Annotated in this window: 48 protein-coding genes (1 of these 48 running past the window's edge); 39 read left to right on the top strand and 9 right to left on the bottom strand. The window is 46.2% G+C overall.

Annotated features, from left to right (window positions below; all coding sequences use genetic code 11):
* The coding region (locus tag G493_RS28145; RefSeq protein WP_035273858.1) for an IS91 family transposase at positions 1-688 on the top strand (688 nt) is incomplete at its 5' end.
* Positions 689-859: 171 nt separating this feature from the next.
* Here the strand turns inward: G493_RS28145 and G493_RS28150 are convergent.
* The 3 genes from G493_RS28150 to G493_RS0106615 form a co-directional block, all read right to left on the bottom strand.
* Positions 860-1,624, bottom strand: a complete 765-nt coding sequence (locus G493_RS28150) for a hypothetical protein (RefSeq protein ID WP_051309078.1) — start codon at positions 1,622-1,624, stop codon at positions 860-862.
* A gap of 154 nt (positions 1,625-1,778) precedes the next feature.
* The gene (gspF, locus tag G493_RS0106610) at positions 1,779-2,999 is read right to left on the bottom strand and encodes a type II secretion system inner membrane protein GspF (protein ID WP_028579741.1); all 1,221 of its coding nucleotides are present in this window, start codon (positions 2,997-2,999) and stop codon (positions 1,779-1,781) included.
* Positions 3,000-3,212: 213 nt separating this feature from the next.
* On the bottom strand, positions 3,213-3,728 hold the full coding sequence (locus G493_RS0106615; protein WP_153306446.1) for a metal-dependent transcriptional regulator: 516 nt from the start codon (positions 3,726-3,728) through the stop codon (positions 3,213-3,215).
* A gap of 114 nt (positions 3,729-3,842) precedes the next feature.
* Here G493_RS0106615 and recN point away from each other — a divergent pair, with 114 nt between their 5' ends.
* The 32 genes from recN to G493_RS0106780 all read left to right on the top strand — a co-directional run bounded on the left by recN (position 3,843) and on the right by G493_RS0106780 (position 43,869).
* On the top strand, positions 3,843-5,531 hold the full coding sequence (gene recN, locus G493_RS0106620; protein WP_028579743.1) for a DNA repair protein RecN: 1,689 nt from the start codon (positions 3,843-3,845) through the stop codon (positions 5,529-5,531).
* 3 nt (positions 5,532-5,534) lie between these two features.
* The gene (locus G493_RS28155; protein WP_035273859.1) at positions 5,535-6,581 is read left to right on the top strand and encodes a DUF814 domain-containing protein; all 1,047 of its coding nucleotides are present in this window, start codon (positions 5,535-5,537) and stop codon (positions 6,579-6,581) included.
* Positions 6,566-8,074: an HDIG domain-containing metalloprotein gene (locus tag G493_RS0106630; protein WP_051309079.1), complete on the top strand. Its 1,509-nt coding sequence runs from the start codon at positions 6,566-6,568 to the stop codon at positions 8,072-8,074. Before G493_RS28155 ends, G493_RS0106630 begins: the two co-directional genes overlap by 16 nt.
* A 30-nt stretch (positions 8,075-8,104) precedes the next feature.
* Positions 8,105-8,716 (top strand): SAM-dependent methyltransferase, encoded by a 612-nt coding sequence (locus G493_RS0106635; protein ID WP_028579745.1) that lies wholly within the window; start codon positions 8,105-8,107, stop codon positions 8,714-8,716.
* A 236-nt stretch (positions 8,717-8,952) separates the two neighbouring features.
* Positions 8,953-9,702: a YebC/PmpR family DNA-binding transcriptional regulator gene (locus G493_RS0106640; RefSeq protein WP_028579746.1), complete on the top strand. Its 750-nt coding sequence runs from the start codon at positions 8,953-8,955 to the stop codon at positions 9,700-9,702.
* Positions 9,703-9,725: 23 nt separating this feature from the next.
* Complete coding sequence (ruvC, locus tag G493_RS0106645; RefSeq protein ID WP_028579747.1) at positions 9,726-10,214, top strand: crossover junction endodeoxyribonuclease RuvC; 489 nt, start codon at positions 9,726-9,728, stop codon at positions 10,212-10,214.
* Positions 10,215-10,235: 21 nt separating this feature from the next.
* Positions 10,236-10,862 (top strand): Holliday junction branch migration protein RuvA, encoded by a 627-nt coding sequence (gene ruvA, locus G493_RS0106650; RefSeq protein ID WP_028579748.1) that lies wholly within the window; start codon positions 10,236-10,238, stop codon positions 10,860-10,862.
* A 36-nt stretch (positions 10,863-10,898) separates the two neighbouring features.
* A complete protein-coding gene (ruvB, locus tag G493_RS0106655) occupies positions 10,899-11,945 on the top strand; it encodes a Holliday junction branch migration DNA helicase RuvB (protein ID WP_028579749.1) in 1,047 nt (348 codons plus the stop codon).
* A 464-nt stretch (positions 11,946-12,409) separates the two neighbouring features.
* Positions 12,410-12,889 carry a division/cell wall cluster transcriptional repressor MraZ gene (mraZ, locus tag G493_RS28160; RefSeq protein WP_232363722.1) on the top strand — a complete coding sequence of 160 codons (480 nt, stop codon included), beginning with the start codon at positions 12,410-12,412 and terminating at the stop codon, positions 12,887-12,889.
* Complete coding sequence (rsmH, locus tag G493_RS0106665; RefSeq protein ID WP_028579750.1) at positions 12,889-13,773, top strand: 16S rRNA (cytosine(1402)-N(4))-methyltransferase RsmH; 885 nt, start codon at positions 12,889-12,891, stop codon at positions 13,771-13,773. Before mraZ ends, rsmH begins: the two co-directional genes overlap by 1 nt.
* Before the next feature lie 47 nt (positions 13,774-13,820).
* On the top strand, positions 13,821-14,183 hold the full coding sequence (locus G493_RS0106670; RefSeq protein WP_028579751.1) for a cell division protein FtsL: 363 nt from the start codon (positions 13,821-13,823) through the stop codon (positions 14,181-14,183).
* A gap of 3 nt (positions 14,184-14,186) precedes the next feature.
* A complete protein-coding gene (locus G493_RS0106675) occupies positions 14,187-16,070 on the top strand; it encodes a PASTA domain-containing protein (protein ID WP_084813458.1) in 1,884 nt (627 codons plus the stop codon).
* Positions 16,071-16,078: 8 nt separating this feature from the next.
* Complete coding sequence (locus G493_RS0106680; RefSeq protein WP_028579753.1) at positions 16,079-19,123, top strand: UDP-N-acetylmuramoyl-L-alanyl-D-glutamate--2,6-diaminopimelate ligase; 3,045 nt, start codon at positions 16,079-16,081, stop codon at positions 19,121-19,123.
* Positions 19,113-20,192 carry a phospho-N-acetylmuramoyl-pentapeptide-transferase gene (mraY, locus tag G493_RS0106685; protein WP_028579754.1) on the top strand — a complete coding sequence of 360 codons (1,080 nt, stop codon included), beginning with the start codon at positions 19,113-19,115 and terminating at the stop codon, positions 20,190-20,192. Before G493_RS0106680 ends, mraY begins: the two co-directional genes overlap by 11 nt.
* 2 nt (positions 20,193-20,194) lie before the next feature.
* On the top strand, positions 20,195-21,568 hold the full coding sequence (murD, locus tag G493_RS28165) for a UDP-N-acetylmuramoyl-L-alanine--D-glutamate ligase (protein ID WP_051309080.1): 1,374 nt from the start codon (positions 20,195-20,197) through the stop codon (positions 21,566-21,568).
* A gap of 2 nt (positions 21,569-21,570) precedes the next feature.
* Entirely contained in the window at positions 21,571-21,774 is a 204-nt protein-coding gene (locus G493_RS0106695) for a hypothetical protein (RefSeq protein ID WP_028579755.1), read from the top strand.
* Between the two features lie 9 nt (positions 21,775-21,783).
* A complete protein-coding gene (murG, locus tag G493_RS0106700) occupies positions 21,784-22,869 on the top strand; it encodes an undecaprenyldiphospho-muramoylpentapeptide beta-N-acetylglucosaminyltransferase (protein WP_035273860.1) in 1,086 nt (361 codons plus the stop codon).
* A 31-nt stretch (positions 22,870-22,900) separates the two neighbouring features.
* Positions 22,901-24,286, top strand: a complete 1,386-nt coding sequence (gene murC, locus G493_RS0106705; protein ID WP_028579757.1) for a UDP-N-acetylmuramate--L-alanine ligase — start codon at positions 22,901-22,903, stop codon at positions 24,284-24,286.
* A 4-nt stretch (positions 24,287-24,290) separates the two neighbouring features.
* On the top strand, positions 24,291-25,223 hold the full coding sequence (murB, locus tag G493_RS0106710) for a UDP-N-acetylmuramate dehydrogenase (protein WP_028579758.1): 933 nt from the start codon (positions 24,291-24,293) through the stop codon (positions 25,221-25,223).
* Positions 25,224-25,430: 207 nt separating this feature from the next.
* Positions 25,431-26,183 carry a cell division protein FtsQ/DivIB gene (locus G493_RS0106715; protein ID WP_205623646.1) on the top strand — a complete coding sequence of 251 codons (753 nt, stop codon included), beginning with the start codon at positions 25,431-25,433 and terminating at the stop codon, positions 26,181-26,183.
* Between the two features lie 5 nt (positions 26,184-26,188).
* Positions 26,189-27,412, top strand: coding sequence for a cell division protein FtsA (gene ftsA / locus G493_RS28170; RefSeq protein ID WP_051309081.1), 1,224 nt, complete (start codon positions 26,189-26,191; stop codon positions 27,410-27,412).
* 87 nt (positions 27,413-27,499) lie between these two features.
* A complete protein-coding gene (gene ftsZ / locus G493_RS0106725; RefSeq protein WP_028579760.1) occupies positions 27,500-28,714 on the top strand; it encodes a cell division protein FtsZ in 1,215 nt (404 codons plus the stop codon).
* A 133-nt stretch (positions 28,715-28,847) separates the two neighbouring features.
* Positions 28,848-30,638: a radical SAM protein gene (locus G493_RS28175; RefSeq protein WP_051309082.1), complete on the top strand. Its 1,791-nt coding sequence runs from the start codon at positions 28,848-28,850 to the stop codon at positions 30,636-30,638.
* A 28-nt stretch (positions 30,639-30,666) separates the two neighbouring features.
* Positions 30,667-32,079 carry a two-component system sensor histidine kinase NtrB gene (locus G493_RS34310; RefSeq protein WP_232363728.1) on the top strand — a complete coding sequence of 471 codons (1,413 nt, stop codon included), beginning with the start codon at positions 30,667-30,669 and terminating at the stop codon, positions 32,077-32,079.
* Positions 32,066-33,145, top strand: coding sequence for a hypothetical protein (locus tag G493_RS0106740; RefSeq protein ID WP_028579761.1), 1,080 nt, complete (start codon positions 32,066-32,068; stop codon positions 33,143-33,145). The genes G493_RS34310 and G493_RS0106740 overlap by 14 nt, the downstream gene beginning before the upstream one ends.
* A gap of 250 nt (positions 33,146-33,395) precedes the next feature.
* Positions 33,396-34,019, top strand: coding sequence for a response regulator (locus G493_RS28185; protein WP_161629800.1), 624 nt, complete (start codon positions 33,396-33,398; stop codon positions 34,017-34,019).
* A 32-nt stretch (positions 34,020-34,051) separates the two neighbouring features.
* Positions 34,052-35,446: a hypothetical protein gene (locus G493_RS0106750; protein WP_028579762.1), complete on the top strand. Its 1,395-nt coding sequence runs from the start codon at positions 34,052-34,054 to the stop codon at positions 35,444-35,446.
* A gap of 552 nt (positions 35,447-35,998) precedes the next feature.
* The gene (locus tag G493_RS0106760; RefSeq protein WP_028579764.1) at positions 35,999-39,436 is read left to right on the top strand and encodes a translocation/assembly module TamB domain-containing protein; all 3,438 of its coding nucleotides are present in this window, start codon (positions 35,999-36,001) and stop codon (positions 39,434-39,436) included.
* Between the two features lie 4 nt (positions 39,437-39,440).
* Positions 39,441-39,833: a fluoride efflux transporter CrcB gene (gene crcB, locus G493_RS0106765; RefSeq protein ID WP_028579765.1), complete on the top strand. Its 393-nt coding sequence runs from the start codon at positions 39,441-39,443 to the stop codon at positions 39,831-39,833.
* Between the two features lies 1 nt (position 39,834).
* Positions 39,835-40,170: a DUF190 domain-containing protein gene (locus G493_RS0106770; protein WP_028579766.1), complete on the top strand. Its 336-nt coding sequence runs from the start codon at positions 39,835-39,837 to the stop codon at positions 40,168-40,170.
* Between the two features lie 297 nt (positions 40,171-40,467).
* A complete protein-coding gene (locus G493_RS0106775; protein WP_028579767.1) occupies positions 40,468-42,195 on the top strand; it encodes an FAD-dependent oxidoreductase in 1,728 nt (575 codons plus the stop codon).
* 45 nt (positions 42,196-42,240) lie between these two features.
* Entirely contained in the window at positions 42,241-43,869 is a 1,629-nt protein-coding gene (locus G493_RS0106780; protein ID WP_028579768.1) for a HEAT repeat domain-containing protein, read from the top strand.
* A gap of 88 nt (positions 43,870-43,957) precedes the next feature.
* On the opposite strand, the gene G493_RS0106785 is transcribed toward G493_RS0106780, so the two are convergent.
* From G493_RS0106785 to G493_RS0106795, 3 genes are read right to left on the bottom strand one after another with little or no spacing between them, the layout of a single operon-like run.
* Positions 43,958-44,233 carry an Lrp/AsnC family transcriptional regulator gene (locus G493_RS0106785; RefSeq protein ID WP_028579769.1) on the bottom strand — a complete coding sequence of 92 codons (276 nt, stop codon included), beginning with the start codon at positions 44,231-44,233 and terminating at the stop codon, positions 43,958-43,960.
* A 57-nt stretch (positions 44,234-44,290) separates the two neighbouring features.
* Positions 44,291-45,082, bottom strand: a complete 792-nt coding sequence (locus tag G493_RS0106790; protein ID WP_028579770.1) for a histidinol-phosphatase — start codon at positions 45,080-45,082, stop codon at positions 44,291-44,293.
* 38 nt (positions 45,083-45,120) lie between these two features.
* Positions 45,121-45,318 carry a hypothetical protein gene (locus tag G493_RS0106795; protein WP_028579771.1) on the bottom strand — a complete coding sequence of 66 codons (198 nt, stop codon included), beginning with the start codon at positions 45,316-45,318 and terminating at the stop codon, positions 45,121-45,123.
* 568 nt (positions 45,319-45,886) lie between these two features.
* Between G493_RS0106795 and G493_RS0106800 the strand changes: the two genes are divergently transcribed.
* Positions 45,887-46,828, top strand: a complete 942-nt coding sequence (locus G493_RS0106800; protein WP_028579772.1) for a YkgJ family cysteine cluster protein — start codon at positions 45,887-45,889, stop codon at positions 46,826-46,828.
* Positions 46,829-46,911: 83 nt separating this feature from the next.
* On the opposite strand, the gene G493_RS0106805 is transcribed toward G493_RS0106800, so the two are convergent.
* From G493_RS0106805 to G493_RS0106820, 3 genes are all read right to left on the bottom strand, one after another.
* A complete protein-coding gene (locus G493_RS0106805) occupies positions 46,912-47,376 on the bottom strand; it encodes a CBS domain-containing protein (RefSeq protein ID WP_028579773.1) in 465 nt (154 codons plus the stop codon).
* A 566-nt stretch (positions 47,377-47,942) separates the two neighbouring features.
* Entirely contained in the window at positions 47,943-51,518 is a 3,576-nt protein-coding gene (nifJ, locus tag G493_RS0106810; protein ID WP_028579774.1) for a pyruvate:ferredoxin (flavodoxin) oxidoreductase, read from the bottom strand.
* A gap of 648 nt (positions 51,519-52,166) precedes the next feature.
* Positions 52,167-52,358 (bottom strand): hypothetical protein, encoded by a 192-nt coding sequence (locus G493_RS0106820; RefSeq protein WP_028579776.1) that lies wholly within the window; start codon positions 52,356-52,358, stop codon positions 52,167-52,169.
* Between the two features lie 259 nt (positions 52,359-52,617).
* Between G493_RS0106820 and G493_RS0106825 the strand changes: the two genes are divergently transcribed.
* From G493_RS0106825 to G493_RS0106845, 5 genes are all read left to right on the top strand, one after another.
* The gene (locus tag G493_RS0106825) at positions 52,618-53,817 is read left to right on the top strand and encodes a deoxyguanosinetriphosphate triphosphohydrolase family protein (RefSeq protein WP_028579777.1); all 1,200 of its coding nucleotides are present in this window, start codon (positions 52,618-52,620) and stop codon (positions 53,815-53,817) included.
* Positions 53,802-55,583, top strand: coding sequence for a chloride channel protein (locus G493_RS28190; RefSeq protein ID WP_035273861.1), 1,782 nt, complete (start codon positions 53,802-53,804; stop codon positions 55,581-55,583). Before G493_RS0106825 ends, G493_RS28190 begins: the two co-directional genes overlap by 16 nt.
* Before the next feature lie 185 nt (positions 55,584-55,768).
* Positions 55,769-56,137, top strand: a complete 369-nt coding sequence (locus tag G493_RS28195) for a RapZ C-terminal domain-containing protein (protein ID WP_051309085.1) — start codon at positions 55,769-55,771, stop codon at positions 56,135-56,137.
* Positions 56,138-56,175: 38 nt separating this feature from the next.
* Complete coding sequence (locus G493_RS0106840) at positions 56,176-56,490, top strand: phasin family protein (protein ID WP_028579778.1); 315 nt, start codon at positions 56,176-56,178, stop codon at positions 56,488-56,490.
* Between the two features lie 9 nt (positions 56,491-56,499).
* On the top strand, positions 56,500-57,671 hold the 5' portion of the coding sequence (locus tag G493_RS0106845) for an ABC1 kinase family protein (RefSeq protein ID WP_028579779.1). 526 nt of this gene lie beyond the right edge of the window; 1,172 of the gene's 1,698 nt are visible here — the first part of the coding sequence; it begins with the start codon at positions 56,500-56,502; its stop codon lies off the right edge, out of view.

Consider the following 57,671-nt stretch of genomic DNA (forward strand, 5'->3'; position numbering starts at 1 on the left):
AGATGTTTTGCGCACCTTCGCACGCAACAAAAAACATCTTGGGGCCGAGATCGGCATGACCATGGTACTGCATACCCATTCCAGAAGATTGGAGTACCATCCACATATCCATGTACTTGTACCTGGCGGTGGCATCGATCAGCAAAGTCGCATCTGGAAAAAGGTGAAAAAGAAGTATTTGTTTAACGGCTTTGCCCTGGCCAAAGTCTTTCGGGGGAAATTCCTGGCTGGAGCCAAGGATGCTGGTTTGCGGATCACATGCAATGTTCCTCAAAAATGGGTTGTTCACTGTGAGCATATGGGCACAGGTGCACCGGCATTAAAATACCTGTCGAGATATCTGTATCGGAGTGTGATCAGCGAAAAGAATATCATTTCCAACTGCAACGGCGAAGTTACGTTCAGGTATCGTGACAGCGCCACTGGCGCAATGCAGGAAAAAACACTTAAAGGGGAAGAGTTTGTGTATCTTCTGTTGAAACATGTCTTGCCCAGCGGATTCAGGAGGGTGCGCGACTATGGCTTTCTCCATGGGAACGCAAAAAAGATTCGCCTGTTGGTTCAACTTATCCTGCATGTCATTATCAGGCCGCAACCGCCACGGCCACGACCGGTGTTTGCATGTCCGCATTGCAACAGACCGATGCGCATCCTGAGATTCAGAAATGATTACCGTCAACCTGGCTAAATGGTAATCGAGGCACCGCTTCACAGTCAACAATAGCAGAGAGGCTTCCATTGATTATGGACATCGTGTTTTTTTTTAACGCCTGGTCAGGCGAATGGATTTTTGCGCCCACCGTTCAGCGCTGCTGCCCTGGCAGCGCAATCTGAACATACCTGAAAAATATATATTTCCTTATAGAGACGGGCTTGTCCAACCACGGATAAGATTGTGGTTCGTTCGTTCCTCACTCACACAATCTATCCTTATTCGTTCAAGATACCTGGATGTTTCGAATCCTTGCACTATGATGAGTAGTCCGAGCAAAATTCTGACATCTTGGGTAGTAATGTCTGAGGAGATTGCTGGCATCTGCCATGATCCAGCTACCAGAAGCTTAACATTGTAGGTGGCTAAAGCGATAAGAAGTGCTCCTATCATAGCTAGATTCAGACTGATCGTATATTTTTCAAGTACCTCCAGTTCAGCCAAACCGCGCCAGATTCCAAAACCACATATCACCAATAGGATGGAGGTGGTTAAAATGTGTCCCCCTAACACGCTGTGGATGCCAAGTGCGTTTAAAACAAACGCAGATAAAAGTTGAATATAGTAAATTACAGAAATAAAATAGGCTCCTGACAGCACCAGGCGTGATGCGAAGGCTATGCCTTGTACTGCACCTAAGTCGTTATTTTCGATGGGCTCAAAATGCTTGATATTGAAGCGAATAGCGCTTCCTATTCCATAGGCAAAGGTGAGGAGAACCGCCATGCAGATTACGGCAAGGTCACCCACAACACCCGCCAGCAAGGGGGCACTGACAAGAAAACCACTACCCATGATGGAAGAAAGGGGCGTTATTGTAGCTTTCCAGGATTCAGAGTTAGCCAGGTACTTTGAAAATATCAGATATCCTCCAAGGAGGAGCACTATGAGAATGACTACTATATTGAGCAATATGAACACTCCCTATCGTTTGATATGTTGAAATCGTAAGTGGTTCTATATCTCTGCGGGAACCATAAGTGGTGATGCCCTATAGGGAAAACGTTTGTTTTCAATGGAGCGTAGAACTAACAGCTTATGTGTGCTTATTCTGGGGGCAGGCTTGCTATTTGATTAACTGGTTCATTTCAAAAATAGGTAAAAGGATGGAGACCACAACAAACAGAACCACTATTCCCATGAACAGGATCATGATAGGCTCTATGAGCGAGGTCAGTGCCAGAATTTTCGATTCCACTTCTTTTTCGTAAGCATCGGCCGCCTTGGCCAGCATCTTGTCCAGTGAACCACTTTGCTCCCCAACACCTATCATTTGAACCAGCATGGGGGGCAGATATCTGTTACCTTTAAAAAATTGTGACAAACTATGCCCTTTTTCCAACTCCTCACTGGCTTCATCGATGGTCTCCGCGAGCATGACATTGTTTACGATGCTGCGCACAATTTTTAGCGAGATGGTCAGCGGCACCCCTGCTGTCAAGAGGCTGGAGAGAGTCCTGCCGAGACGGGCAGAAGCAATTTTTTGATTGAGGTCATTGAACGGCGGAGAGGTAAGTTTCAGGCTGTCCCATTTTCTTTTACCCTTTGGATGGCGGATGTATGCCCGCAAGCCAATTCCGGAGCCGATGAACATGCCGGTCAATAGCCACCAGTATTGTTTGACAAAGTCGCTGATGGCAAGCAGTACTATTGTCGGCAAGGGAAGGGCGTGCTGGGATTCTTCAAAGACCGATGTAATACTGGGTACGATAAAAACGAGCAGCCCGGTGAGAACAAGCAGGCATATTATGGCCATGATAAACGGGTAGGTCAGCGCTGCCTTGATTCTTGAACGCAAAGCCTGCTGGTTTTCATTGAATTCAGCCAACTGTTCCAGCACAACATCCAGGGATCCCGACGCTTCGCCTGCTCGAACCATGTTAATGTAAATACTGGAGAACAGCCGGGGATGCTCTTCCAGAGCAGCCGTTAAGGAGTTACCCTCATTGACAGCATCCTTTATCTGGGCAATACTTTTTTTCAGGACAGCGTTATTGGTCTGTTGAATCAGACCGTCCAGGGAAGGTATCAAGGGGATGCCGGCTCCAAGCAGGGTGGCCAGTTGCCGGGTAGCGATGTTGATCTCTTCATGCTTGACCCCTCTGCCTATTTGCCGTGATAAAATAGAACCTTGTTGTTTTTTTCTGGTTGAGGCCTGCTTAATTGATACCGGGTAGCTTCCCTGGCTGCGAATTTTCTGGCGGGCAGCTGAGAGTGAATCCGCATCCAAAATGCCTTTACATTTTTTCCCAGAGCTATCTAGGGCTGTGTACTCAAAAACGGGCATGGGAGCAACCTGGTAAAATGAGACTGTGAGTTGGCAGGACTAAATGTTTTCAGTGCCGGTAAAAGATATGGTATCGTGACATGTCCATTGCACCTTCAATATGATATGCTATTATAGCCCGGTTTTATTCTGGAAAGCAATGGCAAGCGCCTGTTGCGTGAGAAATCGTTCATAGAGTGGCGGAACATATGGAAGGTAGCATGGAGGGTAGATTCAGTTGGAGTGGGGCTCTGAATCCTGGGCAGGCATGCACTGGGCAACGCATTTACGACAGCTGTGCTTGGTCTCCCCTTTTTCACAGAAATCGGCAAACCCCTGGATCAGGTCTTCGCCGCCTCGAGGACAGACCTCAAGAAATTTGATAAACTGGATCATTCTGTTTATAATCTCTCGTGGTGCTGTGTGTTCTATTTTGCATGCGCCTTCTTCGGCGATTTCGTTATCAATGGCCAGCACGTTGGTAAAAAATTGTTTAAGCGCATTATGCCGCCTTATTACATCTTCGGCCACCAGGCGTCCCTGGTCCGTCATTGTGATGACTTCATAGGGGGCATAGTTGATCAGTCCTTTCTTGGAAAGGGCTCGAAGAGCTTCGGTGACAGAAGGGCCACTCACCTGCAGTCGTGCGGAAATGTCTTTACCTCTGGCGACCTGTTTGTCTTCAATAATGTGATAGATGGCTTCTATGTAATCTTCTAAACTGGCGCTCAGTTGCGGTGTGGTAGACACAATACCTCCAAGTCATATATAATCAGTATGTAATCTTTGGAAGATACTGTGTGTTCCCAGGAGCGTCAAGAATTATATAGGTTTATAAAATAACTGCCTTTTTTCATTGAGATAATGTTAAACGAACTTCGCGTGAATAATCTGGCCCTCATTGACAGCCTGCATCTGGACCTTTCGGAACAGGAGGCTGGTCTTATTGTCCTGACAGGGGAAACCGGGGCTGGCAAATCAATAATATTGCAGGCTGTACATCTGCTTGGTGGTGGGCGCAGTTCTGCCAGCTGGGTCCGTAACGGGAGCGAGCAGGCGGAAATTGAGGCTGTGTTTGATATTCATCCTCAAAATAACGACGTTTTTGAGATTCTTGAAGAGCTCAGCCTCCGTGACGGAACCAGCTGCCTGGTTCGTAGGGTTATCAGCAGCCAGGGGAGAAGCCGATTATACGTTAATGACGGACAGGTCACTTCCCGCGCTGCTGGAAATTTGGCCGCTGGGCTGGTCAATATCGCCAGCCAGCATGATAATCAACAACTGCTCAGCAATCGTCATCAACTTGATTTTCTGGATAGCTACGGTGATCTCTGGCCCCTACGTATGCAGTTTAGCCAATTGTTTGCAAAATGGCAGAAATTTTCCAGCGAATTGCGCCAGTTGTTGGATAAAGAGCATGGAAAGGAGCAACATAAGGAATTTCTTGGTTTTCAACTGGAAGAAATAGAAAATGCTCATCTGATTCCAGGAGAAGATGAACAGTTGCATCAGGAAAAAGAACGTATGAAGGTGTCCAGTCTTTTGGCAGAACATGCACAAAATGCCTGGCATCTCTTTGCCGTCAATATTATAGATGCCCTTTCTGAAATCAGAAAAGATATGGAACAGGTGGGAGCGCTGGATAAGGAAGCCGCACCCCTTTCTGAACGTATTATTTCAGCCTGTTATGAAGTGAGCGATATTGAACAGGATCTTGCCAGGTACTTGGAATCAATACCAAAAGACCAGAATCGACTGGAGCAGATCGCTGAGCGTTTGGCACAGATCAAACAGTTGGAACGCAAACACGGTCCCACTCTTGAGGATGTATTGGCCAAAGCTGAGTCTCTTCGCAAGGAACTTGAAGAACTTGAGGGACTTGAGGCTGCAATAGCGCACCTGGAGCAGAGGCTGGAAGAGGTCAGCACAGAGGCATTGCTTAAAGCTACCGAGCTTTCTGCTGCGCGGCGGGAAGTTGCCATGCGGCTGAAAGCAGCCATGGAGAAGGAACTTGGTTCTCTCAGTTTTAATCAGGCTGTTTTTGAGGTTGATCTTTCTCAGCCGGAAGGGTTGGGGCTTGAAGGCTTTCAATCAACAGGAAGGGATACGCTGGCCTTTCTCTTTTCAGCAAATCCCGGTGAGCCACCAAAATCACTGGCTAAAATTGCCTCTGGAGGTGAATTATCCCGTCTCATGCTGGCCATGAAATGCATTCTTGCCAAAAGGGATAAAGTGGAGACCGTGATTTTTGATGAGATTGATGCAGGGATAAGTGGTGAAGCGGCAGAAGCTGTGGCCAGAAAAATAGGTGAACTGGCAAGCCATCATCAGGTAGTGTGTATCACCCATCTGCCGCAAATTGCGGCAGGGGCTGACATGCATTTTAAGATCGAAAAGATAGTTGAAGACGGGCGTACCAGAACAGTGGTTCACAGGCTTGCCCATGAGGAAAGGGTTGCTGAACTGGCACGAATGTTGGGAGGTCAGCAACCTACGCAACAGACACTGGCATATGCCCAAGAGCTGGTAAACAGAAAAGGAGGTACGGAGTAGTTTGTGAAAGATGTTATAGCACTGGGATTGTTTTCAGGCGGATTGGATTCAATCCTCGCCTGCCGAACAGTTGCGGAACAGGGGATCAGGGTTATCGGGTTGAAATTTGTTACCCCGTTTTTTGATAATTACCTTCTGGGGTGCAAAGAAAAGTATCAGAAGGAGATGCAGGAAAAGTATGAACTACAGGTTGAAGTGATTGATCTGAGTCAGGGCTACCTGCAATTGCTGCATAACCCTGAACACGGGTTTGGTAAAAATTTCAATCCGTGTATTGATTGTAAAATTATGATGCTGCGTACGGCTCGTGAACTTATGGCAACGTATAATGCATCTTTTTTGATAACAGGTGAAGTGGTTGGACAGCGCCCCATGTCCCAACGTCGAGACACCATGCGCGTTATTGAACGGGATTCTGGCTGTAGTGGCCTGTTGTTACGTCCCCTTTCCGCTTTGCTTTTGCCTCCGACACCAATGGAAGAAAAAGGACTGGTAGATCGTGCCGGACTGCACCGTTTCGCTGGAAGAGGTCGGAAGCCCCAGATAGAATTGGCTGCTCGCTATGGGATTACAGATTATCCCAATCCTGCCGGCGGATGTATCTTGACCGACCGGAATCTGGGAGCACGTATCAAAGCTCTGTATAATGGTGACATTATTCTCTCTGATGAGGATTTATCAGTGGAAGATGTTCGTCTGTTGCTTGTGGGCAGGCAGTTTCAGATTGGTGGAAAATACTGGTTGGTGGTTGGACGTAATGAACGCGAAAATGAGCTGATACGCTCCCTGCAAAAAAAAGGAGACTGGCTCCTGAGCATGGAAAATCATCCCGGTCCAACGGCGTTGCTTCGCAGTGCTGAAGAAACAGTGTTGCCGGACGAACGCGAAAATGTGTTGCAGTATGCAGCCGGGATTGTTGTCAGATATGCCAAGAAAGTTGCCGGTGTACATGTTGCAGCAGAGGTTTGCGTTGAAAAGGATGACTCAATGGTATGCCGCAGTTTCGAGCCGCTTGACGAGGAGGTCGTCAGCTCATGGCAAATCACATAAGGCATCCTATCGGTGACTGTCGTGTTCCGACTGCTGGCGATGTCGGTTCTGTGTTGCCTGAGTGGTTACGTTCAGAGTTGCGTGTTTTACAGAGACGCATGCAGGCAGAACTCTATCTTGCCGGAGGTACAGTTCGTGATTTAGTGCTGGGACGACATCCGCATGATGTTGATCTGGTTGTTCCTGAAAAAAGTCACGACTGGGCCAGAGGTCTTGCCGATGCAATCGGCGGAGCCTATGTGCCGCTTGGAGATGAAGATGCTGCCCGTGTTGTTTTTCAAGAACAGGTGATAGATTTTTCTTCTTTTCGTGAGGGAGCTGTCACTATTGAGCAGGATCTCAGGAAAAGAGACCTTACTATTAATGCAATGGCAGTGCAGATTACTCCGTTTTTACAACGCGAGGCTGTTGCGGATGATACCTCGTTAACTCTTCTTGATCCCTGTGCAGGAATGAACGATCTGCAGACACAGACAATCCGTTGCGCAGAGCAGCAGATTTTACACAGTGACCCTCTGCGGATGCTTCGGGCGTATCGATTCAGTGCTGTTTTGGGCTTTGACATTGACGAACTGACCAGCAGATGGATTGGAGAATTTTGCAGGGAAATTACCCGTTCTGCCCCTGAGAGAATATATTATGAGTTCCGGATGGTTTTGGAGTCTTCGAATAGCGCTGCCGTCATAGGAAGGATGGCAGATTCCGGTATGTTGTGGAGGCTTTTTCCGGAACTGAAGAAAGGTGTGGGGATGCAGCAGCCTGCAAGTCATCATCTGGACGTGTTTGAGCATAGTCTGGAGGCATTACGCTGCTTGGAAGAATTATTATCAGATCCTTGTTACGGTTTCAGCAAAAGTTATATAGAGGTGGATAACTGGCTGGCTGAAAAGAATCACAGGGTGTTGTTAAAGTGGGCAGCTTTGTTTCATGATGTTGGAAAACCGGTTACCCATGCCATTGATGAGAGCCGTGATGGCAAAATTACCTTTTATGACCATGATCAGCAGGGCATGCGTGTTTTTTCCGAAATTGCTGAAAGACTTCGCATGAGCACCGCAGATCGGACGCATGTGAAGCATCTCATAGGATTGCACATGCGGCCGTTTCACCTGGGCAATGTTGCCAGAGAGAAGGAATTGACCATTCGGGCATGTACACGATTGATACGTAAAGCGCAGGGATTATTGCCAGGTTTGTTTCTCCTTGCTCTGGCAGATACTACTGCTGGCAAGGGCGACAAGCGGCCTCTGACCCTCGAAAAGGAATTGGAAGCCGTGCTCGAGCGTATACTTCAGGTACAACGTGAAAATGTAGCTCCTGTGCTGCAGGCACCTCCCTTGGTAGATGGACACGATTTGATCGATGTGTTGAAGCTACAGCCGGGGCCTGTATTTAAGACTATTCTGGCTGCAATCCAGGATGCGCAGATTGAGGGGGCTATACAGACAAAAGAAGAGGCATTAATCCTGGCAAGCTCACTTGCCCAAGGGTGAATAACGCCTCTATATTCAATTTGGCAAAACATGCGTAAATATCAGGATTTCTATTTTAAAAAGGCCAAAAAGGATAACTATCCGGCCAGATCTGTCTATAAACTGGAAGAAGCGCAACAAAAATATAAGTTTCTAAAAAAAGGACAGCGTATTATAGACTTCGGCTGCCATCCTGGAAGTTGGAGTCTTTATGCAGCATCGATAGCAGGAGAAAAAGGGACGGTCGTGGGTGTTGACCTGCAGGCCACAGATATCCCCACTCAAAAACCCAATGCTGAAATTCATTGGCTCTGTTATGATGTCTATGCAGATGATCTACCCGCACTGTTGAAAAAACAGTGGCCAGGGTTTCACGTGGTGCTTAGTGATATGGCGCCACGAACCACTGGAAGTCAGTATGCTGATCATCAACACTCTCTCAGGCTTGTCCGCCGTGTACTGGAGCTTGCCCAGGAACTGTTGCATGAAAATGGAACAATGTATTGCAAAGTCTTTCAGGGGGAGGACTTTCCGGCTTTAGTGGAGGAGTGTAAGCCATATTTTAAGACTATCAAGGTGGTTAAGCCTAAAAGTTCACGACAGGAGAGTCGTGAAGTCTTTATTTTAGGACGCAATTTTATACCTGTAAGAAAGCATATATAGTGTCTGTCCATAAATGAGGATTTTTGCTTATGTTTAGGGCCAGTGATAAATTTTTCCGCAGATATATGATTGATATTTCGAGGATAAAATTTTGAGTATGACGAGAAAAATAGGTGAAAAGACCATTTATGGACAGGCACTAACTAACGCCGGGATGAACGCAACCAGATACATATATCAGGGAGTCTTTCCCTGGCAAAAGAATAACACGATATAACAAGTAGAGGGAATCGGCTGTGTCAGGACATTCGAAATGGAGCACAATCAAACGTAAAAAAGGGGCCAACGATGCCAAGCGAGGGAAGATTTTCACCAAGCTGATCAAGGAAATTACCATCGCTGCGAAAATGGGAGGCGGAGACCCGGATGGTAATCCACGGCTGCGAAGTGCCGTAACTGCGGCCAAAGCCGAAAACATGCCCAAGGATAATATTGATCGCGCTATCAAAAAGGGCACAGGAGATTTGGATGGCGCAGTATATGAAGAAATTTTGTACGAAGGTTACGGTCCGGGCGGCGTGGCGGTTCTTGTGGAAACCATGACCGATAATAAAAACAGGACAGTTGCTGATGTTCGCCATTATTTTTCCAAAAGTGGTGGTAACCTTGGTGAATCAGGTTGCGTAGCCTGGATGTTTGACAATAAGGGTACCATGCTTGTTGATAAAGAAGGGATTGATGAGGAAGAACTCATGGATCTGGCGCTGGAGGCTGGCGCAGAGGATGTGGTTGATGACGGGGAAGCTTTTCAGGTTATCACCGCACCGGAGGATTTTAGCGAGGTGGTCGACTCTTTAGAAAAGAGCAATATTACCTGCTCTGAGGCAACCATAACCATGATCCCTAAAAATGTTGTGGAAGTTACTGAAGAAAAGCCTGCCAAAGCATTACTGAAACTCCTGGAAAATTTGGAAGACCATGACGATGTACAGAAAGTGCACGCCAATTTCGATATACCTGATGAGCTGATGGAAGCTCTCTCCTGATCACTCAAGGTAACAGGGAGACCATGCGGATACTTGGCGTGGACCCCGGTTCTCGGGTTACCGGATATGGTATTGTGGATTGTTCCGGAACAGATTTGGGATTTGTTTCATGCGGAACCATACGCACAACCCATGAAGAGGACTTTTCCCGCCGACTTTGGATTATCTTTTCAAGTCTTGCCAAAGTGATAGAAACACATGCGCCTGAAGTTGCAGCCATAGAGGAAGTGTTTGTAGACCGCAATGTGCGCAGTGCCCTTAAACTGGGTCACGCACGGGGCGCAGCCATCGTAGCTGCCATGGAAAACGATATACAGGTGCATCATTATACTGCCCGTACAGTGAAACAGACCGTCACCGGGTACGGGCAGGCCGATAAAAAGCAGGTGCAGCATATGGTCACGACTCTGTTGGAACTTAATACTTTTCCGAGTCAGGATGCTGCAGATGCCTTAGCCATAGCAATATGTCATGCGCAGCATTGCTCATTTATGAAATTATGCTCCTTATAAACAGGGAGTTATATCCTGTCTATGATTGCAACACTAACCGGTATTGTCCGATATAAAACACCAGGGGCCGTGATTCTGGACGTGGCAGGTGTGGGCTATGAATTGGCCATTTCCAGCCGTACCTATGATAGCCTTCCTGCTATTGAGGAAGAAGCTTTTCTTCACGTGTATACCAATGTACGTGAAGACTCCATCACCCTTTTTGGATTTGAGTATATTGAAGAAAAGCAGCTGTTTCTGCTGCTTGTCGGGGTTTCCGGCATAGGGCCCAAGCTTGGACTGGCTATTCTCTCCGGGCTCAACGGCAAGGAACTGCGTGATGCCATAATGCTGAAAGACTACAGCCGCCTGACTGCCTTGCCAGGCGTAGGCAAGAAAACCGCCCAGCGGTTGTGTATGGAGTTAGGTGAAAAAATTGGCGGTTTGCAGGTGGAAGACTCCGGCAGTGTGCAGGCAACCCCTGTTAGTGGCACAAATGAAAGTGCAGTTATGCATGATGCGGTGTCAGCGCTTGTAAATCTTGGGTATCACCAGAACATTGCCTGGCAGGCATTACGGCGGGTATACAACCAAAATTGCCAGGAAGGGGATGCCGTGAGTGTTGAAGAACTTATTCGTTTAAGCCTTCAGGGCCTGGCACAGCAATGATGATCAGGTTGAGTGGCAATATGTTTGGAAGCAACCATGAATTTTGAGGAACAGCTTACCGGTAAACGACTGGTGACCAGTGAGCTTCAACAGGAAGACCGGGCATCCGGTGTTGATCTTCGTCCTAAACAGTTGGCCCAGTATATTGGCCAGGATAAGGTTAAAGAGAGTCTGGGGATTTTTATTCAGGCTGCACGCTTGCGTGGCGAACCCCTTGATCACGTACTTTTTCACGGCTTTCCCGGTTTGGGAAAGACAACTCTAGCCTATATAATCGCCCATGAAATGGGGGCTGGCATTAAAGTGACAAGCGGGCCGGTTATCGAGCGGCCTGGGGATCTTGCCGCTATTTTGACAAGTCTGCAGGCTGGAGATGTTTTATTTATCGATGAAATCCATCGTCTGAATCATGTGGTCGAGGAGATTCTTTATCCGGCCATGGAAGACTATCAACTCGATCTGATTGTAGGGCAGGGACCAGGCGCAAGATCTGTAAAGGTGGATTTGCCGAGGTTTACCTTGGTGGGTGCCACCACCAGAACCGGATTATTGACGCCTCCGCTGCGGGACAGATTTGGAGTGTTGCTGCGACTAGATTATTATTCAGCTGAAGAGTTGAAAACCATAGTGCGACGTTCAGCCAAGTTGTTTGATATCGGCATTGATGATGAAGGAGCTTATGAACTTGGCCGGAGATCTCGAGGCACGCCTCGTATTGCCAATAGGTTGTTGCGGAGGGTGAGGGATTTTTCCCAGGTCGGCGGGCATGATGTCATTACCGGCGATGTGGCAGACGCGGCTCTGAATATGCTGAACGTTGATCAGTACGGTCTTGACGAAATGGATCGACGCATTCTTGTTACTTTAACGCAGAAATTCAGCGGAGGGCCAATCGGGCTTGAGACACTGGCAACGGCAGTCTGTGAAGAGAAGAACACCCTTGAAGACGTATATGAGCCTTTTCTTATCCAGTCAGGCTTCCTTGTCAGGACACCAAGGGGAAGAATGGCAACGGAATTAGCCTACACCCATCTTAACCTGCCGGTACCCACCAATGAAGGACCTCAGGCGAGGTTGTTTTAGTCCCGGTTCTTTGGTTATCATGTTGCAGAGCAACAACATTTCTGAGATTAAAATCTGGTAAAGCAAATAGAACAAGAACAAGGTGTCTGTTTGTATAGACTGCTTTGCCTGCCAGATAAAATGTAACGTTTTTTTACTTTTCTCCCCACCTTACTCCCCACTTTCCCCCACCTACATTTTCTGTGAATAAAACATAGATATTCCGCTTTGTTGACTGATAATATATCTGTCGTCATCTTCAACTTTCATTCCCGTGCTCTCCTTTTCAAAACAACATTTCGCAAGCAATTGTGCTGTTTGTCTGTATGTATATACCATATGTAGTGCTTTTCTTTGCCTTGTCGGTCTTGGGCAACTTCTTGATGTTCTGGTAATTTTTCTTGACTCGTGCTGAGCCTTGGTATAGAAATGGTATTAAGTGGTGCAAAGTGGTGTGATGGGGGTGAATACTGGCGGGTGATGGTTTGAAGAAACGAATCACGAAACATAGATTTCGAAGTCGGTCTGAGCATACCCTGGATGACAAGGGCCGCTTGAATATTCCGGCACGCTTTCGTGAGATTCTAAAAGAAAAATACGAATCAGAGTTTCTTATAGTTACCAACTGGCATAATTGTCTTCGGGTGTATCCGGAAGATGAATGGGAAGAGTTTGAAGAGGATCTGCTTGCTCGGGAACAACCTACAGAGGAAGAGGAGCAGTTCATTCGGTATGTTGTATCTGGTGTTGCGGAATGCGCGCTTGATAAACAGGGAAGAATACTTCTTCCTGCAAATTTGCGTAATTCATTTGGGTTGAATAAAGAAGTCGTCCTCAACGGGATGCTGCATTTTTTTGAGATTTGGGACAAGGCAACCTGGGAAGTAGAGGAACAAATGTTGAAACGTGATTTTTCCCAAATTTACAGAGGTGTGACTCGTCGCACCCAGGCTTCTGGTAAATAATGGAGCCGTGGCGCGCGCATATACCGGTTCTTGCCGCAGAAGTTATTCAGTGGATCAGCTTAAAGCCTGGGCTGATATATGTTGATGCAACACTGGGGCTTGGCGGTCACAGTGAACTAATTCTGCAAAATCCTGTACATGTCGGTCGGGTTGTCGGATTTGAATGGGATCCCGATGCTGCTGCAATTGCACGCGAAAGGTTAGCTCCTTACGGTGATCGATTTACGTTGGTTCCCACTTCCTATACGCAACTTACCAGAGAGTTGACACGGTTAGGCATACACAATGTTGCAGGTATTGTAGCAGACTTCGGTGTTTCCTCTTTACAGCTGGATCGAGTGGAGAGAGGTTTTTCTTTTCAGAGTGATGCTCCTCTGGATATGAGAATGAGTTCAAGCATCAACGTTACAGCAGCGGACATGGTGGCAGATTTGTCCGAAGAACAGCTCGCTGATGTTTTTTATCATTACGGTGAGGAACGTCAGGCAAGAAGAATTGCTCGAAGACTAGTACAGTACAGGGATATTAATCCTGTGAAAACAACCTGCCAATTGGCTGATATTGTTGCTGCGGCAGTGCCACGAAAATTTCATCCCAAAAAAATCCATGTAGCCACAAAGGTATTCCAGGCTCTGAGGATTGCTGTTAACCGTGAATTTGAGAACATTACTTCCCTGATACAACAGGCGCCAGAAGTATTAGCTGAGAAGGGGAGAATATGTACTATCAGTTTTCATTCGCTGGAAGACCGAATGGTTAAACATTTATTCCAGAAAGAAAAATATACCGTACTCACCCGAAAACCCGTACAGGCTGAAGCTGCTGAAGTGGCCGTTAATCCCAGAGCACGAAGTGCACGACTCAGAGTTGCAGAGAAAAAATAGTAATACCCGCCCCCCTTATTTCTCAATGTTTTTTTTGGAGGATAGCCATGATAGCTCAGGTGAATGTTAAGGCATATAAGCCCCGCAGGGCACATACCCTTTCCCGCCAGCGGGTAGCCAGTCGTTCGTCCTTTGTTCTGCCTGTGAAAGAACTAAGGGCGCCTGTGACTATTATGGCGGCTGTGGTGTTATGTGCAACTGTTGCTATCGGTCATATTTTTTCCTGGCAGATCGGCAGGGTGCAGGCTGCGACTTCAGAACTGAAGATTCAATATAGTCAACAGGTCAATGAACATATTCGTTTGAAAGCCGAATATGTTCACCTCAGATCCAAGGCAAGGGTGGAAGTTGTGGCAGCAGAAAAGCTGGGGTTATATAGCCCGAACAGAAATCAAGTGCATCATATGTAAAAGATGCCTAGAGTCGTAAGAAACAGAATATCGACTGCAAGCAAGCGACGCAGTAAGAGTCGGGCGATTGTCTGGCTCGTTGCAGTAATATTGATTGCAGGGGGAGCGGTAACGGCCTACAGGTTTTCTCCTTCTCTCCGCAAAATGGCGGTAACTGCGGGGTCGATAGCCGATAGAATTACTCAGAATTCAGCGGGCATGGAACCCGCTGAGTCTGTTTTAAGGGGAACGATCTACGATCACAAGTATAAGGAACTTGCGGTTTCCTATGCTGTTTATTCTCTGTATGCCAAACCTGTTGGGATGCATGTGGATTCTAAGTTGATTTCTTCGCTTGCAACCATAACCGGGCAAACGGAAAAAGATCTGGCAACCCTGTTGAAAAGCCATGCGCCTGTGGTCAGGCTGGCGGAAAATTTAGATTACCATCAATCTGTAGAGGTGGAGAAACTCGGCGTACAGGGATTGTATTGTAGTGAGGAAGAGGTACGGTTTTATCCTGCCCAGAATGTTGGCGCCCACGTTATCGGTTTTGTGGGAGAGCAAATTGGATTGGCAGGAATAGAAGGGCGGTATGATGTTGTTCTTCATCCTGGTCAATTTATGGCATCTGATGTTTTCGAATTGGATGTCAATAAGGATGAAATACTCGGTGATACTATTGCTGACATCAAACTCTCTCTTGATTTATCCCTGCAAAAGGAACTGAATCAGCAGTTGCAGAGATATCTTGATGCCCAGGGGGTGTCTAAGGGTATTGGCATTTTGGTCAATCCGCATTCAGGGCGTATTCTGGCTCTGAGCAATTTACCCAGCTATAATCCTAATTTTTTTTGGCAGGCTGACGCGGCAGTTCAGGAAGATAAAGTCTACCGTCAGAAATTAAGCAAAGAATTGATAACACCTCTTCTTGCTCGAACGGCAGCTATCTTACGGGAAGGTCTCTCCTATGACGGCGTACTGCCGGTGGGGGTTCGGGCACCAAATTACGGTGTGTCCGATGAAGACATCGCATCCCTGCAGCAAGAGTTGCGTTTGTATGCTCCTGTTGAGAGCAGCTGGGAGTCCGGCTATAAAGACAGACTACAGGCTGTACGGGAATCTATCCATGGCATGGATAGCACATTGACAGGCGTACAGATAGAGGTTGCCCTGGCAAGTTTGATCAATGGAGGGTGGCGAATAGCGCCTTGGATGCTGGAAGGATTGTATGATCACACTACCAGGAAAATGTATCCTCTGAATAAAGGGAAAATCACCCGAAATATGGTGCTTGAACCGGTTTCCGGAGTGTTACTTCGACGCGAGCTTTTTGCCGGGCGGGTAACAACACAAGGCAGTGATGAAACAAAGAAAGGACGTGTTGTCTCTGAGGTTTTCACGCATTCCGATATACATTTTTCTAAACAGACATCGGAATATGTGCAGCAACAGCTTTATGTCGGTATGATTCCTCCCAAAAAGCCACAGTATTTTTTAGTTCTCGCTGTTGAGGCGGATCAGATTTATCCCAGACCACGTTCCGCGGACGATGATTCTGTGAGTATGGATACAATCGGCGAGCATATATTGACTCGCGCAATGGCCGCCGATCTTATGGTGGTTGACAAGCATCCATTGGAGAAAAATAAAGAAAACATGAACAAATTTTTTGTCAGTAAGCGGCTGAATTTTCAACTCCCGGACAATCCGGTTCGTCAGCCGGTTATTGATATGCCGCAGCTTGCAGGTATGAGTCTGCGTAAAGCACTGCAAAGGCTTGGACAGCAAGATATGAAGGTGCGGATTAAGGGCTCAGGGACTGTCGTGGCTCAAACACCGGCAGCCGGACAATCGTTGCAGGGTATTACTGAATGTACCCTACGATTGGAATCAGGAAAATATTAAAAGCGATCATGAAAAATCTCACAGTATTATTAGAGAGCATTGAGCACCTCTCTCCTATGTATATCGGCAATAGAGAGGAGACAACTGAGGTGCGGGGATTGATTGCTGATTCGCGCAAGGCTCAAAAAGGAGATGTGTTTGTCGCACTGAAGGGGAGTCACTGCGACGGACATGATTTTGTGAATGAAATGCTTGCCTTGGGCTGCAGTGCGGTTGTTGTTCAGCGGGGAGCCATAGATCCCCTTTCTCTTGATACTGGTGATACCCTGCTGGTTACAGTTCCGGATACTTATATGGCCCTGGCTGAGATGGCGGCAGCCTGGTACGACTATCCTGCCAGTCAAATGGTGAGGATAGGGATTACAGGGACGAATGGTAAGACAACCTGCACCTGGCTGATTGAAGAAATGCTTGTGGCGTGCGGCTATAAAACAGGTGTTATCGGGACAGTGAATTATCGTTACCGTGATCAGGACGCAACGACTCTTTTGCAGAGTGCACCCATGACCACGCCGGACCCCCTTGTTTTTCAGAGAACGCTGAAAGAGATGGCTGACAACAGGGTAACACACCTGATCATGGAAGTCTCTTCGCATGCGTTGCATCAGTCCAGGATTGGTGGAATGCAATTTGATGTAGCAGTGTTTACTAATCTGAGCTGGGATCATCTCGATTATCACCATGATATGGAAGAATATTTTCAGGTCAAGTCAACACTGTTTACACGTCATTTGAAAGAGGCCGGGTATGCGGTGGTCGTAACGGATGAAAATGCTGGGGAGAGGGACTGGGCTGCAGAAATAGCGAAATTGGTTCCTCAAAATCAGCTGATTCGCTGCGGGTTGCATCAGGGAAACGATATTTTTGTAAGTGAGTTGAAGCAAACCTATACAGGTTCCCGCTGCACATTACATGTTCATGATGAGCAGACGATGTTTGTAAGCCCCTTAACCGGTCGTTTCAATATGCGTAATATTGTTGCTTCGGTAGGGGTTGGAGTCGGGCTGGGTTTTTCTCTGGAATCTACCTGCACAGCTCTACAGAGCGTGCAAAGTGTGCCGGGACGTTTTGAACGGGTGAGTTTGGCCGAAACCGGTGATGCTGATCAACCAGCGGTATTCATTGATTATGCCCATACTCCCGATGCACTGCTCAATGTCTTAGAGACTGCCCGGGCATTACGTCCCAGACGGTTGATCTGTGTCTTTGGTTGTGGTGGAGACCGGGACAGAGGAAAACGGCCTGAGATGGGAAAAATTGTTGGAGAACATGCTGACCTGTCGATTGTAACTGCAGATAATCCGCGAACAGAAAAAAGCGATGCTATTCTGGGAGATATTGTTCCAGGGCTTGAACAGGCTGGAGCGGTTGAACTGAATGAAGAGCATGTATGGAAGACTTCAGAGTGGTCAGGCCGATTCCTGGTCATTGAGGACAGGGCCAGAGCCATTCGGACGGCATGTTCTTTGGCTGGTCATGGGGATTGTGTGATTATTGCCGGAAAAGGACATGAAGACTACCAGATTGTTGGAAGAGAGAAGCGATACTTTGATGATCGCCGGGAAGCTGTAACAGGTTTATTGACCTGGAATAGCGCCAGATTGCTTGCTGCAACGGGGGGGCGTATTTTTTCCGGGCAACAGGATTGTCTGTATGCACAGGTGAAAACAGATAGTCGGGCCGTGGAGCGGGATGACATATTCATCGCACTTCGTGGTGAAAAATTTGATGGACATCATTTCATCGACAGCGCACTGGAGCAGGGTGCTGCTGCAGTTATTGTAGAGGAACAAGTCAAAGATATTCCTGACAATGTTCTTTGTATCCAGGTAACTGATACGCTGTATGCACTGGGTGAACTTGCACGCTATCTGCGAAAAAAAATGCAGAAAAGGATAACTGTTGCGGCTATTACCGGGAGTTCTGGCAAAACCTCGGTCAAGGAGATGGTGGGTGCCATTTTCGCGGAACATTGGCAAACAAAACAGAATGAACCGGACAGAGTTTTAAAGACCCAGGGGAATTTTAACAATCTAATAGGATTACCCCTTTCTCTCCTGCCATTGAGCGGCCAGCATGAGGCTGTCATTTTGGAAATGGGGATGAATAGTCCCGGAGAGATCCAGCGTCTTTGTGAGATTGCTGACCCAGATATAGGCTGTATCAACAATATCCAGGCCGCACATCTTGAAGGACTGGGAACCCTTGAAGGTGTGGCCAGGGCCAAAGGAGAGTTGTTCGCAACAATGAGAACCGATGCTGTGTGCGTAGTTAACTATGACGATGAACATTGTCTGGAACAGGCGAGACAGCACGGGGGTGAGCATGTCGGTTTTGCCGTAACTCCTGATGGAAGGAAATATTCTCCTGCTGTACGGGCTACACGCATACATTGTGATGGAGAAAAGGGGAGTTCGTTTACGCTGCAGATAGAGGATATCAAACACCGTGTCAAGTTGACTGTCCCGGGCATGCACAATGTGAGCAACTGGGTAGCGGCAACTGGCATAGCCTGGGCAGCAGGTGTAGCTTTCGAAACGATTATCAAGTCCATGGAAAACTATCAAAGTGTGGACAAACGAATGTTGCTGGAGGAACTCCCTGGTGGCTTGCGGGTCGTGAACGATACCTACAATGCCAATCCGTCATCCATGACGGCAGCCTTAAGGACTGTGGCGACCTTTGGCAGAAAATGTAAACGCATTGCAATCCTGGGAGATATGCTCGAACTTGGCAAAGATGCATGTATTCTGCATGAACAAGTTGGCGTTGAAGTCGGAAAGCAGGGATACGATTACCTCGCCGTAATCGGTGAGTATGCTGATGCGGTGGCTGGTGGGGCGCGCAAAGGCGGTATGACTTCAGATCAGGTTTTTGTGTTTGATACAAACCAGGCCGCGGCCACCTGGGTGTATCATCTTTTTTCAAATGGCGTATTGGCCCAGGATGATTGGCTCCTGATCAAAGGGTCAAGAGGAATGCGGATGGAAACCACAATAGAGGAACTGCGTGGGCAGTTGAATCATGAGGTAAACGAGATCAATGCTGTATAACTTTCTCTACCCACTTCATACAGATTACAGTTGGCTCAATGTATTCCGGTATATTACCTTCCGGACCATCATGGCTGCTGTGACTGCTTTTGCCATTATGGTAATCGCGGCTCCCTATTTTATTAACTGGTTAAAGAAAAAACAGATTGGACAGGTGGTTCGTCAGGACGGCCCTGAATCTCATTTTTCCAAACAGGGCGTGCCTACCATGGGCGGGGTATTGATTCTGTTCGCCATGACCCTTTCTTCTCTTTTGTGGACAGATTTAACCAATGGCCTGGTCTGGCTTCTTATGGGGATCAGTTTGTTCTTTGGACTGATTGGCTCTGTTGATGATCTCAAAAAAATTCGAAAAGGAAACTCCAGAGGCTTAACAGCCAGGGAAAAACTGTTGCTTCAAGTATTTGGAGCATCAATGGTTGGTTTATACCTGATTGTGCATCCAGAATATGATGGAGCCCTGAGCCTGCCTTTTTTTAAAGGTATCAGACCCGACCTGGGATGGTGGTATATACCTTTTGCGGTCATGATTATTGTAGGAGCCTCCAATGCGGTTAATTTGACAGACGGCTTGGATGGCTTGGCTGCCGGGCCGGTTATTATTACCGGAGCTGTGTATCTGATTTTTTCCTACGTAGCTGGTAATGCTGTGGTATCAGGTTATCTGCAAATTCCTTTTGTACAGGGGGCCGGTGAAGTGGCTGTGTTCTGTGGCACCTTGGTTGGAGCATGTTTGGGGTTTCTCTGGTTCAATGCCTATCCTGCACAGATATTCATGGGAGATGCCGGTTCTCTCTCTCTTGGAGGGACTGTCGGAGCCGTTGCTATCATAACCAAGCAGGAAATATTACTGGCCATTGTCGGGGGAATCTTTGTCATGGAAGCCTTGTCAGTCATTCTCCAGGTTGGCTATTTTAAAATTTCAGGCGGAAAGCGGATCTTTCTCATGGCTCCTTTTCACCATCATTTTGAGAAAAAAGGTTGGGTTGAGCCCAAGGTTGTTATCCGTTTCTGGATTATTTCCGTCATACTTGGGTTGATAGCCCTGGCTACATTGAAATTGAGGTAGTGATGAGGTTATCCCCTGCTGATACAGCGGTTGTACTGGGCTGCGGGAAATCCGGGCTTTCTGTAATTCGTTTTTTACGCAAATACGGAGTGCGTGTATTTGTCTCAGAGACACGGGAGGAGGCCGACCTGCCACAAGATGTGCTATCTCTGCTCCATGATCACGTGGAAGAATATGAATGTGGGGGGCACCGCTCTGATTTTGTCTGTCGGGCTGATTTTGTAGTACCCAGTCCGGGAATCCCTCTGGATTCGAAGATTATTGAGCAGGCCAAAGCGAGTGGATTGCAAATTGTTGGAGAATTGGGATTAGCTGCTGGGCGTTTTCATGTACCGGTTATCGGGGTAACCGGTTCCAACGGCAAGACTACAGTCACAAGCCTTATCGGTCATCTCCTGGAACAGGGTGGCAAGCGAGTTTTTGTAGGTGGCAATATCGGTACACCTCTTCTGGATTTTTTTGCTGAACCATCTGCTTATGACGGGGTTGTTTTGGAATTGTCTTCCTTTCAACTGGAACTCGTGGGATCTTTCAGGCCTGATATCGCTGTGGTGCTGAATATCAGCCCCGATCACCTGGACAGGCATCACAGCATGGCAGCATATGCCCTGGCGAAGAAAAACTTACTTTCTCATCAGATTGCCGGTGATATTGCTGTTCTTGGTGGTGATGATCCTGTTTTGAGTTCCTGGTCCGTAAATCCAGATGTGAAAAAAATATTTTTCGGACAAACTGAAGGGGCTGAGGCACAGGTGAGAGGAGATGAGGTATTGCTTTCCGTCGATACGGGAGGAGGAATGGAAAGCTACCCGCTGGCTCAGGGGGCGCTTTCTTCTCTTGTAAATAGATTGAATGCTGCCGCTGCAATACTTGTTGCCAGTTGTTCAGGGCTTGAAAATAAGTTGATTTGTCAAGGCCTGGAAGGATTCAACACACCACCACACAGAATGTCAGAGGTGGCTGTGATAGATGGCGTACAGTACATAAATGATTCCAAAGCCACAAATATCGGAGCCATGGAAGCTGCCTTGAAAAGCTGCTTGCAACCTGTGGTGCTGATAGCAGGTGGTCGGGATAAGCAAAGTGACTTTACTTTGCTTGCTTCTTTGATACAGCAGAAGGTAAAGCATCTTTTCCTCATAGGTGAAGCTGCTCCTGTTATGCAGCAGGCTTTTTCTTCTGTTGTTTCCATAAGCATGGTCTCCTCTCTTTGTGACGCCGTTAAAGGCGCAAAGGAGCTTGCTGTTGCTGGAGATGTGGTATTGCTTGCGCCAGGTTGCGCCAGCTTTGATATGTTTTCCGGTTATGCTGAACGGGGTAAGGTGTTTTCAGATTGTGTTATGCAGTTAAATAAACTTTGCCAGGAGAAACAATAACAATGGTTACACTGTGCTGTGTGTGCGGCAGAATCGAACAACGTGGCGAATGGCTTGATACATCTGATCTGGCTGACAACGAACTTGTTTCCCATGGATACTGCCCTGATTGTTTCAACGAAGCGATTCAAAATATTGACCGTTATGAGCACGCCTCCGCTTCAGAGTTGTATCAATCTGATAAGATTTTTGTCCCACTCTGCTAGGTTATGACAATGAGACTGGTGATCACTGGAGGAGGCACAGGAGGCCACTTGTTTCCAGGACTTGCTGTTGCAAGGGCCGTAACATCTGACCATGAAGCGCGTGTGCTCTTTGTGTCAACATCCAGAGTCATTGACCAGAAGGTACTTGCATCAGAAGTGTTTGAATGCGTCACAATCAGAGGCTGTGGAATTAAAGGGGTTGGTTTTACGGGTACATTGAAAAGCCTGTTTGTTCTCCCTATGGCTGTATGGGAAGCTATTCGCCTTTTAAAAAGGTTTCGCGCAGAGGTGGTTTTTGCAGTTGGTGGCTACGTTACTGGTCCTGTCATTGTAGCTGCCAGGATGCTGCGTATTCCTGTCTGTATACACGAACAGAACTCCGTTCCCGGGCTTACGAACAGGCTGGCGGGAAAGTTGGCAAATATTATTTGTACATCCATCCCCTGTGGATCGTCTTTTCCTGCAGCGAAGGTGGTTCAGACCGGCAATCCTGTTCGTCATGAAATTCTTGAGCTGATGCAGGAAACCAGAGAGATACATACCGGTAGCCCCTGTTTACTCGTCCTTGGAGGCAGTCAGGGGGCGCATCGGGTCAATGAACTGGTTGTGGAAGCAGTTGGTCTGCTCCAGGAGCAGGGCATAACCCTGAAAGTAATCCATCAAACGGGTGAAAAGGATGCCGCTGTGGTGCGACGGGAATATGAACAGATAAAGGCAGATGCAACGGTCGCACCGTTTATTTCTGATATGGCCTCCTGTTACAGGCAGGCTGATTTTGTAGTCTCCAGAGCAGGGGCTACTACATTATCTGAACTTGCTGTAGCAGGTTTGCCGGCAATTTTGATACCATACCCTTACGCGGCGGATAACCACCAAGTCGGCAATGCTCTCTATTATAAAAAGAAGGGAGGGTGTGAAGTGTATGAGCAGCACGAACTGGATGCTACTGTACTTGCAGGCCATCTCAAGCGCTTATTGACTGAACCGGAACATCTTGCGCAGATGAGTGAACATATGCGATCAGCCGCGATGCCACATGCTACTGAAGCTATTTTGAACCAATGTATGCAGCTAATAGACGAAAAATGTCGATAACAGGTTAACAATATTCAAATTTCTCTTGTTTATGTATAGAAAAACAAAACATATACACTTTGTAGGCATCGGCGGTATCGGTATGAGTGGTATTGCTGAACTCTTACTTAACCTGGGTTATAAGGTCAGCGGTTCTGATCTGGCAGATTCTGCCATTACCAGAAGGTTGTCTGAACTGGGCGCCATTGTCTACAAGGGCCATCAGAAAGAGTGGGTAAACGGAGCTGAGGTCGTGGTGACTTCAACGGCAATTGCTTCAGATAATCCAGAGGTTATGCAGGCAAGAGAAGAGCATATTCCCGTTATTGCACGGGCTGAGATGCTGGCTGAACTCATGCGTCTGAAAAAATATGGTATTGCCATTGCGGGGAGTCACGGAAAGACTTCAACCACATCGCTGGTCGCTACTGTACTTGGGGAAGCGGGAATGGATCCGACTATAGTCGTCGGAGGTAAGGTGGATAGCCTTGGCAGTAATGCCAAACTTGGTGATGGGGAGTTTCTCGTAGCTGAAGCAGACGAGAGTGACGGCTCGTTTTTAAAACTTTCACCAGTCATTAATGTTGTTACCAACATTGATCTGGAACATTTGGATTATTATCGGGATCTTGATCATATAAAAGATGTGTTTTTAGAGTTTATCGACAGATTGCCGTTTTATGGCGTAGCCATAGTCTGTCTCGATGATGAGAATGTGGCTCAAATTCTACCCCAGATACACAAGAGAACCATTACCTATGGGCTTACAGAACAGGCTGACATTTATGCTACAAAAATAGTTCCTCTTGGTATGGGCAGTGAATTTGTCGTTCGTTATCGAGGTGAAGAACTTGGAGCAGTACGCCTCCCCCGTCCTGGGCAACATACCATTTACAATAGTCTGGCAGCCATCGCCGTTGGCCTCGAATTGAACATTGACTTTGCTGTGCTTGCCAGAGCATTGGAAAATTTTCAGGGAGTTGAACGGAGATTACAGGTCAAGGGAGAAAAGAAAGGGATTTTGGTTGTGGATGATTACGGGCATCACCCAACTGAAATCAAAACCACCTTGAATGCCGTGCGCGACGGATGGCCGGAGAGAAGACTGGTGGTTGCGTTTCAGCCACACCGGTACAGCAGAACCAAGGGGCTGTTCCAGGAGTTTGTAACCTCTTTTCACAGGGCCGACCTTCTAGTTATGTGTGATATTTATCCTGCTGGAGAGCAGCCTATAGAAGGCGTATCTGCACAATGTTTACTTGAGGCAATTAAACAGCACGGGCAGAGACAGACACATTTTATCGGAGACCTTGTATCTGAGGCGGAATCCCTGCTGGAAATACTCCAACCCGGAGATCTTCTGTTAACGTTGGGTGCCGGTTCCATAGTTCGCGTGGGTGAACGGGTTCTTGAACTGCTGGACGGAGAATGCTCATAACAATATGGCCTTACCATCCTTTTCTGAGCTTTCTTCACTGCGTCTGGATGTTCGTTTGGATGTGGATATGGGGGCATTCACCACGCTGAGAGCAGGTGGCAAGGCTGCTGCGCTGGTGGATGTACATGATCAGCCAGCTTTATCTGCGCTGTTATCTTGGTGCACGAATAACAACGTTGTCTGGCACATGCTCGGTGCGGGATCCAATGTTCTGGTTGGTCCAGAGAAGTTCCAAGGTATCTTTATCCGCTTGCAAGGAGACTTCAGACAGGTCGTATGTTGTAGTGGACAAAGCAGGAATGTTGCACAGCAGACCATTCGAGTGGGAGCAGGGTATAGTTTATCGAGACTTGTCGCGCTGTGCATGAAAAAAAGTTGGACCGGAATGGAATGGGCATCCGGCATTCCCGGTTCTGTTGGAGGTGCACTTTACATGAATGCAGGAGCATATGGAAGCTGTATGGGCGAACATATTGAATCTATTACATGTTTAGGTGATGATGCTAGGGTTTATCAGTTATCTGCAGAAAAAATGGAATTTCTTTATAGAAAAACCAAGTTTCCTGAAAATATTGTCGGGCCATCTCCTGTAATTCTTGGTACAACTATTGTACTGCAGAAGGGTGAAAAACAACAGATCCGCAATCTGTGCATGCAACTTGTTGAAAAAAGAAAACAAAAAATGCCATGTGGGGCTGGTTCTGCAGGATCATTTTTTAAGAATCCCGATGGTGAATATGCCGGTCATCTTATCGAACATGCCGGTTTAAAAGGCAAAAGAATAGGTGGCGCCCAGGTATCCTTCCGACATGCAAATGTTATAGTCAACCGAGGGCAGGCTACAGCAGCAGATATCCTTGCTCTTATGAGAATTGTCCAGGATGAAGTGAAAAAGAAATCAGGGATAGACCTGGAACCTGAAGTGCAAATTTACTGATTTGTAGAAAATATTATGGCTGCCTACGTACCTCGAGGGAGTTTTTCATCAACTCCTCCCAAAAAAAACAAACCCGGTAAGCTGTCACAGCTATGGAGAAAGCTATGTTCGAGACGAGCACCTCGTGTTCGCTCATCTTCTCCACAGAATCTGATTGCAGGAATGCAGCGTAAAAAAACGCCTCCGGTCAAATATTGTGTCCGGTTTATGATTGTAATTGTTTGTGCAGGGGGCGGTATGCTGGCTACCCATTTTGCACTGCAATTATTAAAAAATTCAGATGTTTTTTTAATATCTGATATTCTAGTGAGTGGAAATAAAGTCATCAGCAGGCAGCATGTCCTGAATACATCAGGTGTCGATCTCGGTAATTCACTGATAAGTGTAGACTGTTCTGAATTGGAAGCCAGGCTCCAGGATCAGGATCACATAGAGTTTGCAGAGGTAAAAAAATACTGGCCTTCAACATTGAAAATTCATGTGCAAGAGTTTGTTCCTTTGGCAATGGTGTATGTGGAGAGTCAATCTGGGGGCGGGCTGTATTATATGGATAAAGTTGGCAAGCTCTTTGCTAAAAGAGAACCAGGTCAGGAACTGGACTTTCCTGTAGTAACCGGAGTGCAGATTCCAGATCTGAGCCAGTCTGTTTCATTGCCTGCCGAAGGGTTGACCAGTGCCGCTTTGACCCTGCTCCAGCTAGCAGCACAGGGCGATGTGATTTTGCCTATACAGTCGATATCAGAGATACATTTGGATATGCAGCAGGGAGTGGTGGTATACCTTGTCGATCAATCGTTTCCTATTTATTTTGGACATGAAAATATGAGAACGAGATATCATCGGCTGGTTGCCATCCTTGATAATCTTTACAGGGAAAACAGTATCGAGGGCATTAAGGCCATTCGAATGGATTATATGCAAAATAAGGTGTTGGTTGCCAGGGCGGAAATGGACAGGTGAAAAGCATGGACAATGTAGAGGTAAGAGAGACCGGAGAATTGGTTGCAGGTCTTGATATTGGAACAACCAAGGTCCTTGCTGTAGTCGGTGAGGTCTTTGATGATAGAATTGATATCATCGGCGTTGGTACCGCTGCGTCAACAGGTTTGAAAAAAGGCGTCGTCGTAAATATCGAAGGAACAGTCAAAGCGATTCGTGAGGCAGTACGCATTGCGTCGGATATGGCTGGTTGTGATATTGAGACAGTGTATGTCGGCATTGCCGGGAACCATATCAAAGGCTTTAATTCACCCGGAATAATAGCTGTAAACAATCAGGAAATTAAAGAGAAAGACATCGAAGCGGTTATTCGGGCCGCTCAAACTGTAAAAATTTCTGATAATCAGCAAATCGTCCATGTGTTGCCTCAGGAATACATGGTAGACGACCATACAGGTATCCAAAATCCTCTTGGAATGACAGGGGTCCGACTGGTTACCAACGTACATATTGTGACTGCCGACGTGACAGCACTGCATAATCTTGTTACCAGTTGCAATCGTGCAGGTCTGGCAGTTTCTGAGATAGTTTTAGAATCGGTTGCATCCTCCCATTCGGTCCTGGGCAAGGATGAAATGGAATTGGGAGTTGCTCTTGTTGATATAGGTGGGGGCAGCACAGATCTTGCAATATTTTGTAATGGGACCATCAAACACACATGGGAACTTGCACTTGGTGGTAATAATTTAACCAGTGATCTCAGTGTAGGGCTCAGGACTCCGTTGCTGGAAGCAGAAGAGCTGAAATATTTATACGGTGGAGCTCTTTCTTCTATGATTAAAGAAAATCATATTATCGAGGTTCCCACTGTGGGAGATCGCAAACCTCGCAAAGTCTCACAAAGGGTCATGGTCGAGATTCTCGAGGCCCGTATAGAAGAAATTTTGCAGATGGTTAATAAAAATATACATGCCAGTGGCTATCGAAATCGTATTAACTCCGGCGTGGTAATCACCGGTGGCACTGCTTTGCTGGCAAATATTGTCGAGATGGCTGAACAGATATTTGATATGCCGGTGCGTGTTGGATATCCGTCAGGAGTCGGTGGCAGAAGTGAGGATGTACACTCGCCCAGATGTACTACAGGTGTCGGGTTAGTGTTGTATGGCAGTAAAGCTACAACATATTCCCCCAGCGAACACGGAGGGTTTTTGAGCAAATTGAAAAACTGGCTGAAAAATATCATCTGAATACGATGAAAAGTGTTTTGGACTGGGTGAGATAGTTGGTATACTTGGATAAATTGAAACAGGAAAATCAGATCTCGGGAGAATCATATGCCGTTCAGAATGGCTGAAGAAGAGTCTGTGGCAGTAATCAAGGTAATCGGCGTTGGTGGTGGTGGCGGTAATGCCATTAATACCATGGTAGAGAACCGATTGGCAGGTGTGCAATTCATCGCAGCCAATACCGATATGCAGGCACTGGAGAAATCACGGGCTGATATTCGTTTACAGCTCGGGCCGGGCATAGCGAAAGGTATGGGTGCCGGTGCTGATCCGGAGACAGGCCAGGAAGCTGCAAAAGAAAGTTACGATGAGCTTCAAAACGCTTTGAGAGGGGCTGACATGGTCTTTATCACCGCCGGTCTCGGTGGTGGTACAGGAACCGGTGCGGCACCTGTTATCGCTAAGCTGAGCCGTGAAGCGGGAGCCCTGACCGTGGCCGTCGTGACTAAGCCGTTTTATTTTGAAGCCAAGAAGCGCATGGGTAACGCTGAGCGTGGATGGGAGCAACTTAAGGAATATGCAGATACTATTATTACTGTACCCAATGATCGTTTGCTCGGGCTGATGAATAAAAACTCCACCCTGGTCGATATGATGAAAATGGTTGATAATGTCCTTTTGCAGGCTGTTAAAGGCATTACTGATCTTATCAATCTACCTGGCCATATCAATGTGGACTTTGCCGACTTGAAAACTGTTATGAAAGAAGTTGGACCGGCCATCATGGGGTCAGGTGCAGCTGTGGGTGAAAACAGAGCGAGTGAGGCCGCTAAGAGGGCCATTGATAACCAGCTTCTTGAAGATGTGGGAATTGATGGTGCCCGTGGAATCCTGATTAATATTTCTGCTGCTCAGGAAACCCTTACCATGAATGAATTCATGGAAGCTTCTGCTCTGATTCAGGAAAAAGCTCATGATGATGCCAATATTATCATCGGAGCATTGTTTGATGAATCGCTGGGTGAAGAGTTGAGGGTAACGGTGATTGCTACAGGTATCCAAAGTATCGATGACTCTGAAACCATTTCTCAGCTCGACATGGTCAGGAATCGTCAGGTTCAGCCTGTAAAGAATCAGAGAGCTGCAGTGGTAAATGGTATCGAAGAAGATACCACCTCTCAGGAGCCGAGTACCTTTTCCATTGCTAAACCCAACAAAATGCCCAAAGGCCTGCCGCGAATGCCGCGACCGGTTTTTGACGATACTGAATACCATGACGATAGATACGATAAACCTGCATATTTGCGAAAAAAAGCTAATTGATTTATCCTTCGGACGCAGTGTTGCAGAGGAGTATGTTTACGAACTGACACCTGTCGATATCTGCCGGTATGCCATAGATCTTGGCCCGAAAACCCTTCCGGGCCAAGATTTCAATCACGATGTAGTTATATAATTGTTGCGAAAAGCTGTCTTACAAGAAACCGGAACTGTTCATAAAAAATGGACGAACCGGCTCCCCATTGCCCTTATCTATGCCAATGCATATCCTGTTGCAGCATCCAATCTTGGACTGCAGATAGTCTATACGCTGCTTAACAGACGCGACGATGTCGTGTGTGAACGCTTTGTGTATCCTTCAGCTCACGAACCCCTGGTTTCTCTTGAGTCTGGACGCCCTTTGCAGGATTTTCCCATTGTGTGCGGGTCTATTAGTTTTGAGGAGGACTATCCTCGCATGGCGGCTCTGCTTGCCGCCGGGCGAATACCTCCTTTTCATCATCAGCGTGGAAGTCGGATAGCACCGGGTGACCCTCTCGTTATATTGGGAGGTGTAGCGGTGTTTATGAACCCTGAACCCCTCGCTCCTTTTGCAGACCTTATGGTTATAGGTGAGGCTGAAGATATCATTAATCCCCTGGTTGATCATCTTCAGCGATACCGCATGGAATCAAGAGCAACCCTCACAAGCCGGGTTGCAGCAGGTATGGATGGGATCTATGCCCCGTCTCATTACAGCATTCATTATAACCATATGGGACAGGTGGAACGCGTTACTCCTGCCAACGATGTCCCTCAACGAGTGAAAAAAGTAGTTCAGAAACATCCAGCCATAGCCGGTCACTCCACGATTCTTTCCCGCGAAGCTGAACTCGGTATGTACATGGTTGAGTTAGGTAGAGGCTGCAGCCGTGGATGCAGGTTTTGCGCTGCTGGCTATATTTACAGAGCACCAAGATTATGGCAGGCTGATTCCATTCTTAAAGCACTTGAAGATCGCCCTGAAGGGGTGGATACCGTAGGCCTGCTTGGAATGGAAATGACTCCGGAAGGTACCCTTGATCAGATTGCAGATTTTCTCTCTCTACACCAGTGCAGATTGTCATTTTCATCCCTTCGAGCAGATCATATTTCTCCCCGAATTCTTGATGTACTTGCCCATTCAAAATTGAAAAGTGTTGCCATCGCTCCGGATGGAGCTTCGGAACGGTTGCGTACCGTTATCAATAAAGGGCTGCGTACGGAAGATCTACGGTCGGCCGCCAGCAGATTGTGCGAAGCTGGGATTTATAATCTCAAATTGTACATTATGATAGGATTACCAACTGAGACTGCAGATGACCTGGACGAATTAGTAGAGCTCATTCAAAATATCCACGGTGATCTTCTAGCCATCGGGAAGGCGCGTGGCCGTTTGACGGAAATTACTCTGTCTGTGAATTCCTTTGTTCCCAAACCCTGGACTGCCTTTCAATATGCTTCGTTCGGAGGGCTGGAGCCTGAGGTAGCTCAGGATTTACATGCTGTGGAAAAGGCAATTCTGGCACTTAAAGGCAAAATCAAGTATCTTCGTAGGGCACTTTCAAAACTTGCCAATGTACGCATCAAAACCGACCATCCTGAGCGTGTGTATCAACAGGCTGTTTTTGCACGGGCAGATCGACGCATTGCTCCCATCCTGTTAGACCTGGGCATGGGAAAATACTCTTTCAAACAGGCTGTTCGCAGGAATATAGTTGAGGACTGGCAATATGCAATACGACCACGAACAAAGGACGAGCTTCTCTGTTGGGAAATTATAGATCACGGAATTCACTCTGCATATTTGTGGAAAGAATATGAAAAATCAATGGCAGGAAAAAGTACTCCGCCATGCCGGCCATCTCATTGCCGCCGCTGCGGCGTCTGTCAAGAGGGTACCTCTCAATTCGCGAAATCGGATTCGTTCGGTACTGAAAAGAAATAATACCGGTGAAGGTCTGCTCCCCTTTGAGCTGGTAAAATATTTTGCTTTTACTGCTCTACTGGCAATGCTTCTTGCTTCGCTGGTACTTGCCTGGATGGTGTCCAACAATGCCCGTACGGTTTTGCTGAAACGTAGCGAAGCATATTCTCAACTTTTTGCCGATAATCTCAACCGACAGGTTTTTCTTCAGTTTGTACTTCCTACCGTAGTACGTTATGGGCGTATTGCCCTGGCGGATCAGAACCAGTATGCTCGCCTTGACCGTATAGTCCTGAATGTCACCCGTGGGATGCGCATAGATTCAGTGACTATTTTTGATTCCAAGGAAAATCGCATTAGTTATTCCACCCAATCTGAGCTTAAAGGCAAGAGAAATATGGGAGGGTTGGAGTATAAGAAGGCCCTTGAAGGGGAGACTTCCACTGTTATAGTGTATGGTGGTTCTTTGCTCAGTCTTATTCCTGGAATGCCGAAGGTCTATTGTACACTGAAAACCTATGTACCTTTTCGGCAGGAAGACCGCTTGGGTATGCGTACCGGTGAAATTATGGGTGTGGTGGAGGTAACTCAAGATCTTTCAGAGGATCTCGAGGCCATCATCCTTTTACAGGCACGTATTATAATTACCTCGCTTGTGATTATGGCTTTTCTGTTTTCCATTCTCAGCCTGATTGTTGTCAGGGCTAACCGGATTATGGCAAAACGGGCAGAAGAACGCATTATACTTGAAGAACAGCTCAATGAATCACAACGATTGGCCTCTTTGGGGAAGATGGTCGCCGCTGTTTCTCACGAGATAAAAAATCCTCTAGGTATCGTTCGTTCCACGGCAGAAGTGTTAAAAAAACGGATTTCCAAAATTGCACCGGGAAATGAGCATCTTGCAGGTATTATTGTTGAAGAAACTTCCAGGCTGGACCGTATTGTTCGAGAATTTCTAGACTTTGCACGTCCGCAAGAAGGAGCAATGAAGGCTGATTCGATAAATCCCGTTGTGGAGCGTGTTGCACGATTTATGGAATCTGAAATCGCTCAGAAGGATATCGAGCTTATCCTGCGCCTATCCCCAAACCTGCCAGATGTCTTTATGGATGGGGAGCAGATATATCAGGTTTTGTTCAACATTATGTACAATGCCGTTCAGGCCATGCCCGAAGGTGGCATTCTGCAACTGCATACCAGCCTTGAACAGAAGAAAAATGAAGTGCGGTTGAGTATTGAAGATACTGGAATAGGTATTAAACCAGAAAATCTGGAGCAGGTTTTTACTCCATTTTACACTGATAAAAGCAAGGGAACAGGCTTGGGGTTGGCCATAGCGAAGAATATCGTCGACAAACATAATGGTTCTATACTTGTGAACAGTATCGTTGATAAGGGCAGTCAGTTCATTGTCAGTTTGCCTGTTCATATTGAGAAGACAGAAAGTGAAGAAATTTAAGGTAGGGTGTTGCATAACCTCCCATGGATGGGGCCATGCCGCGCGAGTTTGCGCTGTCATGGAACAAATGTATCAATTAGTACCTGTTGACTCTGTGTTTGTCACCCAGGTTCCTGAGTTTTTTTTTGAGGAATCTCTTGGAAAGCCGGTAAACTATCATTTTCTGCAAACAGATGTTGGTTTTGTTCAGGCTTCCTGTTTGGACGAAGATCTCGGTCGGACTCGTGCTGCCCTTGACTCCTTTTACCCTCTTTCCAGCGAAAGAGTAGATACCTGCGCCACCTTTTTTGAGGAATGTGATATCATCGTCTGCGATATCGCTCCATTGGGGATTCTGGCAGCCGGAAAATTGGGTGTTCCTTCCGTGTTGATCGAGAATTTTACATGGGACTGGATCTATGAAGCATATTTGCAGAAATGCCCTGAGTTAAAATCTCACCGAAAGTATCTGCAGCATGTTTTTGATCAGGCCGATTATCATATTCAAACACAGCCGGTCTGCTATCCTGGTCAGGCTGATCTGATTGTTGGGCCTGTTGCCCGGTCATTACGCGGCAGTGCAGGGCGTATCCGTAAAGAACTTACAGGTGATGTCTATAATCACTTGATTTTGTTAACCATGGGCGGTGGTGGGCGCAGTGAAATCGCTTTGGAGATTGCCGGCCAGTTTCCTGAATGTCTTTTTCTCACACCCGGCTACGTTCACACTGAACATCCATCCAATGTAATGGCTCTGCCAACGTCTTCCACGTATTATCATCCGGATCTAATTGCAGCTGTTGATATTGTCATAGGCAAGGTAGGGTATTCAACCACAGCAGAGATCGTCCAGGCTGGCAAACCGTTTGGGTATGTAGATCGCCCACTGTTTCCCGAGTCTACTCATCTGATACGATACATAGAAAAGCATCTGCAGGCTACACGGGTATCCAGTGATGCACTGCGCACAGGGTCCTGGTCTGAGCAGTTGGCATGGCTACTTGAACAAAGCCGGCAATCCCACTCTCCTGTAATCTGCAATGGAGCCGAAACCATAGCTGCTTTTCTCCTTGACCTGCAAATTTGACATATTGAATTGGCTGGTTGCCGGTGTCTGATTCATGATCAAATTTTGGAATGCTGCAGCGGATGTTTTGTATCCTTTTAACGCATTGAAAATACTGGCATGTTTAAGGTTTTCTGTTTTTTTGTTGTTGATTCCAATAGATATCGCTACATTGCCCTGATCATCATATGATCTAAGCCTATGTAAAAAGTTGTCTGATAAAGGGGTGATATTCTTAATGGAATGCAATGTCTGTGGAACACAATCCAATATGTCTTTTCGAAACAGAATAAATAAAACTGGTCACTGCTCAATTCTTGTAGTGGATGATGAGCCCCTTGTTCGAACAAGTTTGCATCATGATTTGAATGAGCTCGGTTACCTGGTGGATGTTGCTGAAAATGGAAGGCAGGCTATGGAATTATTATCCAAAGCTGAGTATTCCCTTGTTATTACAGATCTCATGATGGAAGACCTGGATGGATTGCAACTTTTGGAAATGATAAAACAGGAACAACCTGAGCAGGCAGTATTTATTCTTACAGGGTTTGGCGAAATGGACTCTGCAATATCAGCGCTTCGTCTGGGTGCTGATGATTATCTGCTTAAACCCTACGATCATGGTGACATGGTTGCACGGGTCGGAAGATGTCTTGCACGTAAGAGCGTGAACGGACCCTTGAAAAAGAAAGAGGGAACGCTTTGTCTGTGCAGTGAGTGTAAAAAGGTTCGTAACCAGTCCAAAGGCTTTGCTGGTGAATGGATGAGTATTGAAGAATATTTAAGCTCAACCACCACTGACTGCCTGAGTCATGGCATCTGTCCCGATTGTTATCAGCAAAAGATCGAAGAACTGAATCAGCTTATAATGTATGACAATTTGAAATTCAGATAAAGAGGCAACACTGTGTTGCCCCGAAAATATTCATGATCTTCTGCGCCCATTTGCAGATGTCATTCTCTGGTCCGTTCAAGAGTGTTGTTCAGGGTAATCTGTTTCAATGGTTGGTGGTGCTGCATGTAGCACTGGTTGTGATGGCTTCAGGCGGTCAGGCTAAAGAAAGGGTACTGACAGTTTATTTTGCCGGTACAGGTATGACCTGGAATGACTATATCCCTTTGAGTTGTCCATGGAATAGTCCGGAGTTACTGGCATCTCTCTATACGCATCACGATAGATCCAAAGCCATTGAGCACGACTCTTTTCAGCCCCAGAACGGCTCCTGGCCTCCTCTTTCCGTAGAACACACTGACGTTACGCATTTTAAATACTTTATCAACGGTCCAGGCACATCCAACGATACCCTGATGAAGGGTTCGGAGTCAAGATTGAGCAATCTGGTTTCATTGCTTGGCTCCATCGAACCTGATCTGGGGACACGGACGTGGAGCACTATTGATGCGGAAGCCATGGGTGGCCTCGATATGGTAATCAGCGCCTTTCCCGGTGATGATATTACCCTTAATATGCTTGGATTCAGTCGTGGTGGAGTTTCCGCAATGCGAATGGCTCACCTTGCTGCAATGTACCCTTCCGTGAAACACATCAATATTCTTTGCTTTGATCCTGTTCCTGGTGGCCTTGATCCTGTTGCCAAGCACGGTCCATATTTTGTGCTGCCGCAGAAAGTGCAACAGTATGTCGGGCTGTATGCGGAAGATGAACGGACATATCAATTTGAACCTGTTATCCCCAAGTGTTTGAACAATAGTACTACATTACTTTTGCTTCGTATGCCGGGAAGTCATGAGACAATGATGGGCAATCTGCAAATGCTTGGGCATTCTGCGGGCCTTAATCTCTCTTCTGTACTGAAAGAGGTTCCTGAATATAGAGTTGTTTCTCAACTTGCCTTTGTTATCGTGCAACGATTGGTTAATTCCAAGCCTTGGGGTAATGTCTCCCTGGCAGATGGCGGGAGTGTATTTGTTACAACCAGCGTCGACACGCGGGAAAAGTTCGCTCTGCTCAGTAAAGATGCATTGAATGTCCTTGATAGTCCCGCACCTTTTCCCTGGTCCAATTACCAGGATGCCATCCGGCAAACCAGTTTTTTGGGCACACTATTCGGAGGACGGGATGTCATATATACGCTTTTGGAAAAGGGGCATGAATTGCGTGTTGCTACACCTTTATCAGGTGATAAAAGGTTCGTTTTCTGGGGTGATGAACGGCGGCCATTTGGTGAATGGGTCAGAGGATATGGCTATCCTGGTGGATTTGTTTTCAATTCGGAGGTGGTGTATTGGCTCAATGACCTCACCTCCCGTATAAATGGTACCACCTGGGATATGCTGGAGAGATTCAGGGGAGACGAATAGCCTTAAAGTAATGGCCTTGAGGCTTAGCCCCGATTTTTCACGAGGATATTCTGCAGCAGATACGAGACACCAGACATGCAACCGTAGTGAACGACCTGAGTCTGTATTTACCTGTAATTATTCGGTAATATAGCAGGTGCTATACATTTGCTCCCCTCCATAGGGTGTTTTGTGGAGTTTCTCTGAAAAACACCTTGTTTTTGGAGGATTCCTGCTGATTACTATTATTTCAATCACTTAAATTTATTCAAAAAGTCATGAAAAAGCGGGTTGGGACCGCAGAAGAACTACGTTATCCAGTTTGTTTTGTTTATCGTTTAACAGGTTCTGGCAACAGCTCGCACAGTCTTGTATCCTGTGTTGCGCAATCCACTGCTGTGGAATCTGTAAAAGGAGGAAAGACGGTCTTCCTCACACAACGTGGTTGTTGTGATTCCTGCAAGAACGATATCTCATCGAACAAACAGGAAATCCCATTGACATCCGCACCTTTTCGAGGCATGTTGCATAGCGAAACTGCAGAGATAAGGGGCCGGTTGGAGCACGGAGGTGATGAGTAAACAACAACAACGGATACGATGGGTACTGTATTCCAGTCTCGGCCTGTGTCTTTTCTGCATTGCCATTCTTCCTACCTGTATTGGGTTCAATCCCATTCTGAAGCATCTTTTTTCTTTTCTGAATGCCAGTCAAACGTTCTCCACGCAGGTGCAATCATGTTCTTTCGGTTGGTTCACGCCACTCTCCTGCTCAAATTTTATCTATCAGGACTCTGATGTCGATATCTCAGTTGCAGAGATACACCTTGATCGTGGACTATTGAAACTCCTGCTAGCCCACAAAAATCCTGGAAAGGTCGCCATCATAAATCCCGCTGTTACCTTGTCGTCAGGCAAGGGGGAATCGGGCAATGCAAATGATGCAGAGGAAAAACAGAATAGGCAGGATACAAATCCTCTCCAGGAAGAATTATATGTAGCCGGTAAACCTGTCTGGGAAGGCCTCAGCCTTGAGCTGGAGATAAGAAATGGCACGTTGCATCGCCAAAACGATGACGGGCATCGATATGAGGTGCTTCAAGGGCTTGATCTTGATGCCAGTCTTTTTAATGGTACTGTAGAGTATACCTGCAGCCTGGCGTCTCCTCTTGGCAGTGGTAAAGCCAAAGCTTCTGGTTTTTTCAATTTACCTGCCGGAAAGAAGGGTGCCCTTACCTCCCTGGTATCTCAAACTACTCTGACCGTAGAGCAACTCGACCTGGAACCTCTTACGCTGTTCGTTGCCTCGCGGGGTAATCTTCCCCAGGGAAAGGGGCGGATCAGCGGACAGTGGCAGGTGCAGACGGCAGGGCTGGATCACTTGAATATTAAAGGGAATGCAGCCATTCAGGGGTTGCAGCTTTACGGAGGAGTATTGGGGACAGACCGTCCGGAATTTTCTTCGATAGAGCTAAGTGTGGATCTGGAGAAGCAAAAATTAGATCAGCTTGTTATCAACACCATTGATTTACATTCAGATTTGCTCAACTTTCAGGCTGTTGGACAATTATCAGGTACTGTGGGTAGCATGCAGGTCGATGGGAGTGTTCATCTCCCCCGTATGTTTGCTCTGTTTCCACAGACAATGAGAACCAGAGAAGGACTGCAATTGGATAAGGGGCAAGTTGATTTTTCCGTCCTCTATCAACTTAAGGGAAGCGGCAAAAGTGATCTGACAATGGAGTGCACCAGTGAAACAATACGTGGTCAGGTTGGCTCCGTACCACTTTATTGGGATCAACCAATCACTGCCGAGGTCTCTCTCGTTATTGATCGTGGAATCTCCATTTTACAAAACCTGCAATTACAGACTTCATTTGCACAGTTGAACGGCAGCGGTGCCCTTGATAATTTCGCCATGCACGGTTGGGCTGATCTTGCACAGGCCCAAAAGCAGTTGGGACAGCTGGTCGAGCTACCGGTAGAACTCCAGGGGAAAGCAAGCTGGGACAGTTCTGTAACGCTCAATGAACAGGACCGTTATCTTCTTGAATCTGATTTTCAGATAACTGACTTCGCTCTTGGCAAGGAAAGTCCCCCTGGCACCTTGTTAATGAATGTGCGGGCGTCAGGTCAACGAGATCTCTTTCAGGGAGGTCGTTCAGGTATCTGCGACATTCGTCTGGATTCTCAGATGGGTACATTTACTCTGCAGGCCAAAGACATACGACTGCAGCCCGCAGTTTCAGCTTCCTATAGTTTTGACAGCCATGTTGAGCTTGAGAAGTTTTCATCTTTCTTCCGGTCCCTGAACCTGTCAGACGTCAAAATGAACATACTGGGCGTTATAGACCTGGAGGCTTCTGGACGGTACTCGCCAGATGTGTATGATATTGATCATCTCCTGTTGAATATACAAGATTTCGTTTTGCAGCAAGGGCCAATAGGATATGAAGATACCCATGTGCAGTTGAAAATACAGCCTCCTCCGCAGGTGGCTGATGTATCGGAAGGTGTACGGATAGTTCCATTGCGGATATATGATACCAGGCAGGAATTTTTGTTGAGGAATGGTGTTGGGATCCGTATCCTGCCTGGGACTCGCCAATTGAATGCTCAACATCTGCAACTGGACACAGGGTTGCTGAAATTGACTGATTCGTCAATAGTGGTTGATGACTATTCGCACCCGATGCAAAAGTACCAGGCACATGTTCAGGCCTCTTTTCAGGCAGAAAATGTACTGGATGTGCTCATACAGAAGCATTTGGTACCTCAAGACTTTTCAGCTCATGGCACTCTGGATATACTCGCTGACACATCCACCAATGGGTTGGAGCAAAAAGGTACATTTCAAATTCATGGTAAAGAAACAGAAATTAAAAAACATGAAAAAATAGTGTTTCCTCAGCAAGAGATTCAGGGGCATGCCGATTTTGTTCATGATTGGACAACAAACTCCCTGCAACTTGAAAACGTAACCTTTGATTCAGGCTTAGGAATGTTGCAGGGGCAATTGCACAGTGATCCTGAGCTGAATGTTATGGGAAATGCGTCTCTTTCTCCCGATTATGGAGCAGTTTCAAAATTGCTTACTTCCCTGACCGGTAAGACAATTATGTTGGAGGGGAAGCAGGCTGTTCAAGTTGAATTTGGCACCGAAAAGCCGGGTAAGGAGGAAACTACACAGCTCCTGCCATCGTTGCACTCTTCAGTCAATCTGGACAGGCTGGCTTTTGAAACACTGCTGGTATCAAAGCTGCAATCTACTCTCGAACTGGAGCGGGGAGCTGGTAGCTTTACCCTGCAAGGCGAGCTCAACAACGGCAAAATATATATGCAGCCAAGCCTTGATTTCAGCGAGATTCCCCATGTGCTCATGGTCCAGCAGCCGCAGAGAGTTTTGGATGAGGTCAATATAACCGAGTCGCTTTCCGAGCAGTTGCTTTCCCGGATGCATCCTCTTCTCGGCGTATTTGTACAGCCAACTGGAACTATCTCTGTTCTGTTGAATCATTTGCTCTACCCTCTGGAAAAACCCGAGAATGTCTTGTTTGCAGCCAGTTTGAATATGCGCAATGTGCAAATGGCACGTAATGGTTTGTTTGCCAGCATATTATCTGTGACGGGTTTGGGGGAAGGAGATCTGCAGATTGCAGACAGTGAACTCAATTGCGAAGGCAACTCTTCAAGGGTAACTTGCTCTCCAATTCATCTGCTGGTGGGAGAAACTGCAGTCACCTTGACCGGTTCCATGAGTTACAGCGGTGAGCTGGATTATGTGTTCCAGATACCCGTAACACGGAACCTGGTAGGTAAAGACGCATATGAGGTGTTGGAAGGTTCCATTTTAAAAGTACCTGTTTCCGGTACTGTGCATAAACCACGGTGTGATATGCAGGCATTGCAGCAGAACATAGGTGCGCTTCTTGAAAAGGCAGCAGAAAAAAGCATTCAGGAGGAACTGCTGCAGGCGGTACCTGACCTGTGGGATAAGATTTTTTCAAAGTGATGTTATGGATAGTGTAATTCGTTTGTGTATTATCGGGGCTGGAGGGTTTGTTGGTGCCATAGGGCGTTATCTGGTTAGTGGCTGGGTTCAGAATCGTTCGGATCTTCTCCTCTTTCCAATAGGAACCATGGCTGTTAACCTGATTGGCTGTTTTTGCATTGGTTTTCTTACGATGTTAGTCGAGACCCGTTCTTTTTTTTCAGTGGAAATTCGAAGTTTTCTGCTGATAGGGATGCTGGGCGCCTTTACCACGTTTTCAACCTTTGGCAATGAGACCTTGATGTTGATGAGGGAAGGGCGCTTTGATTTAGCGGCATTTAACTCCGTGGTACAGGTCGTTATTGGCGTAGCCATGGTCTGGATGGGTAGAGCTGCGGCAGGAATAATCTGGAGGTAGTATGAAGTTACCTGATCAGGGATGTTTGTTGAAAATAATTGTCGGTGAAGCTCTTCGTTATCAGGGCATGCCACTTTATGAATGGATTGTGATCGAGGCGAGAAAGCAGGGGATAGCCGGGGCAACCGTTTACCGTGGAATAATGGGGTTTGGGGCAAATTCAAGGATAAAAACAAATTCTGTGTTGCGATTATCCAATGATATGCCTGTTGTCATCGAGATGATTGATGAAGCACAAAAGCTTGAAAAACTACTGGATACTATAGATCCTGCCATTTCTGAAGGGATAGTAACGCTACAGGATCTGGCCATACGTATGTATCGTCATCGCAAATGATACCATAAAACGAATAGAGCAAAGAATTAAGGGCCGTGTAAAAAATTAAGTAACCTAATCTTGTTGGTCTCTCAACTCATTCCCCTGAGTTTTTTGGATAGTTATTCTTTTCCGCGCCCCTAAGCAGTTGTTTGAAAAATAGTGAAAAACTCGGGCTTGAAATATATGCCCTGAAGAAAAATCACATTGGAAATAATCACACCTGCGTACCATTGAGAGAAAGGATTGCAAGGCGGATCTTTTGTTTGACTGCATGTGCGCTGGTATTGTTCTTTTTATTTTTTTGAGGAGAAAATAGTGGGAAAAAAAATTGTCATTGTTGGTGCTGTGGCTGCTGGCCCTAAAGCGGCATGTCGATTGAAACGGCTGGATCCTGATTGCGAGATCACCATGGTTGATCAGGATTCCCTCATTTCATATGGTGGGTGTGGTATACCATATTATGTAAGTGGAGATGTTTCAGATGCCAGTGAGCTGCGTGCAACTAGTTTTCATGTAGTTAGAGACGAGAACTTTTTTAAAAATGCTAAAGGGGTAAATGTGCTGACCAGTACCCGGGCCATGTCCATTGACAGGGAACGTAAGGTGCTCAGAGTGCAGCATATGGAGAGTGGGGAACAGCAAGAACTCCCTTATGATAAACTCATGCTGGCCACAGGTGCAAGCCCATTTGCCCTGCCTATTCCTGGAACAGACCTTGATGGTGTTTTTACCATTGCCAACTTGCACAAAGCCATAGAAATCAGGAAGCGAATATCCCAGGGGCAGGTTTCCAGGGCGGTGGTTATAGGTGGTGGTGCAATTGGTATAGAAATGGCTGAAGCATTAAAAGATCTCTGGGGTGTGGAAACGTCACTGATTGAATTGGCACCTCATCTCTTGCCAGGGATTGTAGATTGGCATTTTGCAGAAATGCTTAAAGTACATCTGCAGGAAAGCGGTGTGGATGTATATACAGGAGAGTCAGCCACAGAAATTATTGGTGATAGTGAAGGAAATGTGACTGCTGTTACAACCGGTGCCCGCACGCTGGATGCCGATTTAGTGATAATAGCTGTTGGGGTACGCCCACGGAGTGAGTTGGCCAGGGAAGCTGGACTCTCTGTAGCTCCCTGGGGAGGCATCCGTGTTAACAGACGGCTGCAGACTTCTGACCCTGATATTTATGCTGCAGGAGACTGTATTGCTTCCGTGAGCAGTATTACCGGCAAGGAAACCTATGCCCCGCTTGGCTCTTTAGCAAACCGCGAGGGGCGTGTTGTCGCAGACAATATCGCCGGGCTACCTTCCACGTTTGGTGGCGTCTGCGGTTCCTTTATCATGAAAGCTTTTGAGCGTTGCATTTCATGCACCGGGATCAGCTATAAAACAGCTATCGCAGAGGGATATGACGCCGAGTATGCGTTGACGTCTCCCCCGGACCGAGCACATTTTTTTCCCAACCAGTCCGTGGTTATTTTTCAGTTGGTTTTTGATAGAAGAACAAGAAAGGTGCTCGGGGCGCAAGGCTTCGGGATGATGAATGACAGTCTCTCGGCACGCATTGATACTGCTGCGGCCCTTATTGGCAAAGGCGGAACGATTGATGATTTCATCGGTGTTGAGATGGCATATGCTCCACCATTTTCCGCTGCCATTGATACCATTAATGCCGCAGGATTTGTTGCTGAAAATCTTTGTGAGAACCGGCTTCGACAAGTACAATTGGAACGCTTTCTTCATTGGATGACCGATATGGAAATTGAACCTGATTGGGTTGCCCTTGATATTCGACATCCGATGGAGGCCAAACCCTATGTTGAACGGTATGGTAAAGACAAATGGGTTGCTGTTCAATACGAACAGATGCGTGAAAAATATTCCGAAATACCGGAAGGGAAAACCTGCATCATTTTGTGCAATGCAGGTACTCGCTCCTATGAAGTTCAAATCTTCCTTGACCATCTCGGCAAAACAGATAGCATGGTATTAGGTGGTGGTTTAAATGTCATCAGCAGGTTGGGGGTCGATTGGTATATTAAATAAACGACTATAGTTGGCCACTGTAGTCCTGCAGGTCAAGGAGGTAGTATGGCAGAATTGAATGCGCAGCACATGATAGAGGAAATTCAGGCCAACATTAACACTGGCGATGCATTAAAAGCACAACTGGTCCTCGATCATTTGGGGTCTGTAGACAGCAAAACCCAGAATCGGCTGGTGTATGAATTGTCTAGAGCAGATGTGAAATTTACCGTTCCTCTGCTCAACTACCTTCTCGTGACTCAACCTGATTTGAGTCAGAGTCTTCCTGTTATCAGGGAGACTCTGATATCCAGCCTTATCGCCTATCCTGAAGTTTTAATCGATAGCCTTTCTTCCCCTGAAATAGATGATAAAACACTGTTTGTGGAAACTGCGGGAGAACTGAAGCTTGAAGAGGCAACAAATCCTTTGATTGAACTTCTTGGCAAGTCTGAAGATGGCTACACCATGAGGCTGATCATCGATAATCTTGGACTTATAGGTGATCCTGAATGCGTTAATACCCTGACGGATTTTCTGTACTCTGCAGATAGAGAATTGATTATGGCAGCCATTCACGCCCTGGGCATGGTTGGGACCAATACCGCCATGCACAGACTCGCAGAGAGAATGGGAACCGACAATGAGTTGGACCTGATTATTCTCGGTATTTTTGCAGATGTACAGGATCAGGTCTCTTTGGAAAAATTAAATGACACATTACGTTCGCATTATGCGCATATGCGTATCTATGCGAAAGACAGTCTCGTTGCAATAGGAACAAAAGCCGTTCCTGTGCTCATAGAAAACCTCAAGGAGGAAAATAACGATTTACTCATCCATACCCTGAATATTCTTGGCGATATCGGAGACGATAGTGCTATCATGCCAATTCGCACATTGCTTAACAGTGTTCCTAAAAATGCCAATGTGCGCTTTGCAGCCTATGAGGCGCTGGCCTTGTTACCTCTCCGTAAGGGAGCATATACATTGGCAGCCGGGCTTACGGATAAAGAAGATCATGTCTGTACAGCCGCCGCCAGGGCTATTGACAGGAACTTTAATGAAGTGCTTGCTGCCGGCATCAAGAATATGATTCGTCCACAAAGTGATGAATCCAGGCATATTGTTAAGATTATAGTGAACGCCCAGGTAGACAATATGTTCCTGAGCCTAGCCGAAGAAGAGTTTTTTCAAGAAATGGCTCTGGTCTATTTACCACACGCCCATCCGGACATTCGTGAGCACTATATTGCATTGCTCAGGCAAAAAGGCCTGAATGATTTCGCAGGTAAGCTCACCGGCGAGGTGAGTGAAGAGGGGGCCAGGTTGAAGGTTTGTGCTGTAGACGACTCTAGAATGATCCTCAATATTTATAAAGCGACATTGCATGAACTGGGCTTTGAGCCTGTTCTTTTTGAGTTCCCTGCAAGTGCGATTGAATGGCTTGGAAAAGAGAAGCCCGCCCTAGTGTTAACTGATCTGAACATGCCTGAAATTTCAGGAATAGAACTGACTCTGCGTTTACGGGAAAAGTATACTGTAGATCAATTACCTGTGATCATGGTGACCACCCAGGGAGATGCTCAGGATCATGAGGCTGCAACCTCTGCCGGTGTTAATGCCATTTTAATTAAACCGTTCAATGCTGAATCTTTGCGTAAAGCAATGGAGGAATTTATCGCTGTGAGTTAATTCCTCAAGCCTTTCTGAGGCACGGCATAGGGCATTTGTTCATCCCCCAGGATTAAAAGATGGGGGTTGACCGCACCTAGCCCTAGGGTTACATGCCAACAGCAAACATGGCATCCAGATCATGTTTGGAATAGGCTTTGAAAGCCAGCATTGTTTCTGTTTTTATAACTGCATCTATCTGCAGGAGTTTTTTGGTTACCAGACTGGAGAGATCTTCATTTGTTTTAACGCGAACTATGGCTATCAGGTCATACTGACCACTGACCGAGTAGACCTCAGAAATACCTTCAGTGTCAGCTAACTGTTCAGCTACGGTATTGATCTTGTTTCTCTTGACATTCATAAAAATAATCGCTGTAACCATTTATCAATCCTTGGATGTGGGTGGTTAAATGTTAAGTGTGAAATCTGAGTGGAGAGGTCATGTACCGATGGATTTCAAATACTGTAACAGGGAATTAAAATCACGCCCAACCTGTTCCGGGGAATGGGCATCTGACCCTGCCTGAAGGCGAATATGTTTTTTCTGCGCCATTTGTAGGATGTCACGGTTGGGAAAAGGATTATTTCGTAAGGTAAATCCGGAAGTATTGACTTCCAAAGCAATGTCTTTTTGCGACATTACATCAAGAATTTGTTCTATAAGTGAATAGTGATATGTTGTCAGAGTAATGTCTGGTACATGCCGTAGAGCGGCATCCAGGTGACAGACTACATCAATGTGTATATCATGCAAGACTTCCAGAATAGAGGTGAAATAGTCGTCGAGAACGATATTTCTACCAAAGGCTAATAATTGGCTCAGCCCACGTTTTTTCCTGCTGAGCAGATTGTAGTGCTCATTACCTATTTGAAAGAAATGGCGCGATAGACCAATGCGGTCCACTGGCAGCTTTGCAATACGCGAATACACCTCTTTGGGCATAGCAGGGTTAATACCAGCTTCAACACCGAGAAGAATGTTGATTTTATCTTTATAGCGTTCGCGTAGACGGTTTCCTTCTGAAAAATAATACCTGAAGTCCTCCGTGGTCAGCCAGCTTCGTGGCTGATAAGAAATACCAGTTTCCATGTGTTCCAGGAAACATATCGTATGCAGTTTCTTATCAATGGCAGCTTGGACATAATCTTCCATTTGCCCGGTAGCATGTTGACACAGCGAAGTATGAATATGGCCGTCAAATCCTGTGTCAATCTGCGTGGCCAGTGTCATGAAGGGCGTACGTATCCTTTAGGAAAGAGCTTGGGAGGTCAGGCATTTCCTTTGGGAAAGAAGTGCAAGACACCATCTATGTCGGAAGTGTCGCAAAAGTCGCCGAGTTCCATTTCTATGTCTATGAGATCCCCTATTCCTTCTATTTCAAGTGAAAAGGACGGGCCATCGGGAAGGTGATAGACAAGGGTGTCAACTTTTGAGAAATCAATTGTATTTGGGAAAATGTTTTTCATAAAATAAAAAATAAGGAAGTCCAGCTATATGGCTGAGCTTCAGGGTGGAGCTTAGAGCACCTTTTTCAAGATTGCCATGATGTGCAATTTGTATAGATACCCGAAAACGGTTGCGTTTATTGATATGTGTAATCAATATTGGCAACTCACAACAATACGTTACTGCACACCTTATGATGTTCTTCTATCTATTAACAGGTTCAGCGGTAATTGCACACAAAATTGCTCAAATGATTAGTACTTTTTTTTGGCAATTCGGGGGACAATCATTATGGAAAGGGCCGTATGATGCTCAATGTAACCCGATAGAAAATGTATTGTGTTCTAACCTGTTGATGTAGCAGTCTATTTTGTGTCTAGAGAATAAGGTTTGACAGTATTACCGAAGGTGGTAATATAGCAGGTTCATTTTATAAAAGCGTGTACTGTCTTTTGAATACTGATAATCGTTACAGAGATCAGTCCTGGAAGGGTTTGATTCAAGGGGAGTATATCGATAATGATTCGAGGGTGTCCGAGGGGGGGCCCAAAAAAGGTGATAAAGGTCCACCACGAGAGGGATTAGAGCATGTCCGATACGTTTGAAAACGATGCAATTCAGAGTAGTACTTTAAAGAGCACGGATAAAAATCCATCAAATATAATGCCGGAGAAATTGACTCTGGATTCAAGTCTCCAGTTCGAGTGTCATCCCGGAGTGAGTTGTTTTACTGCATGTTGCCATAATATTAAAATAATTTTAACTCCTTATGATATTCTCATCCTGAGTAGAAGACTCGGCATTACAGCCAGTAAATTTGTTACTGAATACACTGAACCTACCTATTTGGAAAAAACAGATATGCCCGGTGTACAGCTGAAACTTGTAGGAGAGAAAAGGGGATGTCCTTTTGTTACACCTGAAGGCTGTACCGTGTACGAAGATCGCCCAACAGCGTGTCGCTATTATCCTGTGGGAATGGCTGATTTTCATGAGGGAGGCTCAAATGATGCTGCTGAGGAGAAATTTTTCTTTTTGGTAAAAGAACCTCATTGTAAGGGACACGAAGAATCCAAACGGTGGACCATTCGTGAATGGCGGGCTGATCAAGGCGTTGATATTCGTGATGAAATGAATAAGGAATGGCTTCGCCTAGTCATGCGTAGAAAATCGTTTGGGCATCAGGCTTCTTTGAGTGAGGCAGCCAAACGGATGTTCTTTATGGCATCCACTGATTTGGATACATTCCGGGATTTTATTTTCAACAGTTCTTTTCTTGACACCTATGAAGTCGACCCGGAGACTGTTGCCAAAATCAAAGAGGATGATGTTGAGCTTATGCTTTTTTCATTCAGATATCTGGCAAATACTCTTTTTGGCGCCGGTGGAATGAAAATTAAGGAAGATAAACTTAAAGCCAAGGTGGAAGAAATCAAGGAACGGCAGGATGAATCACTGAAAAAGGCTGAGCAGGAGTATAAGGAGTTAAAAGCCGAGCGCGACAGGATGCTCCAGGAACGTAAAGCATAAAAAGAAAGCGTTACAAGAGATAAAAACTCTTATGTAGGATGAGATCTGTCCAGAAAGGGATCTTTCTGGACAGATTGAACATGTTACTCTTTAAAGAGATGGAAAAAAATATCTGAAATATAGACTACACCCACCAATTTTCCATTATCCACCACCGGCATCCGACGGATACGATCCTTTATCATGCGGTCAACTATGGCCATGAGAGGTTCATCGGGGGAAATGCTCAAAATATTCGGATTCATGATTTGCCGAACGGTTTTTTCTTTCACAGCTTCAATGAACTGATCCAGTTCACCTTTCCATGAAATAGTATCACCATCTATACCATAGTTCAAAAAAGAAGGACGTAAATGGTACAGTATGTAGAACATACTTATTGTGCCAACCAGTCTGTAGGCATCATCGACCACCATAAGACTCACTGTTTTGTGTCCGGTGGGACGAATTTTGGCGTCAAGTATTCGGCGGATGGCATTTACTGCAGGAGCATCCAAATGTATGGTGTCAAAGTTTTTTACCATTATGTCTTTGGCAAATAGTTGCATATTCAACTCCTTGGTTCATCTGAAAGGAAATTTGCAGTTTACATACATCCCTTATAGTATTTATGCAACACTACAATGTAAAAATCCAGTCATATCAATTCAGTTATAACTAAGATGCTCTTTCATTTCATTTTTTTGATGTGGTGGAGAAAAATAGGGGGATAATGGAAATGATCAGCTGGTGTAAGCAGGCCTGAAGGCATTACGTACGGAGTTTTTTGAGTCACTGCTTTAAGGGGCACGGAAAAAATAAAATATCCAATCTTGCTTGTCTCTCAACTTGGTAACGCAGTAGCGTCAAGGGTTCAATACTGCCAATATGGAACTATTGACGCTACGACGTTACCAAACCGATATCCTACGCAATTTTTGGATATTTATTATTTTTCGTGATCCTAAACTTTGAATTTATGCTGTTTGACAGGCTGTTTTTAAGATGAATTTTTCTGTTGGAATAATCTGAAAAAACAGGAAATCTGCCGGCAGAGTCCTGGAGAGTAACAGGGTAAAAAAAAAAGCCCTGCCGGAATATCCGGCAGGGCTTTCTTCAATAATGGCAATACTGATTATTCAACATCCAAAGCTTTTGCCCATGCTTTGAGCATTTTCCAGGATTTGTCAGTATCTGTCTGTGCAGCTGTCATAAGCTGGTCAACCATATCAGGATTGGCCATCTTCAGCATACGATAACGGTTTTCGTTCAGAGCGTAGTCGGCAAAGGACATAGTCGGCTCTTTACTATCAATGGTCAATGGGTTTTTACCCTCGGCCTCGAGATCAGGATTGTAGCGGTACAAGGACCAGTGACCACACTCAACAGCTTTCTTCTGCTGCTCAAGACCTGTAGCCATGTTAATACCATGGTTGATGCAGTGTGCATAGGCGATGATCAGAGATGGTCCGTCATAGGCTTCAGCCTCAGCAATGGCTTTGATTGCCTGCTGTGGGTTGGCACCCAGAGAAATGCGGGCTACATATACAGTCCCAAAGGTGGAGAAGATCATACCCATATTTTTCTTAGGTGCTTTCTTACCACCAGCAGCAAACTGTGCTACAGCTGCACGAGGTGTGGATTTGGACATCTGACCACCGGTGTTGGAGTACACTTCGGTATCCAGAACCATAACATTAACGTTTTGACCAGAGGCAAGAACGTGATCCAGACCGCCGTAACCAATATCGTACGCCCAACCGTCGCCACCGAAAATCCAAACGGATTTTTTCACCAGGTAATCGGCAAGGGAAACGAGACCTTTGGAGAGTTTGTCGGAATTACCCGCAAGAGCTGCCTTCAATTCAGCAACACGCCCACGCTGTGCTTCAATTTCATCCTGGGTGCTCTGGGTAGCGTCAAGCAGTCCATCAGCCATTGCCTTGTCGATCAATTTGGCTTCTACAGCAGCTTCTACCAGCTCTGCTGCCTGACTACCGAGTTTGTCAACAGACTGACGCATACCAAGACCGTATTCAGCATTGTCTTCGAACAGTGAGTTTGACCAGGCAGGACCACGGCCATCATCACGAGTACAGTATGGTGTGGTCGGCAGGTTACCACCATAGATTGAAGAACAACCTGTAGCATTGGCTACCAGCATCCTATCACCGAACAACTGGGTGATCAGTTTAACATAAGGAGTTTCACCACAACCTGCGCAAGCACCGGAGAACTCAAACATAGGTCTCAGGAACTGGCTGCCTTTAATGGTTGTTGGGTTGATGGTGGCACGATCAACTTCCGGCAGTTTCAGGAAAGCTTCCCAGTTTTTGGACTCGCGCGCATGTACTTCTTCGGTGTTGGGGATCATTACCAGCGCAGGTGTCTCTGTTTTCTTACCATCTGTATCTTTCTTACGCGCAGGGCAGGCAGTAACACAAAGTGTACAACCGCAGCAATCAGCTGTGGAAATCTGCATGGTGAATTTCATGCCTTTGTATTCTTTACCAACTGCGTCTGCTGTTTTGAAATCCGCGGTTGCCCCAGCTGCTTCAAGTGCTTCAGGTGTAGCAACTTTCATACGGATACAGCCATGTGGGCATACCAGGGAACAACGTCCACATTGGATACAGGTCTCTGGATCCCAGCTGGAAACATTGACCGCGATGTTTCGTTTTTCCCATTGTGTAGTGGCTGTTGGCCAGCGACCATTGTCAGGCATTTGAGAAACGGTGATTTCTTCTCCGCGGCCTTCCATCATTTTAGCGGTAATTTCCTTAACAAACTTAGGCGCTTCTTCAGGAACGGTTGGCGGCATTTCGTGACCAGAAACTTCACTTGGTAAAGATACCTGGACAATGTTCTCTATGGCACCGTCAACTGCTGCATAGTTCATGTTGACGATCTTATCGCCTTTTTTGCCATAGGTTTTCTTGATCGCAGTTTTAATAGCCTCTACTGCGGCTTCCTGGGTGAGAATACCGGAGATCATGAAGAATGCTGTCTGCATGATCATGTTGATACGTGCACCCAAACCAATTGCCTGGCCAAGTTTTACTGCATCAATGATGTAGAATTTTGCTTTTTTCTCTATCAGTTGTTTCTGAACCAGAGCTGGCAGATGAGACCAGATTTCATCTTTAGAGAATACAGTGGTCAGGAGAAAAGTTCCTTCATCTTCCAGGTTAGCCAGCATGTCGTAGGAATCCAGGAAGGCAAAGTTGTGACAGGCGATGAAGTTGGCTTTGTTGATCAGGTAAGGAGCAACAACCTGGTTCTCTCCAAAACGGAGGTGAGAAACGGTCATGGAACCTGATTTTTTAGAATCGTAAACAAAGTAACCCTGGGTAGAGTTGGTTGTCTCACCACCGATGATCTTGATGGTATTTTTATTCGCGCCAACGGTACCGTCTGAGCCTAAACCATAGAACAGAGCACGATAGACATCTTCGCTTTCAATGTTAAAGGTTTTATCGTAATCCAGGCTGGTAAACGCAACGTCGTCGTTGGGGCCAACACAGAATTTTTTCTTAGGTGCAAAGGATGCCATGTTGTCGTATACAGCTTTCACCATGGCTGGGGTGAACTCTGCAGAACCAAGACCATAACGTCCACCGAGAATCATAGGCATGAACATGGTAGGGTTGGCTTCAACTGCTTCACCAACTGCTGCACGAACATCAAGATACAGAGGCTCGCCAAGGGCACCAGGCTCTTTGGTACGGTCCATAACAGTGATACGTTCAACGGTACCGGGCAGGGCGTTGACCATAGCTGCAGCATCAAAAGGTCTGAAAAGACGAACGATAACGCAACCAACTTTGTCTCCCTGGCTGGCCAGGTAATCAATGGTGGAAGCAACAACTTCCGCACCGGAACCCATGATAACGATGACGTCTGTTGCATCCGGAGCGCCGTAGTAATCGAAAAGGTGATACTGACGACCGGTTATCTTGGCGAATTGATTCATTTTCGCCTGTACGATTCCAGGTACAGCATCATAATATTTGTTTACTGTTTCACGGCCTGTGAAATATACGTCAGGATTCTGAGCAGTACCGCACATACTTGGGCGGTCTGGAGTCAGCGCACGCTCACGATGGGCAAGAACCTGGTCATCATCAATCATTGCACGCATATCATCCATTGTCAGTTCTTCGATCTTGGCTACCTCATGGGAGGTACGGAAACCATCAAAGAAATGCAGGAAAGGAATACGTGATTCCAAGGTTGCGGAAGTGGAGATCAGAGCCATATCCTGAGCCTGCTGTACGTTCTCTGCACAGAGCATAGCCCAGCCTGTCTGACGGGCTGACATTACATCACTGTGATCGCCGAAGATTGAGAGACCCTGATAGGCGAGGGCACGAGCTGTTACATGGAATACGGTAGGGGTCAGCTCACCTGCGATTTTGTACATATTGGGCAGCATCAGCAGCAAACCCTGTGACGCAGTAAATGTGGTGCAGAGAGCGCCTGTGTTCAGAGAACCATGCAACGCGCCGGCTACGCCACCCTCTGACTGCATCTGAGAGATGACAGGAATTGTTCCCCAGATATTCTGTTGCTTTGCATTGGCTTTGGCATCCGCTTCTGCTGCCATCGGAGATGATGGCGTAATAGGATAGATTGTGATGACTTCACTGGTGGCATACGCAACATGGGTACATGCCTGGTTGCCGTCAATGGTGACCATTTTTCGCGACATAGTTCTTTCTCCTTACACGATGGTTACTTATTGCCGGCAGAATTCCCGTCGGCAATTGTTTTGAAAAAAGGGGACATCTCTGTGCAGAAACAAAGAGCCACATTTTTTTTAAACACTGGAAGATTTGGGTGAGGACGGACTAATCCTGAAAAAAATGATTGACGCTTCATTCAATCACGAAGTGCTAGCCATCCGAAAGAAACCCTACTTTCCCCCCCAGTATAGTTGGGCCTTCTTGGAACGAGACCTTTACAACATCAACGGCGACATACCTGTACCGCAGATAAGAACAAAGATCATTTAATGAGGGGAAGATAAACTAAAAAAAAGTATAATGCAACGGTAAAGAGCTCTCTAAATGGGTAGGATAAGTAGACCTTTGCGAATAAGAAGTGATTGCTACTCAGGTGCATAAAACAGGAATATAGGAAATCCTTTAACAAGGATGGTATCCTGCCCGTCAGTATACCTGAAAAGGTGAGGGCCGATTCATTACCTGGTCCTTTGCTCCATGCTGGAATGGTTTGCTGCATGAAAAATGAGTCTCGGGGCAACAGTATAAAAAAACCAGTAATCAGGAAAAATATTCGTCACAGACCCTTATGGTACAAAACGGTTGGCATAACCCCATAACCGTACGTTGTCACCTTATGTATTTTCCTCTTCAATGAAATCTTTGATTTTTTCGTACAAAGACTGTGGAATCTGTTCGCTATACATAAATTGCTCGGCTTCATCTCCACTGATTTGCTGTTTGATTTCCAATGGAAGGCTTCTTAAAAAAGCAACCCGCTCAGGAATCGGTTTTTTTGCCGGTGTCTGTGTAGGATTGTTCCGCATCAGAGATCCTCATAGGCCAGAAGTAAATAAATAATGTTTTTATCTGTGTTACCTGTATAGTGCTTTATGCATTTTGGGCGCAGATGTAAATGGGGGAGCCGGTTTTTGTCGTTTTTTTCACATGTATATTTTGCCTGGGGAAAATTTTTTCACCGAAAAACACCTATATTATTAACTTCCCGTAGAAATTGTTTGGCCCTTTAACAGATTCTGGTATAGTGCCGTTTTTTGGATAAAGATTTTATGATGGCGTTGTGTTGTGTTCTCACAGGAAAGCATTGTTGAAAAAATTAGACAGCAGTTGGATTCTCAGGAACAGGAGATTTTGAGCGGCTTGGCCTGTTGCAACAGGGAATCCCTCCGTCGACGTGAAGAGAAGCGTCCTGGATATCGACAGAATTTTGCCATGGATGCTGATCGTATTCTGCATTCCAAATCGTATTCCAGATACATTGATAAAACCCAGGTCTTTTCTCTCATAGAAAATGATCATATCAGTCACCGGGTGCTTCATGTGCAACTTGTTGCCCGCATTTCGCGAACCATTGGCAGATTTCTTGCGCTTAATGAAGATCTCATTGAAAGCATTGCCCTAGGACACGATATTGGTCACCCGCCCTTTGGTCACGAAGGGGAACGTATTCTCTCAAAGATCTGTAGGCTACATGGGCTTCCGTCTTTTCAACATAATGTACAGTCGATTCAGTTTCTCGATCGCTTTGAGCGTAAAGGCACGGGCTGGAATTTAAGTCTTCAGGTTCTTGATGGGATTTTGTGCCATGATGGTGAAGTAAATGTGACCCGGTTACGTCCAGACCGCGAGAAAAATTTTGCATTGTTTGACTGTGAATTGAAAGACAAAGCCGACAATCCCAGCTTGCAGCTTTATCCCATGACCCTGGAAGGATGTGTTGTACGGCTCGCTGATACCATAGCCTATATCGGCAGGGATATAGAAGATGCCATAGAACTTGGTTTCATTTCCAGAAAAGATATTCCCACTTCCTGCGCGTCTGTATTGGGGACAACGAACGGGACCATTGTTCATACCTTGGTAACGGACCTGATCTGCAATAGCACCCATGTTCGGACCGCAAGAACACAAGCAGGTGAACGGGATTTTATCGGTTTCAGTGAGGCTGTGGCGACTCAGCTTTTGGAACTGAAAAGATTTAATTACCAGAATATATATACTAATGCAGCGTTCAAGCCGGATTTTGTCAAAATCCATCGTTGCTATGAGCAGTTGTTCGACTATTTTTTACGACAAGCAATGAACGAAGAAGAAACTGGAGAAACAGGCCGTTTTCTCCGCTCCATGTCCAAACAATACAGACAGGAGCACAATTGTGTAGAGTTGGTCCGTGATTATCTCGCGGGAATGACAGATAAATTTTTCCTGCGTAAGGCCCGAGAGATCGGGTGCGATGTTCCGGAGCGGCTATGCGTGCAAAATTGAAGCTACTGCTCCCGGGTGAGCAGGCGAGAATGATTACCATAGCTGCCTTTATAGGCGTGATGTCAGGATTTTCCATTATTGCCTTCAGAGAGGCTGTGGAACTGGTGCATGAGGTCGTTTTTGTCGGAGGGTATAATCTCCTTGGCATTGAACAGGGAGGGTGGCGTTGTCTGCTTATCCCTTTATTACCCATGGCTGGTGCAGTTGGCCTTATTCCTTTATCCCTGCTTTTTCCCGGAAAAGTTAACGGCTATGGTCTCCCTGCCTTCTTGCGTCGGGTAAATCTGGAAAATGGAGTTATCCGTGCACGCAATATTTTTATTAAAATTGTGGCAACGGCTCTCACCATTGGTTCCGGTAATTCGGCAGGTGTGGAGGGGCCCATCGCGCAGATTGGAGGGGCGGTCGGTTCACAAGTAGGGCAACGCTTCCGTGTTAGCGGTAAGCGTATGAAGGTTTACATCGCAGCAGGCTGCGCAGGAGGAATAGCAGGTATTTTTAATGCGCCGCTGGCAGGCATTTTTTTTGCCGCTGAAATTGTTCTCCTTGGTACCTATGAAATTTCATCTTTTTCCGCACTTGTCATTTCTTCTGCGCTTTCCACTGTTGTTTCCAGGGCCTATTATGGGCAGGTTCCCGCTTTTCCTATTCCTGACTACCAGATTGTAAATTATTTTGTTGAGTTGCCATTGTATGCAATAATGGCCTTTCTTGTTGGAATTCTTGCAGTTATTCATATTCGTTTTTTTTATTATGTGAGGGATAAGTTTCAAAACCTCCCATTGCATCCGCAGGCTAAACCAATACTGGGAGCTTTTCTTGTAGGATGCATAGGGATTTTCTTCCCACAGATTATGGGGGATGGCTATGGCTACATTGAAAAGACTTTAACAGGTCATGGTGTTGTCTGGCTGATGTTTGTATTGATCTTCCTTAAGTCCATAGGCACAGCCATAACCCTGGGTTCAGGGGGCGCAGGAGGCGTTTTTGCTCCCTCGCTGTTTATTGGCGCCGTTATCGGCGGGGCATATGGTGGCGTGGTTCATAACTGGTTTCCCGGTCTGACAGCCGATCCCGGAGCATATGCAACTGTCGGTATCGGTGCTTTTATGGCGGCTTCAACCCATGCTCCCCTGACTGCGATTTTTCTCCTGTTTGAAATGACAGGAAATTACATGATCATCATCCCTGTTATGATGACCGCTGTCATCGGTACCATGACTGCAACCAGATTTTATTCAGACTCAATTGATACAGTCGATTTTACACGTCAGGGTATTGATATCCATCAAGGAAGAGAAGTGGCTATCATGAAATCCATCCGTGTTGGTAAAGCTATTATTGAAGACGTTGATTTTATCAGTGAGAATGCAAATATAAATCATCTTCTAGAGTTATTTCGTTTTGCAAAAGACAGTTTTTATTTTCCCGTGGTAAACCATAAGGGGCTCATGGTAGGTGTTGTTTCCATGCAGGATGTCAAGACAATACTCCACGATGAAGAACAGCGGGTCTGTTACCTGGTAGGTGCCATCTGTACTAGAGATGTGATCATGCTGACCCCTGACGCAACCTGTTACGAAGCCATGCAGCTTTTCGATATTAAGGGGATTGATGAAATCCCTGTGGTGGAATCCCATGAAGAACCGTGGGTGCTCGGTATGCTCAGACGACAGGATGTAATAGCAGCGTATAACCATGAAATGCTCAACCGGGGTATTAACGAAAAGGCTGAATCCATCCGTATGTTATGTTCAGCGACCTGAGCATATGCCTCATATAGGAGTAAACATCAAATGAGGAATTTGTAAAAGAGCACCGGAAAGGTGCTCTTTTTTTTACATTTTCCTTCCTGTCAATAAATAGGAAAATCTTATTATAGCTGTTGATTATGTTCCCTTGATGTATAATATCTTTATACATCTCCGTGAGCAGCAATATGAGGTACTCTGTGAAGATTACTCTTTTTTCTTTTGGCTACAAACATGGTTTTCCTGAGGCGGACATGGTCATTGATGTGCGCTTTCTCCCTAATCCCTATTGGGTCCCGGAACTCAAGCCCCACAGTGGCTGCGACCCCAGGGTCGCTCTATATGCCCTGGGTAACGAAAGTGGACGCCATTTTCTTGAGTACCTGGAGCCGTTTCTGGACTTTCTTCTGCAAGAACACGCTTCCAGGGAAAGGGAGCAGTTTACTGTAGCAATAGGCTGTACTGGAGGTAAACATAGAAGTGTCGCTGTTGTTGAGCACCTTAGAAGATTTTTAGATGAAAATCCTTTTCCCTTGGAAGCATATCACCGGGATATGGACAAGGAATAACAAATCATGTAATCCCACAAACATGTGAGGAGGATCGTATGAAAGAACTATTTAAAAATGTTGTGTATGCCGGTCTGGGAGCAGCCTTTCTCACCAAGGAAAAGATTGAGGACATTAAAACTGACCTGATCGAAAAGGGTAAAATGAGTCAGGAAGAAGGAAAACAGTTTGTTGATGACCTGGTAAAAAAATCTGAACAGGCAAAGGAACAATTTGAGTTGTGGCTGAACAAACGGGTTGAAGAAAAAGTGAAGCAGCTTAACCTGGCCACCGCAGATGAGGTGCAGGAGTTGCGTAGGCAGATTGCCGAACTACAGGTTGCCCTGAATAAAAACAGTAGCGACGAATCCTGATTCTGGACGATGTTCAGTATCCGAAAACTTGGGGCCATTGGACGTACATATCGTCATTTAAACCGGTATCACCGGATATTACGCGTCCTTTTCAAATACGGTTTTGAAGACCTGGTTGATCGTTTGCACATAGATCAGTATCTTGAATCTGGTCTGCAGATGATCAACCGAAAACCTCGTGAGCAAATCACCCGTTTTTCCCGGCCAGAACGATTGCGACTGGTCTTTGAAGAGCTTGGGCCCACCTTCATCAAACTTGGCCAGCTGCTTTCCACCAGGCCCGACCTTATTCCCGCGTCATACGTTCATGAACTGACAAAACTTCAGGACGACATCCCTCCCTTTGCTTCGGAGGCTGTCAAAGAAATTTTCCAGGAAGAGTTGGGGAAAAATCCTGAAGAGTTTTTTTTGTCATTTGAATCTGAACCACTGGCAGCAGCATCCATAGGCCAGGTACACTTTGCTCGTCTGGACAGCGGTGAAGAGGTAGTTGTGAAGGTGCAACGGCCAAAGATCGACCAGGTCATAGCTGTCGATCTGGAGATTCTTGCTCATCTGGCCAGTCTCATGGAACAATACCTTGAAGAGTTCCAGGGGCATAGTCCCTCTGATATTGTTGAAGAATTTGCAAGGGGACTGAGCAGGGAAATAGATTTCAATACGGAACTGGCGAACATACAACGATTCAGCCGTCAATTTGAGGGAAACAACACCATTCTTGTCCCCAAAGTTTATCCCCACTTGAGCACAGAACGTATTCTGGTTATGGAATATATAGCCGGTGTGAAGTGCTCCCACTTGCAGAAGTTGAAGGATATGGATTGTGATCTTTCGCTATTGGCCAGACGTGGGGCGAATCTGGTGATGGAGCAGATTTTCGTGCATGGTTTTTTTCATGCCGACCCTCACCCGGGAAATATTTTTATCCTGCCGGGTAACGTGATCAGTTTCATTGATTTTGGTCAGATGGGACGTCTGTCATTGCGGGACCGGGAGGTGTTTGCCAATCTCGTCCTGAGTCTGGTTTCTGGTGATGAACGTAAAATCCTCAACGGTATTCTTGCCATTACCATTCAACAGGGAGAAGTGGACCGGGAGCTTCTCAGTCGCGATCTTGCGGGACTCATCGATCTGTACCTCTACCGTCCTTTAGGCGAGATAAAAGCTGCCAAACTCCTTCA

Origin of the sequence: Desulfogranum japonicum DSM 18378 (genome assembly GCF_000429945.1) — a bacterium.
GTDB lineage: Bacteria > Desulfobacterota > Desulfobulbia > Desulfobulbales > Desulfobulbaceae > Desulfogranum > Desulfogranum japonicum.

What these genes read in the sequence shown, in the direction of transcription:
- gspF (WP_028579741.1), bottom strand. Translation starts at nt 2,999, where the DNA reads ATGCCCGTTTTTGAGTACACAGCCCTAGATAGCTCTGGGAAAAAATGT.
- recN (WP_028579743.1), top strand. Translation starts at nt 3,843, where the DNA reads ATGTTAAACGAACTTCGCGTGAATAATCTGGCCCTCATTGACAGCCTG.
- G493_RS0106630 (WP_051309079.1), top strand. Translation starts at nt 6,566, where the DNA reads ATGGCAAATCACATAAGGCATCCTATCGGTGACTGTCGTGTTCCGACT.
- G493_RS0106635 (WP_028579745.1), top strand. Translation starts at nt 8,105, where the DNA reads ATGCGTAAATATCAGGATTTCTATTTTAAAAAGGCCAAAAAGGATAAC.
- ruvC (WP_028579747.1), top strand. Translation starts at nt 9,726, where the DNA reads ATGCGGATACTTGGCGTGGACCCCGGTTCTCGGGTTACCGGATATGGT.
- ruvA (WP_028579748.1), top strand. Translation starts at nt 10,236, where the DNA reads ATGATTGCAACACTAACCGGTATTGTCCGATATAAAACACCAGGGGCC.
- ruvB (WP_028579749.1), top strand. Translation starts at nt 10,899, where the DNA reads ATGAATTTTGAGGAACAGCTTACCGGTAAACGACTGGTGACCAGTGAG.
- rsmH (WP_028579750.1), top strand. Translation starts at nt 12,889, where the DNA reads ATGGAGCCGTGGCGCGCGCATATACCGGTTCTTGCCGCAGAAGTTATT.
- G493_RS0106670 (WP_028579751.1), top strand. Translation starts at nt 13,821, where the DNA reads ATGATAGCTCAGGTGAATGTTAAGGCATATAAGCCCCGCAGGGCACAT.
- G493_RS0106675 (WP_084813458.1), top strand. Translation starts at nt 14,187, where the DNA reads ATGCCTAGAGTCGTAAGAAACAGAATATCGACTGCAAGCAAGCGACGC.
- G493_RS0106680 (WP_028579753.1), top strand. Translation starts at nt 16,079, where the DNA reads ATGAAAAATCTCACAGTATTATTAGAGAGCATTGAGCACCTCTCTCCT.
- mraY (WP_028579754.1), top strand. Translation starts at nt 19,113, where the DNA reads ATGCTGTATAACTTTCTCTACCCACTTCATACAGATTACAGTTGGCTC.
- murD (WP_051309080.1), top strand. Translation starts at nt 20,195, where the DNA reads ATGAGGTTATCCCCTGCTGATACAGCGGTTGTACTGGGCTGCGGGAAA.
- G493_RS0106695 (WP_028579755.1), top strand. Translation starts at nt 21,571, where the DNA reads ATGGTTACACTGTGCTGTGTGTGCGGCAGAATCGAACAACGTGGCGAA.
- murG (WP_035273860.1), top strand. Translation starts at nt 21,784, where the DNA reads ATGAGACTGGTGATCACTGGAGGAGGCACAGGAGGCCACTTGTTTCCA.
- murC (WP_028579757.1), top strand. Translation starts at nt 22,901, where the DNA reads ATGTATAGAAAAACAAAACATATACACTTTGTAGGCATCGGCGGTATC.
- murB (WP_028579758.1), top strand. Translation starts at nt 24,291, where the DNA reads ATGGCCTTACCATCCTTTTCTGAGCTTTCTTCACTGCGTCTGGATGTT.
- G493_RS0106715 (WP_205623646.1), top strand. Translation starts at nt 25,431, where the DNA reads ATGATTGTAATTGTTTGTGCAGGGGGCGGTATGCTGGCTACCCATTTT.
- ftsA (WP_051309081.1), top strand. Translation starts at nt 26,189, where the DNA reads ATGGACAATGTAGAGGTAAGAGAGACCGGAGAATTGGTTGCAGGTCTT.
- ftsZ (WP_028579760.1), top strand. Translation starts at nt 27,500, where the DNA reads ATGCCGTTCAGAATGGCTGAAGAAGAGTCTGTGGCAGTAATCAAGGTA.
- G493_RS28185 (WP_161629800.1), top strand. Translation starts at nt 33,396, where the DNA reads ATGTCTTTTCGAAACAGAATAAATAAAACTGGTCACTGCTCAATTCTT.
- G493_RS0106750 (WP_028579762.1), top strand. Translation starts at nt 34,052, where the DNA reads ATGATCTTCTGCGCCCATTTGCAGATGTCATTCTCTGGTCCGTTCAAG.
- G493_RS0106760 (WP_028579764.1), top strand. Translation starts at nt 35,999, where the DNA reads ATGAGTAAACAACAACAACGGATACGATGGGTACTGTATTCCAGTCTC.
- crcB (WP_028579765.1), top strand. Translation starts at nt 39,441, where the DNA reads ATGGATAGTGTAATTCGTTTGTGTATTATCGGGGCTGGAGGGTTTGTT.
- G493_RS0106770 (WP_028579766.1), top strand. Translation starts at nt 39,835, where the DNA reads ATGAAGTTACCTGATCAGGGATGTTTGTTGAAAATAATTGTCGGTGAA.
- G493_RS0106780 (WP_028579768.1), top strand. Translation starts at nt 42,241, where the DNA reads ATGGCAGAATTGAATGCGCAGCACATGATAGAGGAAATTCAGGCCAAC.
- G493_RS0106785 (WP_028579769.1), bottom strand. Translation starts at nt 44,233, where the DNA reads ATGGTTACAGCGATTATTTTTATGAATGTCAAGAGAAACAAGATCAAT.
- G493_RS0106790 (WP_028579770.1), bottom strand. Translation starts at nt 45,082, where the DNA reads ATGACACTGGCCACGCAGATTGACACAGGATTTGACGGCCATATTCAT.
- G493_RS0106795 (WP_028579771.1), bottom strand. Translation starts at nt 45,318, where the DNA reads ATGAAAAACATTTTCCCAAATACAATTGATTTCTCAAAAGTTGACACC.
- G493_RS0106800 (WP_028579772.1), top strand. Translation starts at nt 45,887, where the DNA reads ATGTCCGATACGTTTGAAAACGATGCAATTCAGAGTAGTACTTTAAAG.
- G493_RS0106805 (WP_028579773.1), bottom strand. Translation starts at nt 47,376, where the DNA reads ATGCAACTATTTGCCAAAGACATAATGGTAAAAAACTTTGACACCATA.
- nifJ (WP_028579774.1), bottom strand. Translation starts at nt 51,518, where the DNA reads ATGTCGCGAAAAATGGTCACCATTGACGGCAACCAGGCATGTACCCAT.
- G493_RS0106820 (WP_028579776.1), bottom strand. Translation starts at nt 52,358, where the DNA reads ATGCGGAACAATCCTACACAGACACCGGCAAAAAAACCGATTCCTGAG.
- G493_RS28190 (WP_035273861.1), top strand. Translation starts at nt 53,802, where the DNA reads ATGCGTGCAAAATTGAAGCTACTGCTCCCGGGTGAGCAGGCGAGAATG.
- G493_RS0106840 (WP_028579778.1), top strand. Translation starts at nt 56,176, where the DNA reads ATGAAAGAACTATTTAAAAATGTTGTGTATGCCGGTCTGGGAGCAGCC.